This is a genomic window from Pumilibacter intestinalis, assembly GCF_943193005.1.
GTDB lineage: Bacteria > Bacillota > Clostridia > Christensenellales > Pumilibacteraceae > Pumilibacter > Pumilibacter intestinalis.
Genome location: NZ_CALPCH010000002.1, coordinates 115343 through 173013 on the forward strand (window position 1 = coordinate 115343; position 57671 = coordinate 173013).

A 57671-nucleotide genomic window follows, 5' to 3' on the forward strand; every position below is an offset into this window, starting at 1 on the left:
AACATAACCGTACTCGATAACTTAAGACCGTATTTCAGAACGTTCGGCTCGAGCAACAATAAGTACGGCGAAGGTATAGCGTATATAGAGAAAGGATATCTTAACGACTCGGGCAACTGGGAAGTAAGCGTATACGATATATTTGCCGATAATGAGGGCGACGAACTACAGCTTGTTTCGGCTTCGAGTAAAAAGTCTACGCTCATAGACGTTATTGCCGATACCATGAACAACAAGTTTGTATTCGAGTTCAAGAGCCGCGGCGATACCGAAATAACCTGTACAGTTAAAGACGCGGTGGACGAATACACTTATCGCTTCAAGATAGGCAATAAAGATTTGCCCGCTCCCAATTTCTTTATAGGAATTGTGGCTCGCATTCAGGAAAATCCGCTTATCTTCATTATTATAGCGGCGGCTGTGCTCTTGCTGTTGTTCATACTCATTCTGATTATAGCGGCAGTACGCAAAAAGAAGAAGATGCGCGCCGAAATCGAAGCGTTGCTCGTATCCGAAATGGAACTCGAAGAGCAGATGCTCAAACTTGCCGCAGGACCTTCTCCCACGTCTTATCAGGCATACGGATATTTGCCTCCCACGCCTAACGTGCAGCAGCAACCCGGTTTGATGCTCGGTAGCGGTCAGGGCGGACCCGACCCCAACGCGGCGATAGGGCTTAACCCCGGAATGCAAAATTCCGCTCAGCCCGGCGCAGGTCAGACTCCTCCCGCAGACGGCGGATTTAACGACGACGACTTATAATCGGTAAAAAATGTAAACTCACAGAGAAAGGAACCTTAATCGGTTCCTTTTTTCGTAGTTTTTCGCGGGATAAAATATTGCGCGGAGCAAATACTAAAGTAAAAAGAAAAGAGGTATTTTGTGAACGCAGTTATTTTGGCGGGCGGCTTCGGAAGCCGATTAAAGCCGCTTACCGACACCGTCCCCAAACCCATGCTTCCCGTGGCTAACGCGCCCATGATAGACTACGCGGTGTCGCATTTATACAGCGCGGGTATAAAAGATATGATTTTCACGCTCGGTTATTTTCCCGAGCAGGTTGCCGCGTGGGAAGAGGGCTATGGCGGCATTAAAACTCACAACATAATAGAAAACGTGCCGCTTGGCACCGCCGGAGGGGTGCGAGAGGCTCGGGAGTTGGTAGACGATAGATTTATCGTTGTGAGCGGCGACGCGCTCGAAAACATAGATTACGCGGCTATGCTTTTATCTCATGTGCGTAGCGGCAAGGCGGCAACGATTGCCGTTACCCGCGTGCCCGACCCGCGAGCTTTCGGGTTGGTGGAATACGACTCGTTCGGCACTGTTACGGGATTCACCGAAAAACCCGAAAACGCCGATGCCGACGGAGTGGTGAATTGCGGCGTGTATATTTTCGACAGCTCCGTATTGCGTTACGTTCCTAAGGGCGTTAAATACGATTTCGCCCGCGATTTGTTTCCCGAGCTTGTACAAATGAGGCAGATAAACGCATATTATCACGACGGATTTTGGTCGGACGTGGGTTCGCCGCAATCGTATTACGAGGCGAATTTCAAGATGATGCGCGGCGGCTTTTTCGCATCGCCGTTTAACTCCCGCCGAACCGTTTCACATAAGCTCGGCGGCGACGATTTTTCTTTGGCGGCTTATTCCTCATTGGTTGCGGGGCGAATTTCGCACTGCGTTATAGGCGCGGACTCCGCCGTGGCTTCCGACGCGGATATATGCGACTGCGTGGTTATGTCCGGAGTAACCGTGAGAGGGCGGCACTTCGGAGAAATAATAGGCGACGACTTTACAATGCGAATACTTGCGCCCGACGCGGAAAAATTTCGCAATTCTCCCGAAATTTACAAAAATTTTTCATAAAACCGCATAGATTGTCTTGCTAAAAATTATCTTTTCCTATATAATAGAAACGGAACTTAAATAAAGGATTTTTTTCATTATCATAGGAGGATAGTTTGCAAAAAGTTAATCATGCTAAAGAACCCGCCCTCAAGGTTATTTTTCTTGGGGGTGTGGGTGAAATCGGAAAAAATATGACCGCTCTCGAGTTCGGGGACGATATTATTATCGTTGATTGCGGCAGTGCGTTTCCCAACGGGGACATGCCCGGAGTGGACCTCGTAATACCCGATATAGCCTATCTCACCGCAAACCGCGATAAAGTTCGCGGAATTGTGCTCACTCACGGACATGAAGACCACATAGGCGCATTGCCGTATATCTTGAAAGAGCTTCGCGTGCCCGTATACGGCACGAGGCTTACGCTCGCACTTTTGGAGTCTAAATTCCGCGAGCACAGAATGGATAACGTGAATTTGGTTTCGGTAAAGCCGCAAAGCATTATCACGCTCGGGAAACACTTTAAGGTGGAGTTTGTGCGCGTAAGCCACTCGGTGGCGGGTTCGTGCGCTCTCGCCATTACTACGCCCGTGGGCGTTGTGTTTCATACCGGCGATTTCAAGGTGGACTACACGCCCATAGACGGCAACGTAATAGACTTGCAGCGCATTGCCGAACTCGGGCAGAGGGGCGTTTTGCTTTTGCTCGGAGAGAGCACCAACGTAGAGCGCAAAGGCTCGTCTATGAGCGAGGCAACCGTAGGCAATTCGCTTAACGGCATTTTTGCAGAAAACTCCGACCGCAGGATATTCATAGCTACTTTCGCGTCTAATATTCACCGCTTGCAACAGATTATCGACCTTGCCAAAAAGTATAAGCGCAAGATAGCGTTTTCGGGCAGGAGCATGATAAATGTAGCCGACTGCGCGGCGAAAATAGGCGAACTCAAATACAACAAAGACGACGTTGTGGATATAGAGAAGATAAACAAGGTGGAAGACAAAGACCTTGTTATAATCACTACGGGCAGTCAGGGCGAGCCTATGAGCGCGCTCACACGTATGGCGAGCGACGAATTCAGCAAAGTTCGTCTCGGCTACAACGATACCGTGGTTATTTCGGCGTCGCCCATACCCGGCAACGAGCGCATGGTGTATAACGTAATCAACAATCTTTACCGCCACGGCGTTCGCGTTATATACGAGCGTTTGGCGGAGGTTCACGTTTCGGGTCATGCCTGCCAAGACGAGTTGCAACTTATTCATTCGCTTATAAAGCCCAAATACTTTATACCCGTGCACGGCGAGTTCCGTCATCTCAAAAAGCACGCAGAGCTTGCAATGCGCATGGGAATGCCGTCGTCCAACATAATTCTCACCGACATAGGCAATTGCGTGCTCGTTTCCAAAAAGACAATCAAATTCGGCGACAACGTGCCCGCGGGCTACCTGCTTGTAGACGGTTTGGGCGTGGGCGACGTGGGCAGCGTGGTATTGAGAGACCGCAAGCACCTGTCCGAAGACGGATTGTTTGTAATAGTGGTGGGCGTAAACACCGTGTCTGGCGAAGTTACGGCGGTGGAAATAACCTCGCGAGGATTTGCCTATCAAAAAGAAGACGACTTGTTTGAAGAAGCAAAAGAGATAGTGCGCAGAACTGTTGCGCAAGCCGACATAAAAGAGATAGCGGGTGATTACAACGGACTTAAAAATTCCATACGCAAAGAGTTGAAGAATTTCCTGTTCCGCAAAACGCGCCGCAATCCCATGATACTGTCGCTCATTCTCGAAAACTGAATAATATATGCCGTTCAAAACGCCCGGAAAAACGAGCGAATACATTCGCGAGCTGTTAAAGCTGAGCGGCGTTTTGCCGTGGGAAAAGCGCATTTTGGAATATGCGGATAAAAATATCATAGCGGTGTTGCTCCCCGAAACCGCGGCGTTTTTGCGGCAAGCGGTTATGCTTTCAAAGCCTGTGCGAATACTCGAAATAGGCACTGCGATAGGCTACAGCGGCATTTTAATGCTTAAAGCCGCCCCGAGTAATGCCAAACTGTATACCATAGAGTATGACGAGCGGCGAATAGAAACGGCTAAATCGTTTTTTCGCGACGAAGGGCTTATTGACCGCGTTGTGTTTTACGCGGGCGACTCAACCGAAATTGTTCCAAATATCAGCGGCGAATTCGATTTCATATTTTTAGACGGTCCGAAGGCGCAATATTGCGAATACCTTCCGTTTTTGAGCAGGGCTCTCGCTTTGGGCGGGGTGATGCTATGCGACAACGTGCTTTATGAAGGCATGGTGTCGGGCGAGAAGGAGATAAAGAACCATAAGGGCGGACTCGTGAAAAAGCTTGATTTGTTTTTGCGTAAACTTATGGCGGATAAGTCGCTTGTTACGAGCGTGTTGCCTGTGGGCGACGGCGTGAGCTTGAGCATAAAAGCAAATTGAATTACGGTACGGAGAAATAGAGCGTATGGCGGAATTATTGGCTCCCGCGGGTAACCGCGAAAAACTCGAAACGGCGTTGCATTTCGGCGCGGACGCGGTGTATCTCGCAGGTTGCGAGTTCGGGTTGCGGGCATACTGCGACAATTTTACAAACGACGAACTTGCGGCGGCTGTAAAATTTTGTCATGAACGCAACAAAAAAGTATACGTAACCTTAAACATATACGCTTACGACCAAGACCTGGAAAAAATAGCCGATTACGCCCGTTTTCTAAGTGAAACAGGGGCGGACGGGGCTATAATTTCGGATGCGGGCGTGATTGCATGCGTAAAAAAAGCCGCGCCCGCTCTCGAAATACATCTTTCCACGCAGGCAAACGTGACTAATTCGTACGCCGCGCGGTTTTGGGCGGATAACGGAGTTAAGCGCATAGTGCTTGCGAGAGAAACGAGCCTTGAAAACATAAAACGCATGCGCGACGCACTTTTGCCCGAAACGGAACTCGAGGCGTTTGTGCACGGCGCAATGTGCGTGGCGTATTCGGGTCGGTGCTTACTTAGCGCGGCAACTACGGGAAGGAGCGGAAACCGCGGCGAGTGCGCCCAAAGTTGCAGATGGGAATACGCGCTTTGCGAGAAAACTCGTGAGGGCGAGTATTTTCCTATATCGGAAGACGGGCGCGGCACTTATATACTGAACAGCAAAGACCTTAATATGCTCGCCCATATAGACACGCTGATAAAAGCGGGCGTAAGCAGTCTTAAAATAGAGGGCAGGGCGAAAACCTCGTATTATCTCGCCACGGTTACAAACGCGTACCGCCGCGCTCTCGATTTGTTTTACGCCGCGCCGAACGATTTTAGATTGCCCGATGAGCTGTTGCTCGAGCCGTACAAAACGAGTCACAGAAAGTTCAACACCGGTTTTTATTTCGGTTCTGCGGAACAGTATACTCAGTCGGCTAAACCGGAGCAAACGCACGAGATGTGCGCGGTTGTAAAAAGCGCGGAAAACGGCGGCGCGATTATCGAACAGCGCAACCGTTTTAAGGAGGGCGACGAGTTGGAAATTTTATCGCCAGAAGAGTCTTTCGGCAAAACCGTGACTGTGGGGGATATGCGCGACGAAAACGGCGAGCGCGTATCCGACGCGAAAATAGTTCAGCAGAAACTGTTTATTTCCACCGATATAAAATTGTGCGCAGGCGATATCTTGCGAAAAAGAACGAATAAATAAATTAAGCCGCAGGCGATAAAGTAAAAGACTTTCCGGATAAGGAAGGTCTTTTTTATGAGGACAGGCAAAATTCGACAAGAAATTTCATATATTGTATGGTCACGTTTTTGCTTAAGGAGCATGCCATATGATATTCGAGAGTTTCCTCACGTTTCTCGGTAAAGTCTTTTGTTTTACCTCTTACGTAAACAACAAGGGGTCTTTTCCGCAACCGCTTACGCCCGAAGAAGAGCGGGATTGCATAGAGCGCACCAAAAACGGCGACAAAGCCGCGCGCGAAAAGCTCATAAGGCACAATTTAAGACTTGTGGCGCACATAGTGAAAAAATATTCCAATGCGGGCGAAGCCGACGACCTCATATCGGTGGGAAGCATAGGGCTTATAAAGGGAATTGAAACATTTGAATACGGCAAAGGCAGTCAGCTTGCAACGTATGCGGCAAAGTGCATTGAAAACGAAATACTCATGTACATACGCGCAAACAAGAAACACCGCGGAAACCTGAGCCTTTCGGAGTCGGTGGGCGTAGACAAAGAGGGAAACGAAATAACCCTCATGGATATACTTCCCATGAAAGAGGAGAGCGTGTTCAAGAAAGTGGAAACGGGCATATTGCTCGAAAAGGTTCTCAAAGTGATAGACACCGCGCTTAAAGGTCGGGAAAATACCATAATCAAAATGCGATACGGCATAGGGTATCCGCGTTCGTACACCCAGCTCGAAATAGCCGCAAAACTGAATATATCGCGCAGTTACGTTTCCAGAATAGAAAAGAAAGCTCTCGAAAAGATATACAAAGAACTCGACGTTTGAAAATAATTGCCCGAAATCGTTGCAAACTTTTCTCTATAGTGCTATAATAATTGCGAGATGACCGAACGGTTGCGCGCCCGAGGGCGCGAGGAAAGTCCGAACACCGCAGGAACAGAACGCCGGCTAACTACCGGTGGAGGCGACTCCAAGGAAAGTGCAACAGAAATAAACCGCCCGAAATTCGTTTCGGGTAAGGATGGAAAGGCAGGGTAAGAGCCTACCGCTTTGGCGGCAACGCCGAGGGCTATGTAAACCCCGTTCGGTGCAAGATGCGGGAGCTATGGTTTGTTCCGACCGTTCCCCTATATCGCTCGACTCTTTCGGCAACGAAAGGGCTAGACAGATAACCGTTCCAGACAGAATTCGGCTTACAGGTCATACTCGCCATTAAGCGCGTAAACTGCGGTTTGCGCGTTTATTTTTTTTATTTGCGGGCATAATTCGCACGTTATGAAAATCGTGCTGTGTGTATTTATAGTAGGCATATTTGTTGCGTATCTTTTAACGGTTTTGCGCCGAGCGGCAGAACCCGACTTTGCCGCGAAAGGAATTCTTTCGGGTGAAAAGTTGGGCTACAAGCTCACCGCGCTTGCGTTTTCTTCGAAAAAGGTAAGGAGCGGCAACGGCATGAGTTTGCGTTTCGTGCGCAAAAGACTTATCGCCGCACGTAAGTTTATAGGCGAACTCGAGAGTAAAGGCGTTCCGCTCGAGGACTGCGAAAGAAATTTTTTCAACGCTTACTTTCGTATAGACGAAGCATTGGGCAAACTGACCCAAAGCAAAAAAGCGTTTCGCTCTTTGCCGCATATAAACGGCGTTCCGCGCCTGTATTCGTTTTGCGAGCTGTTGGTTAAAAGTACGGGAGGTCTGCTCGGCAAAGAAAGCGTTCGCTCCGCGGTGAACACCTATTCCGCCGAAACTCCGCTCGGATTTCGCGAAATAGCCGAGCTCGAAAATATGTTGCGCTTTGCCGTTTGCGAGTATTTGGCGATATGCGCCGCTAAAATTACCGCAATGCGCTCGCGCGAAAAGTCGGGGAATTATCTTTCCGTAACGGCGGAATATAACGCACGCGTATGCTCCGCCGTAAACTCTCTGCATACTCTCGGTTCGTTTATGACCGACAAATTCGTAAATTCGCTTTCGCCCGTTTACCGAGTGCTAAATGAAGGCAACGACTCTTTTTATATGCTTTCCGAAAGCACAAAAAGAATGTATTTGTATGAAATCGCGCGAGTTGCGAAGCGCAGGAATATGGCGGAAAAAACGGTTGCCGCCGAGATTTTGTTCCGCTCGGAAAAAGACGGCAAAGATATTTCGCACTATATTCTCGCTCCCAAAAAAAGCCGAGGAGTTCAGCGAGCGTACGCGATAGGATTTTGCGTTGTGGTGGTAGGACTCGCCGTGGCGAGCGCGTTTATCGTGCCGCGGCTCGGTTGGCTTTACGCATTGCTCGCGTTGCCGATTTTTGCGTTCGGCGCGGATTTTTTATTGAGGCGAACGGCGGGGCGTGCCGTTAAACGGCGTTATTTGCCCTCTTACGACGTGAAATATTTGGACAAGGCAAAGCACCGCACCGCAATACTCTTTCCCTGCTTTGCCACAACCGAAGAGGATATAGCCGACGCTTTCTCGCATTTGTCTACTGTTGCCGCGGCTAATCCGCAAGATATATTTTCGTATGCCTTGCTGTTCGATTACCCGCGTAGCAGTGCCGAAACCGCCGAGTCGGACGAGGCGCTCGACAAAAAAATACGCGAAGAATTTGCCCGCCGCAAAGAACTGCACGGGCGTTTGTGCGCACTCGTTCGCAAACGCAAAAGAGTGAGCGGCGAAGAGTATTTTCAGGGGTATGAAAAAAAGCGGGGTGCGGTGCTCGATTTCAACAAATTCATGCTTAGCGGCGAGGGCGAGTTTTCTCTCAAACTCGGCGATACGCATTTATCCGAATACGTGATAACTCTCGATTCGGATACTTTAACTTGCGATTGCGCGGAACTCGTTGCGATGAAAGCGCACCCGTATTGCGCCGACTCGGCGATACTTTCGGTGAATTGCAAGCCGAACGGAAAGCGTTCGCTTTACGCAAAACTGTTTGCGGGCGAAACCGGACCCGGCAGGTACAGACAAAGCAATGCGGATATTTCGCACGACCTGTTCGGACTCGGAAATTATACGGGCAAGGGAATATACGACGTTAAGAAATTTCAGGCGGGACTCGAAAGCTTTTTCCCCGATAACCGAATACTGAGCCACGATTATATAGAGGGCGCGGTGGCGGGTTGTATGAATTCTTCGCTTAACGCAAGCGAAGATTTTCCGCAAACTTTCGAGGCGGGCTTTACGCGCGATTTGCGGTGGCTTAGAGGGGATTGGCAGTTGTTGCCTTATACTCGCGGCAAGATAAAGAACAAAGAGGGCGTTAAAAGAAAAAGTCCCATAGCTCCCGCCGCCGCTTTTGCAATCGCGCTCAATCTCGTGCTTTCGCTTGTGCCCGTGGCGCAGTTGTTCGTGCTCGGTGCGGCTTTGGCGGCGTATCCCTATCCGTCGGTGCTTGTTATAGCGTTTGCTCCGCAAATACTGCGTTCGGTTTTCGCGCTCGCGGCGGCGTATGGAAATCCTCGCGCCGCTCTTGCCGAAATTGCGCGTTGCCTGTTCGATATAGCTTTACTGCCCACTTTGGCTATTTATAAGCTGTGCGCCGTGGCGGTAACTTTATATAGGCTTGCGGTGGGGCGCAAGTTGCTCGAGTGGAGCGTATTCGCGCATGCAAAGGGCAAAATTTCGATTATCCCAAATTTGGTTGCGTTCGCGGTGTTCGCCATAATTCCCGCGATATTCGCGCCGAACGTATTCTTTTTTTCGCTCGCCGCCGTGTTTGCAGCCGGCGCGGCATTGCCGAAGCTCGTGAGCAGGGAGAGCGGAATTAAAGATAAATCCGACGTTCTTTTATCGCAATTGCACGAAACCGCAAAACGCACTTTCGAGTACTTTGCGGCGCAGGAGAACATGTATCCGTTGCCCTGCGATTGTTATCAGGCGGACAACGCGAAAGGTTGGTGTGCCCGCACTTCGCCTACAAATATAGGAATGTCGCTCGTAGCTTACGCCGCGGCGTACGAAATCGGCATTATAGATATGGGCAGACTTACGGCGTACGCCGAAAAAATCGTTTCCGCGGTAGAGCGTTGCGAAAAATACGAAGGGCATTTGTATAATTGGTACGATTGCGAAACCCTATGCGTATTGCCGCGCCGCTTCGTGTCTTCGGTAGACAGCGGCAATTTTACGGTTGCGTTGAGCCTTATGCTTACGTATTTCGAAGGCAAACTCAAAGAACGGATACAAAAACTCATTGACGAAACGAACTTTGCCGCACTGTACGACGATGAGCGCAAACTGCTTTATATCGGTTACGACGAAGAACTGAAATCTTGCACCGAAAATCACTATGACTTGCTCGGAAGCGAGAGCACTCTCACGTATTTGTTTGCCTGCGGCTACGGCAAGATACCCGCGGATACATTTTACAACCTCGACCGAAACGGAGTGCGCGGCGAAAACGCCGTAACGGTGTTCAGTTGGACGGGCGGCATGTTCGAATATTTAATGAGCCGTCTTTTCATAAACCCCGAAAACGGAACGCTGTACGGTGAGGCGATGCGCGGCGCGGTAAAGGCGCAAATTAACTACGCGCAAAAACTCAAAAGCGAGGTTTGGGGCATATCCGAAAGCAGATACGCGCAGTTCGACGAGTGCGGCGGCAATTTGTACAGAGCTTTCGGAGTGCCGAATATTGCCCATTCGCATCTGCCTTCGGTTCAGCCGTTTGCGCCTTACGCCGCTTTTTTGGCGTTGCCGTATTGTTCCGAGGTCGATTTCGTTTCCAACCTTAATGCGTTTATAGCTTTGGGCGCATTGGGAGAAATGGGGTACTGCGACGCCGTTGACTGCGAGGCGCCCGTATTAAGCTACATGACCCACCACCAAGGCATGATACTCGCCGCGTGCGCCAACGCCGTAAAAGGCGACGTACTGTGCGAAAGGTTGCAAACTCTTCCGCAGTGGAGGGCGGCGAAACTTTTGTGCGGCGAAGAACCTTTGCGTAAGGCGCGGCGCAAAAAGAACTTTGCCGCAAGCGAAGCTCGCGAGCAGATAGAGGACTGCGGCATTTATTTGTGCAAAACCGCGGGCGCGTACGTTTCGGCGGCGAAAGACGGCGTTACTTTCGGGTATGCGGATAAAGTTTTGTTGCGCGATTTCAACGTATGCGCAAACGGCGGCGACGGGCGGGAAACGCTTTTATGCGGCGATTTTTACGCGCGGGAAAAGGCGGCGTGGCATACCGAAAAAGAAAATTATATTTGCGATACCGAGCTTATGCTGTTGCCGTGTCCGCTGTCGGTAGCCGTTACGGTAAAATACCGCAATATAGCCGATAAGCGGCAAAACGTGCGTTTTACGGCGTTTGCCGACGCCGTGCTTGCCCGCAAGGAAGATTTCGAAGCTCACCCCGCGTATTCCAAAATGTTTATAGATACGGGGCTGGGCGGCAATCGCGAATACGTTTGGGCGCGTAGAAAAAAAGACGGCGACACAGTGCTTTGCTTTATAAACGCCGACTCCGAAATCGACTATTGCGCGAATAAGTGTATCGTGGATGGGCGAGGGCGCGGAGAAAAGTTCGGGCAAAATCTCAACCCCGTTCTCTCGGGAGAGTTTACCGCCGCGGTAGAAGTGGGCAAAGTGTATTCCTTTACCTGCATATTTGCGGTTGCCCACACCGTGGAGCAAGCCGACTATGCGGCTCGGCTCGGACTGTCGCCGAACAGCGTGGAAAAGTTTGCGGGAGCGTCGGTAAGACTTGCCCGCGATATTTCGGACAATGCCCGCAAGATTGCCGCGGGTCTGAACGCGCGCAGATATCCCGCGTTGAAAGCGGGCGGTGTAAGCACCGATAAGCCCGCAGTTACCTATGAGGTGTCCTCGTCGTCATCGCCCGAAATAGGCTTGTTCCTCGCCGACGTGAAACTTTTGTACGAAACGGGTTTTTCTTTCGATACCGTGCTGTTTTGCAGGTATAGGCGTAACGAATATCCCACCGAGTTTTTCGACGCCGAGCACGAAGTGGAGAAATCGGGCGTGCGGTCGGCGTGCGGAAGAAACCGCGTAATAGTTTACAAGTGCGCAAACGAGGAAGAACGAAACGTGCTCAAAAAGCATTGCGCAAGCGGCAAAACGCTCGAGCGGGTGATGTGGCAGGGCGGAAAATTCGTTCGATACCGCGAGCTTTCGGAAAGTAAGCTCAATCGCAAGTCGGATTTGCCGCAACCCGAATTCGCGAGCGATATCGTTCGTCCTCTCGGGTTGGGCGGATTTACCGAACGCTTTCATTACGCCGCGGATTTGTCCGAAAAAGACACGCCTGCGCCGTGGTGCAATATAATATCCGACGGCGACATGGGAACGGTGATTACCGAAAGCGGCGGCGGGTTCAGTTTCGGTTGCAACTCGCGGCAAAGCAAACTTACAAAGTGGTGCAACGACCCCGTAAAAGACGAGGTTTCGGAACTCATAGCGATTACTTGCGGAAACGAGAGCGTCAGCGTTACCAAAAAACCGCTCGAAAACGCCGCGAGATACGGCGTTGTTCACGCGTTCGGATACAGCGTGTTCACCTGCGAATACGGCGGCGTAACCGCAAAACTCACCGAATTTGTTTCGCGCGACGAAACGCGAAAGATTTACGATTTGCAAATACGCAACAATACAGGCGAAGCGATGGATATAGGAGCGGTGTTTGCCGTTCGTCCCGTGCTCGGCGATTTCGCATACAATACTTTTTCGTCGCTCGAATACACTCCGTACGATAACGGATTGGAAATATTCAATCGCGGCAACGGCGAAAGAGCGTATTTGCAGTGCGACTGCCAAACCGCGGCGGTAGGCGCGGACGTTATAAACAAAGAACTCGTTTTGTACGGCGAAGTGTCGGCAAGCGCGTGCTACGCGGGAGTAACAGCCGCCGTAAAACTCGGAGCGGGAGAGAGCAAAACAGTGAAATTTTCGCTTTCGCCCGAAAAATGCGCCGATATGCGCGACTCGCAAAAAGAGTTAGAAAAAGTCGAACTGTTTTACGACCGACTCGCAAAAGTCACTTTCGACGGCGAGTTCGGATATCTTACAAAATGGTTGCCCTATCAGGTTTACAACGCGCGAATGAAAGCGCGTGCGGGCTTTTATCAGGTGAGCGGCGCATACGGATTTCGCGACCAGTTGCAAGACTGTTTGGCTCTTTTGTATTGCGACCCCTCTCTCGTGCGCGAGCATATACTCGAGTGCGCCCGTCATCAGTTCAAAGAGGGCGACGTTCAGCATTGGTGGCATCCTCCCGCAATAGGCGTGCGCACCCACATGTGCGACGACCGATTGTGGCTCGTTTACACGGTGTGCGAGTACGTTGCGCACACCGGCGATAAAGCGGTGCTCGGCGAGTACGAGCCGTTTTTGTGCGATATCGCCATATCTCCGAGCGACGTTTCCGTTTATGCTTCCGCTGAGTTTTCGGACGAAAAAGCAACTGTGCTCGAACACTGTTTGCGCGCGCTTTACGTAAGCATGGATTTCGGCGAAAACGGGCTTGTGAGAATGCGCGGCGGCGATTGGAACGACGCCATGGACAAAGTGGGCGAACTCGGTTTCGGCACAAGCGTGTGGTGCTCCATGTTTTTGTATCACGTTACCGAACGGTTTTTGCCGCTTGTAAAAGATATCGAAATTTGCGACAAACTGCGCTCCGTGAATAAGTCTTTATACGAGGCTATTTGCGCGGCTTACGAAAACGACAGGTTTTTGAGAGCGTTTCGCGACGACGGAACGCCGCTCGGTTCGGAAAGTTCGAGCGCGTGCAAGATAGATATACTCACTCAAAGTTGGAGCGTGATAGCCGGCGTTGGCTCTGCCCGTCAGCGTGCCGATGCGCTAAACGCGGCGTATTCGGTGCTGTGCGACAAAGAGCATAAAATAATCAAGCTGTTTTCGCCTCCGTTCGAGTCGTCGGAGGGCGTGGGGTATATAGGCGATTACCCGCTTTGCGTGAGAGAAAACGGCGGGCAGTATACGCAAGCGTCGGTTTGGTACGTGTGGGCGTTGTTCGCGAGCGGGCAAATCGAAAGGGCGAACGAGCTTTTGCGGTGGTTGAGTCCCGCCGACAGGTGCGCGACTTACGAGGACGTGCAAAAATACTGCGTAGAGCCGTATGTGAGCGCGGCGGACGTTTACGGCGGCGAGAACGCGGGCAAAGGCGGTTGGACTTGGTATACCGGTTCGGCTTCGTGGCTGTATAAATGTTTGATAGAGCAGTATGCGGGCATAAAAATGAGAGGGGACGTGGTGAGTTTCGACCCCAAACTCCCCAAAGACACCGCCGAACTTAACGTAACTTTCCTATTCGGCGGCGAACGCATTAAAGTAAAAATAGTCAATTCTTCGCTCGGCGGAGAGTGGCGAGTGCGCATAGGCGAAGTGATATACAATACGGCTTCTCTCAAACTCACCAAAGGACTTTCGGGAAAAAATATTGCTGTAATACGGTTGATTAAATAACATAAAAGTATTATAATAAAACCGTAACTTTCGTAAAGTTTCCCTCGTTCGCTTGACAAAACCGCGGGGGGGGGTACAATTGGTATAATACGAAAGTAAGGAGAAATAACTTTATGTTGAAAATCGAACATCTTACCAAAGCATACGCGAAAAGCAACGTAAAAGCGGTGGACGATTTGAACCTCGAGCTTAAATCGGGCGAAATCTTCGGATTTTTGGGACCGAACGGCGCGGGCAAAACCACCACAATCAAAATGCTTACGGGAATACTCGGATACGATACGGGCAGTATTTCGATTTGCGGTCACGACCTCAAATCGGAAAGCACGAAAGCCAAACGAAACATAGGCTACGTTTCCGACAGCCACGTTATATACGATAAACTTACGGGCAAAGAGTACGTTGAGTTTATGGCGGATATATACGGAGTAGACGTTGCGACGCGCAAAGAGCGTGCCGACAAGCTGTTGGAAAAGTTCGAGTTGCGCGACGCCTACGGTTCTCAAATACGCACTTATTCTCACGGCATGAAGCAGAAGATAAGCATAATAGGCGCGCTCATACACAGCCCCGACCTCTGGGTTTTGGACGAGCCTATGACCGGTCTTGACCCGCAGTCGGCTTTTCAGCTCAAAGAGCTTATGCGCGAGCATTGCGCCGACGGCAAAACGGTGTTTTTCTCCACGCACGTGCTCGAGGTTGCGGAAAAGCTGTGCGACCGCATAGGCATAATAGTTAAAGGCAAACTCATCACGGTGGGAAACCTCGAGGAGATAAAAGCGGCGCAGGGCGACAGCTCGCTCGAAGAAATATTCTTGTCGGTTGCCGGAGGCTCGGGCGAACATGCATAACTTTTTATCAATTATAAAGTTACAGCTCAAAAATATGTTTCGCAGAGATAAAGAGCATGCGAATATAAAAAAGACCGTGGGGCTTGCCGTGGTGTGCGCCGTGCTATACGCGGCGATAACGGCCGGGCTTATATTCGTAATATGTTATATGTCCGCCGTAATGTCCGCTCTCGAACTTGAAAGCGAATTTATTGCTTTGATACTTACAACGGGCTTGCTGTTCGTACTCATTTTCGGCGTAGTGGTTTTGTTAACGTGTTTGTATTTTTCCAAAGATACGGAGTTTTTCCTTGCGTTGCCCGTTAGACCGAGCACGGTGTTCGCCGCGAAAATGGCGATAGTGTACTTAACCGAACTCGTAACCGCCGCGCTTCTCATGCTTCCGCTTATGATAACGGCAGGCATTATGATGAAGCTCGGAGTGCTGTATTACGTTATGATACCGTTCGCGATAGTCTTTCTGCCCGCAATTCCGCTGTTTATTGCTTCTATAATATCTATACCCATAATGTATTTGGTGTCGTTTTTCCGCAATCGCGGCGCACTCGGTTCGATATTCGTGCTGTTGCTTATGGGCGGACTGTTTGCGGGGTATTACGTGCTTGTAATGAATATGCAAGACTTAAACCCCGACAACATAGACGTTGAAGCCGTGCGCAATATGTTCGTAAAGATTGTGCGGGTGCTGTATCCGTTATACGCTTTGGGCAGGGCTATGACCGCCGCGCCCGTATTCGGCTTGGGCGTTGCGGCGTCGGTTGCCGTAAATATTTTTATATTCGCGGCGAGCGTTGCGGCTTTCGGAGTTATAGCTTTGCTGATTAGCTCGGCGGTATATCGCAGAGGTGCGGCAAGTCAACTCGAAGGCTCGAAGAAAACAAAAGCGGTGAACGCGGAGTATCACGGTTCGAGCGCGCTCAAAGCTCTCATGAAAAAGGAATTTCGCGATATAATCCGCACGCCCGCGTTTGCTCTCAACTGTTTGCTTGTTATAATACTGTGTCCCATAGTGGTGGGATTTGTGGGCTTTTCCACGTCGGCGACTAAATTGCTCGGCGAGGTGGGCGAAGTAGGCGAGGACGCCGTAGTCGTTACCGCCGAAATGATAGCGGAGCTTCAAACGATAATGCGATACGTTTTATTCGGGTTTACCATGTTTATGGGCTTGAGCGCGAATATAGGCCCTGCGACCGCGTTTAGCCGCGAGGGCGAAAAGTTCTATTTTTCCAAAATCATTCCCGTTGACTACGCAACGCAGGTAAAAGCCAAATCGTACGTTTACATTTTGATAGGTTCCGTTACCGTAGTTGTAACCTCCGCGGTTACGGCAGTGCTCAATTTCGACGCCGTGTTTCTTATCTGCTCCATTGTATTTATGCTGATATACAATTTCGCGTTGGTGCATTTCGGCTTGTGGCTGGACTTGAACCGTCCAAAACTAAAATGGGTTACGCCAAACGAAGCGATGAAACACAACCGCAACGCCAATATCTACGTGCCTATAGCAATGCTCGTTTCCATTGCTTTGGCAGTTGTAGCGGCGTTAACGAATATAGTGTTTACCGCGCGTTTGGGGGCGCTCGGCGGATTTTTGTCTTGGGCTTTAATGTTTATCGCGGTTATCACGCTCGCCGTGTTGAGCGCGGCATTCCTGTATAAGAGCTGTGAAAAGAAATTCGAAGCCGTGGAAATGTAATTTGCAACTTAAAAACGCGTCCGATTTGCGGGCGCGTTTTTTGTTGCCGTTAAAGGCTTATGGTATCTCTAAAGACTTATTGTGTGTTCGTCGTCGCGTATGAGCGCCACGTTGTAAACGAAATATTTTCGGGTGAAGAAATTGAATACGAATATCGCCAAGGATATCGCGATTTTTATCCACCATACGTTACTGCCGGTAAGACCGAAAACATTCGAACATATAAGACTGCATATTGTGGTAATGGTAAGACCTATGAGCGCGAATATCGCAAACTTTGTAAATCCTTTGGCGTTTTTTCCCACGTTGCCGTATTCGTATACGAAAAAGGTACACATTATATAATTGAACAGCACCGATATAACGAAACTGAGCACCGTTGCTATCAGATATATTGAAACGGGGAGTACATAAGTGCTGTTCGGCTTAAGTTTTCCGGTAATAACTCCTATAAATCCGTCGTACTCGCTTCGACCCGCCAAATACAAAATCACTGCGGTAATGAGAAAGTCCAAAGCAGTGGAAACAATTCCCACGGCAATGGACTTGAGATATTCTCGTCTGACGCGTTTGTTTTTAAGCGCGCGGAAAAATTCTTTCATTACTTATTCGGAGTAAACCTTTCGAAAATTATGTTGTCGCAATAATCTTTTACTTTTTCGTAGTCGGCGTTGCTTCGCACCGTCCAGGCAAGAGTGGGTAAATTCTTTTTGGCAACGAATTTGTTGGGCAAATCCGCGCAGCAGTAGGAAATAAAGTGCGGGTCGGATATTTTCGTTACTTTGAGCTTTGCGAGGGCGTTGCGCTTAAGGAGAGTAAGACCGGTAGGCGCGGCGCTCGCAAGCTGTCCGCGAATAAAATCCGGTTCGTTTTTGCGGAAATATTCCATTGAGTAGGGGTCGAAAGATTGCATTGCAAACTCGCCGTTGTAGCTTTTCAAGATATCTATAACTTTGCGTTCGAGTTCGCCTATTTTGCAACTCACTTTGGTTTCTATCAAAAGCGGAACTTTGCCGTTCACTGTTTCGAGCGTTTGCTCCAAAGTGGGTATAACTTGGTCGGTGCCGTTGAGTCTTATTTCCGCAAGGTCGGCTTTGCGCAGATTTGAAGCGTAGCCGTCTTTGGCGGTCATGCGCCCCAAAACGTCGTCGTGAAAAACGATAACAGTGCCGTCGTCTATTATGCGCACGTCTATTTCTATGGGGTAGCCGTTTTCCACAGCTTTTTCAAATGAAAGAAGCGAATTTTCGGGAATATCTTCGTTGTGCAGTCCTCTATGAGCAATCGGCGTGGTAAACAGCCGAGAATTTTTTACGTCCATATAATCTCCGTTGATTTTTTACTTGAGCACGTAGCTTAGTATAACACCTTTTTTGATTTCATGCAATCAATTAACATAAAAAGCCCGATTTTATTTGCTATTTCTCGGCTTTTCGCTTATAATACAAAAAGAGGTTTACATGGAAAGGCAGAAACACATACGAAATTTTTGCATTATAGCGCACATAGACCACGGAAAGTCTACGCTTGCCGACCGTTTGATTGAAAAGACGGGCACGGTATCCATGCGCGAGCTTACCGACCAAATTCTCGACAGCATGGATATAGAGCGCGAGCGCGGCATCACTATAAAACTTACGCCCGTGCGCATGAAATATTCCTACAACGGAGAGGATTACGAACTCAATCTCATAGACACGCCGGGGCACGTCGATTTTACATACGAGGTGTCGCGGTCGCTCGCCGCGTGCGAAGGCGCGGTGCTCATAGTAGACGCAACGCAGGGCGTTGAGGCTCAAACTTTGGCAAATGTGTATTTGGCGGTTGACAACAACCTTGAGGTTATACCCGTTATAAACAAGATTGACCTTCCGAGCGCGCGCCCCGAAGAAGCGATACGCGAAATAGAAGACGTTATCGGTCTGCCCGCCGAAGACGCGCCTTTGGTGAGCGCTAAAGAGGGGCTTAACATAGAAAAGGTGCTCGATAAGATAATTACCGACGTGCCGCCGCCGTCGGGCGATGAGAACGCGCCGCTCAAAGCTCTCATTTTCGACTCCTATTACGATAATTACAAGGGCGCGGTATGTTTGGTGCGCGTTATAGACGGCTGCGTAAAAGCGGGAACGAAAATCCGCATGATGCACAACGGTAAGGAGTTTGACGTTACCGAGGTTGGCATTTTCAATCCCAAGCCCATAGAGTGGCATTCGCTCAAAGCGGGCGACGTGGGATACGTTTGCGCGAGCATTAAAAACGTGTCGGACACCGAGCCGGGCGACACCATAACCGACGCTCTCGCGCCCGCCGCCGAGCCGTGCCCCGGTTACAAGAAAGTACAGCCCGTTGTATACTGCGGAATATTTTCCACCGACGGAAGCAGATACAACGACCTAAAGGACGCTCTCGAAAAGCTCAAGCTCAACGACGCGGCTCTTTTCTTCGAGCCGGAGGTTTCCGTTGCGCTCGGGTTCGGTTTTCGTTGCGGATTTTTGGGACTGTTGCACATGGAGATTATACAGGAGCGGCTCGAGCGCGAGTTCAATCTCGACCTCATTACCACCGCGCCGAGCGTAAACTACATGGTTTACAAGACCGACGGAGAGGTGGTTACGGTGACAAATCCGAGCAATTTGCCCAATCCGTCGGAAACGGACAGGATAGAAGAACCGTTTGTTAAAGCTATGATTTTTACTCCGCCCGAATATATAGGCTCGGTAATGGAACTTTGTCAGGACAAGCGCGGCACATATATAAACATGGTTTATTTGGATAAAACCCGCGTGCGCATAGAATACGAAATACCGCTCAACGAAATAGTTTACGACTTTTTCGACAATCTCAAGTCGCGCACGCGCGGATACGCGAGTTTCGATTACGAGATAAAGGGCTACAAAGCCGAGGACCTCGTAAAGCTCGACATACTTTTGAACAACGAAATTTGCGACGCGCTCAGCATAATAGTGCACCGCGAAAAGGCGTATGCTCGCGGTCGCTCCATAGCCGAAAAGTTGAAAGAGGTGATACCTCGCCAACTGTTCGAAATACCCATACAGGCGTCTATAGGCAATAAGGTTATAGCCCGCGAAACGGTAAAGGCAATGCGCAAAGACGTGCTTGCCAAGTGTTACGGCGGCGATATCACGCGAAAGAAAAAGTTGCTCGAAAAGCAAAAAGAGGGCAAGAAGCGCATGCGACAGGTGGGTAGCGTGGAAGTGCCGAGCGAAGCGTTTATGTCGGTGCTCAAACTCGACGACAAGTAGCCGTAAAATGCAAAAGCAGGGGTTATACGTTCATATTCCGTTTTGCCGCAGCAGATGTTCCTACTGCGGCTTTGTTTCGTGCACCGATATTTGCGCGGCGGAAAAATACGTCGGGTCGCTCGTATCCGAAATGAGAGAGAGGGCGGGCGGAGAAGCCGACACCGTATATATCGGCGGCGGAACTCCGTCGGTACTGCCGCGCGGACTTTTAACGAAAATTGTCGGCGCGTTGCGAGAGAATTTTGCAATAAGCGAAAACGCCGAAATCACCGCGGAAGCCAATCCCGACAGTTGCGACTCGGAGTTTTTGCACGAGGCGAGAGAGTGCGGAATAAACAGGTTGAGTTTGGGCGTTCAAACTTTGAACGACTGCTTGCTCGCGCGGATAGGGCGGCGGCACAACGCCGAACAGGCATACCGCGCGGTGCGCTCGGCGCAAAAAGCGGGGATAACGAATATAGGATGCGATTTGATGCTCGCTCTTCCCGAGCAGACCGAAAAAGACGTTGTTTACGCCGTGGATACGTTGGCTTCGTGGGGAGTAAAACACATTTCGGCATACTCGCTTTCGGTAGAGAAAGAAACGGCGCTGTATAACAGCGGTTACGCGCCCGACGAGGACAGGGCGGCGGATATGTACGAAGCCGCGTATGGCAGGCTCAAGGCTCACGGATTCGAGAGATACGAGGTGAGCAACTTTTGCAAGGCGGGACACCAAAGCCGACACAATCTCAAATATTGGCGGCTCGAGCCTTACGCGGGGTTGGGCGCGGCGGCGCACTCGTATAACGGAACGGTTCGCAGTCGCAACACCTCGAATATAAGCGAATACATTTCGGGGCGGCGCGGCGAGGTTTGCGAGCAAACAAGCATGAGCGAAAAGCTCGAAGAATATATAATGCTCGGGCTCAGAACAAAATACGGCGTAGAGTTTTCTAAGCTGAACGCACTGTTCGGCGGCGATTGGCTCAAAGCCAAAGCGCGGGAAATTTCCGAGCTTTGCGAGGGCGGATATATTCGCCGCTCGGAGCGGGGCATAACGCTTACCGAAAAGGCGTATTTCGTGATGAACTCCGTGATATTGCGGCTTATTTGAAAGCGTAAAAACAGCAAAAATATCATTGCAAAGATTTGACATGCGCGTTTGTATATGGTATATTATATTTAGCACTCAAGCGGGTAGATTGCTAATAGTCGGTGCGCTACAGTGCTAATATTCGAGGAGGAAGCCGAGCGCGTTGGGCATATCGGGCAGAAAAGAAAAAATACTGCAAGCGGTAGTTGACAGCTACATAAATTCATGCGAGCCGATATCGTCCGCGGAAATAAAGGAACATCATCTTCCCGCGCTCAGCACGGCTACGATAAGAAACGAACTCGCCGCCCTCGAAGAAATGGGGTATCTCGTTCAGCCGCACACGTCGGCGGGCAGAATACCCACGGCGGAAGCGTACCGCCTGTACGTTGAACGGCTTATGCCCAAGCGCAAGCTCACGCGAAGCGAGCTTAAAACGGTTAAGCGTTATTTCAACCGCAAAATAACAGAGCTTGACGACGTACTGAAAAACACGGCTAAGGTGATTTCGGAAATAACAAATCTTACGAGCGTTGCGTACGCGCAGGATATCAGCGACGCGGTGATACAAAACGTAAAGATTGTTAAAGTTACGAACACCACCGCGCTCGTAATCATAGTTACGAGTTTGGGAATACTCAAAGACGCGACTCTTTCGGTGGGCGCGAACGTAGACGACGAATACTGCAACACCACCGGCGAGTTTATGACCGAGGTATTTGCCAATCACACCATAAATGAGGTGTTAAAGCCAAACAATCTGATAAAGAAAGTAAAAAAAGAGTACGAACAGGTTTTCAAAACCGTGCTTAAAATCTTAAAGTCGTACAGTCACGAAGAGATGATTAGCGATATAGTGCTCGAGGGCAGCGCGAAGATACTCGAACAGCCCGAATACTCCAATCTGCAAAAAGCGAAAGCGATGCTCGAAATACTCGACGCGAAAGAAGAGCTTGTGCCCGTTCTCAAAAACAACGACGATATGAACTTGTCTATTAAGATAGGCAGAGACAACGAGATACGCGAAGGCATGCCCGAATGCGCGATAGTGACCGCGAGCTATTCCATAAACGGCGTAAACATAGGAAACGCCGGCGTAATAGGTCCGATAAGAATGGACTATCCCAAAGTTATCTCGGTACTCGATTATATCGGTAAAACGATAAACATGCTGCCCGAGCACGCCGGACAAAGTTCGGACGGAGAGGGCGACGGCGGCGAAAGCGTTTCCGACGGCGAGTAGCAAGAAATAAAGGAAGGTAAAACATGGCAGAGGAAAAGAAAGAAATTACTCACGAGCGAACGGAAGAGCCAAAGACTCCTCCCGTTCAGCAAACGGCTCAGCAGCAAACGGCTCCGCAACAAAACGCGCCGCCTCCGCAGTCGCCGCAGTCGCCGCAGGCGCAAATGGCTGCTTTAATGCAGCAGCTCGGAGTGGCTCAAGCCATAGCGGTAAAGGAAAAAAACCGCAGCGAAGAGCTTGCCAATTTAGTCAACCGAATGCAAGCGGATTTCGACAACTACCGCAAGCGTAACGCCGAACTCAACAAAAAGCAGAGAGAAGACGGCATGGTTGCGGTGTTCGAAAAGATTGTGCCCGTGCTCGACGTGCTCAAACAGGCGATTTCAATGATTAGCGACGAAAAGGTTGCGGAAGGCGTAAAGATGATTTACCGCCAAATAACCGAAATGCTTTCCGGCTTCGGCGTAACCGAAATACCCGCGCTCGGCGAGCAGTTCGACCCCAACTTGCACAACGCTATAATGCAGGTAAAGGTAAAAGACGCCGACAAAGTAAACATGGTGGTGGAGGTATTCCAAAAGGGTTACCGTATGGGTGACAGAATTATACGCCACAGTGTTGTAAAAGTAGCCAAATAAACAAAAAATAAATAAGTAAAAAATTTTTCGGAGGATATATAAAAATGGGTAAGATTATAGGTATCGACCTCGGAACAACCAACTCTTGCGTTGCCGTTCTCGAGGGCGGCGAGCCGGTAGTTATTCCTAACGCGGAGGGTTCGAGAACCACCCCGTCGGTTATCGGTTTTGCAAAAGACGGCGAACGTCTTGTGGGTCAGGTGGCTAAGCGTCAGGCGGTTGCAAACCCCGACCGCACGGTTATCTCCATAAAGAGAGATATGGGCACCGACCGCAAAGTGCGCATAGACCGCAAAGACTTCTCGCCGCAAGAGCTTTCTTCCATGATACTCACAAAGCTCAAGCAGGACGCGGAAGCGTATCTCGGCGAAAAAGTAACGCAGGCGGTAATTACCGTGCCAGCATACTTTACCGACGCGCAACGTCAGGCAACCAAAGACGCGGGGCGTATCGCAGGACTCGACGTATTGCGTATAATAAACGAGCCTACCGCGGCGGCTCTTGCTTACGGTCTTGATAAAGGGCAGGACGCCAACCACAAAATATTCATTTTCGACTTGGGCGGCGGCACGTTCGATATTTCCATTTTGGAAATAGGCGACGGCGTGTTCGAGGTTATAGCCACTGCGGGCGACAACCGCTTGGGCGGCGACGATTTCGACCAAAAGATAATGGACTATCTCGTTGAGCAGTTCAAGAACGACAACGGAATAGACCTCAGCAAAGACCGCATGGCTATGCAAAGACTCAAAGAGTCTGCGGAAAAGGCGAAAATAGAGCTTTCCACTTTGCAGAAAACCACTATAAGTTTGCCGTTCATTACCTCGGGCGCGGCAGGCCCTCTCCACATGGAGTACGAGCTTACCCGCAGTAAGTTCGAAGCTCTCACTCAGGTGCTCGTGGAAAAGACCATGAAGCTCACAAAGCAGGCAATGGCGGACGCGGGCTTTACCGAGAGCGATATAGACAAAGTTATTTTGGTAGGCGGTTCTACCCGTATACCCGCGGTTGTGGAAGCGGTTCGCAAACTCAGCGGCAAAGAGCCGTTTAAGGGCATTAACCCCGACGAATGCGTTGCAATAGGCGCGGCAATTCAGGGCGGCGTGCTTGCGGGCGAGGTAAAAGACGTACTGCTTCTCGACGTAACTCCGCTTTCGCTCGGTATCGAAACCGTAGGCGGCATATTCACCAAACTCATTCCGCGCAACACCACCATACCCACCAAGAAATCGCAGGTGTTCTCCACGGCTACCGACGGTCAGCCTTCGGTTGATATCCACGTTCTTCAGGGCGAGCGCGAAATCGCGGCGCACAACAAAACTTTGGCTCGTTTCGAGCTCGGAGGAATACCTCCCGCACCGCGCGGAGTTCCTCAGATAGAGGTTACGTTCGATATAGACGCCAACGGCATAGTGCACGTATCGGCACGCGATAAGGGCACGGGCAAAGAACAGCGCGTTACCATTACCGCTTCTACCAACCTTACCGAAGCGCAGATACAGCAAGCCATAAAAGACGCGGAGAAATTCGCGGACGAGGACAACAAGCGCAAAGACGTAGTAGAGGCAAAGAACCACGCCGATATGCTCATATTCTCCATAGAGAAATTCCTCAAGGAAAACGGAGCTTCGGTATCGCCTTCGGAGAAAGAAGAGCTCGAGAAAGAAATGGCGAACGTGCGCGAGGTTGTTAAAACCGACGAACTCGAAGCAATTCAAGACGCCGTAGACAGCTTGCAAAAACTCAGCAACGGAATATTCACCAAACTTTACGAAAACGGCGCAACCGCGGACTCGTCTGCGGCGGCGGGCGACGACGTGGTTGTTGAAGACGCCGAGGTTGTGGACGACAACAACTGATTTGCGAGCAAACAAAAATAATGGCAAAATCTTATTATGATGTTTTGGGTGTTTCCAAAACCGCTTCCGACGACGAGATAAAGTCGGCGTACCGTAAGTTAGCCAAGAAATATCATCCGGACTTAAATCCGGGCGATAAAGCGGTAGCCGACCTTTTCAAGGAAGTTAACGAGGCGTACGAGGTTCTCGGCGACCCTCAAAAACGCGCGGCGTACGACCGTCCTTCGGCGGGCGGCGGCGCAGGCGGTGCGGGAGGAGCGGATTTCGGCGGCGCGGGCGGTTCGTTCTTTGACGACTTCGTTAACATGTTTAACGGACAGGGCAAAGAAGCGGGCGGCGGTGCGAGCGGCGGCGATATTTCAATGAACGTTACTCTTACGTTTGAGGAAGCCGCGTTCGGCGTTGCGAAGGATATCTCGGTAAACCGTTTCGAGCCGTGTTCTTCTTGCAGAGGCACGGGCGCGAAGGGCGGCACTCAATATGTAAAATGTAATAACTGCGGCGGCACGGGAAAGGTGCGCTTTGCGCAGGAAACGCCGTTCGGCAGAGTTGTAAGCATGAAAGCCTGTAACGTGTGCGGCGGCACGGGCAGGATAATCAAAGAGCCGTGCCCGTCTTGCAGCGGCAGAGGACTTTTGCGCAAAAACACCACTCTGCGCATAACTTTCCCCGCGGGCATAGAACCCAATCAGATAATGACCGTGCCCGGCGAGGGCGAGCGCAGCAGAAACGGAACGAAATCCGGCAATCTCGTTTTGATGATAAACGTTATGCCGCACAAGTTCTTCAAGCGCAAGGGGCTTGACCTTGCCGTGGAGGTGCCCATTACGTTTACGCAGGCACTGCTTGGCGATAAGATTTACGTGCCCACTCTCAAAGGCGCGAAAGTTGCGTTTCCTTTGCCCGAGGGCACGCAGAGCGGCACTACGTTTAAGCTCAAAGGTCACGGCATAGAAAACTCCAAAAAAGGCGCGGTGGGCGATTTGCTTGTTACGATAGATATAGAATTGCCCAAGAACCTTACCAAAGACCAAAAGAGCAAAATCAAAGAATTGCACGAGTCGTTCAAAACCGACCAATACGAAAAGTCGCGCGAATTTTTCAAAGGAAAATAAAAACGCAAAAAGTTCCCGATACAGGGAACTTTTTCGCCCTTTGGCGAAATTCGAATAAAGGAACAAATATGAAATACTGCAAAGCAACCGTTACCACCACAACCGAATTTGCCGATACGCTTTCCGTTGTGCTTATAGATTTGGGGAGCGAAGGCGTTAGCGTTGCCGACGGCGAAGAAATCAAGCGGGTTTTGCGCGAGCACACCTGGGATTATGCCGCCGACTCTTTGTTCGAGCAGACCGACTCCGCCGTTTACGTGAGCGGATATTATCCCGAAAATCATGATTTTTCCGCTCTGATAGAAAAGCTCAACGAATTACGCGCAATGGCGGATTTGAACGCAGGCTCGCTCGAGCTGTCTTTGAACAAAGTCGATTCGGCTGATTACGAGAACGAGTGGAAGAAGTACTACGTTCCAATAGAGCTCAAAAAAACGGTTATAGTGTCCAAATGGCAAAAGTACGGCGGCGATAAACTCGCCGTATATATAGACCCCGGAATGGCGTTCGGAACGGGGAGCCACGAAACCACCAAGCTGTGTTTGAAATTTTTGGAAAAGACCGACCTGTGCGGCAAAACTTGTGCGGATATCGGGTGCGGAAGCGGTATTTTGGGTGCGGCGGCTCTAAAACTCGGCGCGAAGAGTTGTTTTATGGCGGATACCGACGAACAGGCGGTTGCGGCGGCAAAGGAAAATTGCGAACTGAACGGAGTTTGCGCCCGTGCCGAAATAATAAATGGAACTCTCGATTCGTCCGTAAAAGACAGGTTCGAGGTGATTGCGGCAAACATAACGGCGGACGTGCTCATAAGCCTTAAAGACGCGTTTTACGGCGCGTTACGCTCGGGCGGCATACTTATCATGAGCGGCATAATACACTCTCGCGCAACCGACGTGCTTGCGGCTTACGGCAAACTTTTTGCTCTCGAGTCGCAAGAGAGCGACGGCGAGTGGCAAGCCATGTTGTGGAAGAAGAAATGAAAAGATTTTTTACCCAAAGCATATCGGATAAACCTACGCTCACGGGCGAAGAGCACAAGCACTTGTCGGTGGTTTTGAGAGCCAAGACGGGCGACGAGATAATTCTTTGCACGGGCGACGGATACGACCGAATTTGTAAAATTGAAGAGATAAGAAAAAACGAAACCGTATTGTCGCCGGTTAAAACCGTAAAAAACGAAAGCGAGCCGAGCATACGCGTCGCGCTTTTCATGTCGGTAATGAAAGGCGACAAAAACGACCTTGTGGTTCAAAAGGCAACCGAATTGGGAGTTTCGGAAATTTTTCCCGTTATAACCAGGTACGTGCAAGCTCACGACAAGACCGTAAAAACGGAGCGTTTCGGCAGGATAGTGGCAGAGGCCGCCAAACAGTGCGGCAGAAGCGTTTTGCCGAAGGTGCATGCCCCCGTTGAATTTAACGACGCGGCGCGTAAATTCTCGGAGTACGATTTGCGCGTGTTCCCGTATGAAAACGCCGAAAAGCCGTCGCTCAAAGAATTTTTGCGCGGGACTGAATGCGAGGGTATTTCGAGCGCGGCGATTTTCGTGGGTTCGGAAGGCGGCTTTGCCGAGGAAGAGGCGGAACTGTTGGCGAGCTACGGAGTTGTGCCCGTAACGCTCGGCAAACGCATAATGCGTGCCGAAACGGCTAATATAGCCGTGCTTTCGGCGTTAATGTACGAAACGGAGCAATGGCAATGAAAGCGGTGGTATTTTCGCTTGGATGCAAGGTGAACCAATGCGAGGGGCAGTCTATCATATCCGCGTTTAACAAGCGCGGCATAACCGCTACCGACAAACTCGAATATGCCGATTTTTATGTGCTTAACACTTGCTCGGTTACGGCGGAGGCGGACCGTAAATCCCGTCAGGCGGTTTCCCGCGCGCTCAAGTTCAATCCCGCCGCCAAAATTTACGTTTGCGGTTGCAGCAGTCAAAACAACGGAGCTTTGTTCGAGGACAAGCCCAACGTGCGCATTGTTTCGGGTACTGCGCAAAAGATGAATTTCGCAGAGCTAATTCTCTCCGACCTATTTTCGGACGAGTGCGTGAGCCGCAACTGCGTGCATAATCCGCCCGCGGTTTACGAAGACGATTTGCATCCGTTTCACACAAAGACGAGAAGCTACATAAAGATACAGGACGGTTGCAACAATTTTTGCTCGTACTGCATAATTCCGTACCTGCGCGGCAGAAGCAGAAGCCGAGCGGCGGACAGCATTGTTGCGGAGGCGGTTGCCGCGGCGGAAAATTCCAAAGAAATAGTGCTTACCGGCATTAACGTATCGGCATACGGGAGCGATATCGGCACGAATTTGACCGATTTGGTAAAGCGGTTGGGAAAAGTTTCGGCGCGTAAGCGGATAGGCTCTTTGGAGTGCACGGTTATATCTTACGAACTGTTGCAAGCCATGCGCGAAAACGGATTTTGCGACCATTTCCATTTGTCGCTTCAGAGCGGAAGCGCAAGCGTGCTCAGGCGCATGAACCGCAAATACACGCCCGAATTTTATCTTGAAAAGGTAGACGAAATACGAAAAGTTTTTCCCGACGCGGGAATTACCACCGACGTTATCACAGGTTTCGCGGGCGAAACTCAAGAGGAATTTGCCCAAACCGCGGAGTTTGTTATAAGGGCGGAATTTTCGGATATGCACGTGTTTCCGTACAGCGAGCGCAAGGGCACGAACGCGTGCAAACTCGCGCAAATAGATAAGTCGGTCAGGCAAGAACGCGCCCTCGAACTTATAGAGATATCGCGTCGTATGCGAGAAAAGTTTTGCGAAAACCGTATAGGCAAGATTTACGACGTTTACGCCGAAACCGAGGAGCAAGGTGAATCGGCGGGCTATACCTCTAATTACATGAAAGTTTATTCCGACGTACCCGTCGGCGAACTTAAAAAAATTAAAATAATACAAAAATACAAAGAAGGAGTAAAAGCGGTAAACTATGAAAAATAACTGTGTGTTTTGCGCGATACAGGCGGGAGAAATACCCTCCGAAAAGTTTTATGAAGACGAGCGAATGATAGTAATCAAGGATATAGAACCCAAAGCCGCACTGCATTATCTCGCCATACCCAAAAGGCATTACAAGCTGCTCGGCGAAATGACCGAAAGCGACCGAGAGGACCTCGGAAAAATATTCGCCACAATCCCGTCGCTTGCCGAAAAGTTGGGGCTTGAGGGCGGTTACAGGTTAATTATAAATCAGGGCGACGACGCGGGGCAAACCGTTTTTCATCTGCACATACATATTTTGGGCGGACAAAAAATGGATTTTCCCGAATTATAAGCGGAAAACGATTGACACGCGGCGTTAATTTGAGTATAATTGTTTGGTAAAATAACCGTTCTCGGAGCAAAGGTGGTGTAATAGACGTGTCCGTTATCAAAGTAGGTGAAAACGAGTCGTTGGACAGTGCGCTTAAGCGTTTTAAGCGTAAGTGCCAAAAAGATAACATAATGGGCGACATGAGGCGCAAAGAGCATTACGAAAAGCCTTCTGTGCGCAGAAAGAAAAAATCCGAAGCCGCCCGCAAACGCGGCTCCAAAGGCTGAAAACAAGCGGAACGAACCTTATAACGGCGTCGTTCCGTTTTTTTTATACGTAGATGACTTTCTTTGACTGATTTTGTCGAAGGTATTGCGTAAATTCGAGCATGTGCTATAATTGAGGTACAGTTTATTTAACGGGAGGACAAAATGGCAGATAGAGCGAATTGCGGGTACAGCGAGCTTAAAAGGCGGGCTTTGCTTGCCAAACAAAGACTCAAGATGGGATACTGGCAAAGAATGTACGACGAAAAGCAAAGGGCGCTTAGCGAGATGGGCGACAGCGGCAGCGGCGCAAGGCTTGTTAAAGACCTTCAGTACGAAAAAGTGCGCCGCGACGAAAGCCGAGCATTCAATTCCGACAAAGCGAAGGAAGAGGAAGAATTTTACGGCAAAGTATGTTCCATTCTCGAAAGCGACGAAAACACCATAAATCCAATCGGGCAACTTATAGACAGAGAAGAATTCGAAAAGCTGGACGCGGACAACCGCCAAAGATATATACTCAAACTTTCGCAAAAATTTCGGGAGATGCGCGAACGCTATTACCGTGAACGCGCCTCTAAAAGCGTTTGACTTTAGCGTGCCGATATGTTAAACTTTCGGTATGAATTCATTACTCGAAGAACTTAACGAAGAACAAATCAAACCCGTGCTCGATACCGAAGGCGCGGTGCTCGTAACGGCGGGAGCGGGGAGCGGAAAAACTCGGCTTCTTACTCACAGGATTGCTTATCTCATTACCGAAAAGGGCGTAAATCCGTATAACGTGCTCGCCATTACGTTTACCAACAAGGCGGCGAACGAAATGAAAGAACGCCTTGCGAATATGCTCCCCGAATCTATGGACGGCATGTGGATATCCACTTTTCATTCCATGTGTGTGCGTATTTTGCGCAGGTTTATAGACCGAATCGGATACGGCAAGAATTTTTCGATATACGGCGAGGACGAAAAAGAGCGCATAGTAAAGAACGTAATCAAGGCGAAAGAGTACGACGCGGACGAACTCGCAAAGAAGGCTTTATGGTCTATATCCGACGCCAAAAACGCGGGACTCGCGCCCGACGAATACAAAAAACTTCACGACTATTACGACAGTATAGACGAGATATGCGTTATATACGCCGAATATCAAAAGGAATTGCGAGCAAACAACGCTCTCGACTACGACGACCTTTTGCTTGTAACTTATAGACTTTTGCGTGAAAATTCCGACGCGCTCGAATACTGCCAAAACAGGTTCAAATATATTCACGTGGACGAATTCCAAGACACCAACGCAATTCAGTACGATTTGGTAAGGCTCATGGGCGCGAAATACGGCAACGTGTTTGCGGTGGGAGACGAAGACCAATGCATATACGGTTGGCGCGGCGCGAATTTCGAAAACATCTTCAATTTTACCAACGATTTTGCGGGTTGCAAAGTTTATAAGCTCGAACAAAATTACCGCTCTACGCAAAACATACTGTCGGCGGCGAACATGCTTATAAAGCACAACACCGCGCGGCTCGACAAAACTCTTTGGACGGGAAACGGCGAGGGCGAGCCCATCGAGTTTTTGCGTGCGGGAAGCGAGTCGGACGAGGCGAACGGAGTAGTAAGCAGTATAATAGGGCTTGTGCGCAGCGGCAAATACAAGTTTTCGGATATAGCCATACTGATGCGCTTGAACGCGCTTTCGCGTTCGTTCGAAGAGCGGCTTATTCAGTACGGCATACCGCACAAAATTTTCGGCGGCTTTAAGTTCTTCGAGCGCAAAGAAATAAAAGACTTGCTCGCTTATCTCAAGCTGATAGGCAATCCGCAAGACAACGAGGCACTCGCGCGTATAATCAATTTCCCCAAGCGCGGCATAGGCGACGGCACGCTCGCGCAGTTAAGAAACTACGGCGCGGTTACGGGTAAGAGCATTGCCGAAATCATACTCGAAATAGATACTAACCCCGATTTGCCCATGAGCGTTATTAAAAAACTTTCGGGATTTTCGGAACTGCTCAAGGCGTTGTTTGCAAAGAAGAACGAAACGAGCCTGTCGGATTTGGTGTCTTATATAGTTACCGCGCTCGGGTTGCGCGTGCTGTACGGCGACGACACCGACGAATGCCGCAACAGGTTGCGCAATATCGAAGAATTTATCGCGTCGGTAAAACAGTTCGAAGAAGCTAACGAGGGCGCGGATTTAAGCGATTATCTGCAAATGATAAGCTTGTATTCGGACACCGAGGAAATGGACGGAAGCGACTACGTGAGTATCGCAACCGTTCACAGCGCGAAAGGTTTGGAGTGGAAAGTTGTTTACATAGTGGGAATGGAAGAAGGTATTTTTCCCATTATACGCATGGACTCGCAAGACGACGAACAGGAAGAGCGCAGACTGTTTTACGTTGCAATCACGCGGGCGAGAGAAAAACTTTTCGTTACGTACTCCGCCTCGAGATTTTTGTACGGGCAGAGAAAGAATATGTTTCCGGCTCGCTTTTTGAAAGAAGCGGGCATAATGCGCGAAAATTCCTACGCCCGAGCGCAACAGTCGTACGGCGGACATTCTTCTTCGGCGCAAAAGCAAACCAAATACGCGCAATCGGCGCAAACCTCTTCGCCCAAACCCATACTGCAACGCCCGAGCGACTCGCCGGTTAAGCAGAGCGGAGATTTTTCGGGCTTTACGGCGGGAGCAAAGGTTACTCATCCCAAATTCGGCACGGGCGTAATAGTTGCCGTAACAGACGAGCACAACAGCAAATACGCTCAAGTTTCGTTCGAAACCGTGGGCAAAATAACGCTTGCGCTCGATTACGCGCCCATTAAATTACTCGAACAATAAGGAGTTTACGGTTTTGGATAGAATGAAAGAGCTTGTAGATAAGCTCAACGACTACGCCTTTCATTATTACGTGCTCGACGAGCCGATAGTTGCGGACTCGCAATACGACTCGTTATACGACGAACTCGTTGCGCTCGAAAAAGCCGAAAACAGAATTTTGCCCGAGTCGCCCACTCGCAAAATAGGCGGCGAGCCGATAAAAGAATTTTCGCGGCACGAGCACATTCACAAGCTGTACAGTTTGGACAAGTGCAACGATTTCGACGGCTTGCGAGCTTTCGACGAAAGGATACGCAAAGCCGCGGGCGGAAGCGTGGACTATACGCTCGAATACAAACTCGACGGGCTTACTTTGTGTCTTACTTACGAGAACGGATTGTTCAAGGGCGCGGCTACGCGCGGCAACGGCAGCGAGGGCGAAGACGTGACCGCGCAGGTGGCAACGATAAAATCCATACCCGCGGCGATAGATTACAAGGGCGTGCTCGAGGCTCAGGGCGAAGGAATAATGCGCTGGAGCGCGTTTAGAAAATACAACGAAACCGCCGCCGAACCGCTCAAAAATCCGCGCAACGGCGTGGCGGGCGCGATACGCAATCTCGACCCGAAAATTACGGCAAAACGCAATCTCGATATACTTTTTTACAACGTGAATTACAAGAGCGACGGCGGAATATCTTCGCAGTCGGAGTCAATCGAGTTTTTGAAAGAACAGCGTTTCAAAACCGGAAAGTTGTGGAAAACAAATTCGGTTGATAAGATAATCGAAATAATAGAAAGCGTTGACCGCTCGTCGCTCGATTATCTCATAGACGGAATGGTGATAAAAGTGGACGATTTGGCTTTGCACGAAAAACTCGGCTATACCGATAAATTTCCGCGCTGGGCAATCGCCTACAAATTCGAAGCCGAAGAAACGTCTACCGAGCTTAAGGACGTGATTTGGCAGGTGGGGCGCACGGGAAAGCTGACTCCGCTTGCGATTTTAGAGCCTGTGGAGCTGTGCGGAGCTACGATATCCAAAGCCACGCTTAACAATTTCGGCGACATTCAAAGAAAAAAAGTTAAGATAGGGAGCACCGTTTTCGTTCGCAGGAGCAACGACGTAATTCCCGAAATACTCGGAATAGCCGAGGATAAAGGCGGCGAAGAAATTTCCGCGCCCGTTATTTGCCCCGCCTGCGGTGCAAACGCAGAAGGAATAGGAGCGCACATTTTCTGTCCGAACGAAGAGGGTTGTCCGCCGCAAATATGCGGAAAAATCGAACATTTCGTTTCCAAAGATTGCATGGATATAGACGGCGTGAGCGATAAAACCGTGTATCAGTTATACGATAAACTCGGAGTACGCTCGGTTGCAGACTTGTATGCTTTAGACGAGCAAAAGCTCGCGTTGCTTGACGGTTTCAAGGAAAAGAAGATTGCAAACTTTCTCAAGTCCATAGAAGAGAGCAAAAAAGCGGACTTGCCGCATTTTATACACGCGCTCGGTATTCCCAACGTTGGCAAAGTGGCCGCTCGCGATTTGGCGGAAAAATTCGGCAGTATAGCCGCGCTTCGTTCCGCTACGGCGGAACAACTGCTCGATGTTTCGGAGGTGGGCGAAATCGTGGCGCAGAGCATACTCGATTACTTTGAAAAGCACGGCGAACTGATTGACCGTTTTGTTTCGCTCGGCATAAATCCCGTTTTCGTTAAAAACGAAGGCAACGGCTTTTTTGCGGGCAAGAAAGTGGTGCTTACGGGCAAGATTTCCATGCCGCGCTCAAAGGCGGCGGAACTGCTCGTTGCGGCTGGCGCGACGGTTGCCGACGGCGTATCCAAAGACGTAGACTTGGTAATAGCGGGCGAGGATGCGGGGAGCAAGCTCGAAAAGGCTATGAAACTCGGTAAAAAAATAATCGGCGATAAAGAGTTTATTGAGCTTGTAAACGCTTGAAAAATTCCGAATAAAATGCTATAATATTATGTAAGCGCAAAAATATACCGCGCATCAAAAAAGGAAATTGCCTATGAAAAGCATGACCGGATACGGCAAGGGAGTAAGTTCGCGAGACGGTAAGACCGTTACCGTGGAGCTTAAAGCCGTTAACAATCAGTATTTGGAAATAAATTCCCGACTCGGAAAATCGTATGCGTTGTGCGACGAGGTAATACGCAAAGAAATTTCGAAGCGCATAAAGCGCGGAAGCATAGACGTGTTTTTGAGTTTTGAAAATTCGCTCGGAGCAAGCTCGGAACTTAAGCTCGATATTGCGCTTGCGGCGGAATACGTAAAAGCGGCAAAGAAACTGCGCGACGAGTTTATGCTCGACGAAGACCTCGGAGTTACGGCGTTGCTTCGCATGCCAGAGGTGTCTGCGCTTCAGCCGGTGAAGGACGAGCCCGAGCTTATAAAGGAACTAACCGCGGCGGCAACAGCGGAAGCGGTTGAAAATCTCGATACAATGCGAGAAACCGAGGGCGAGGGAATAAAAGCCGACCTCACGAAATTGGTTTCTTCGATTGTCGCCGCGCTCGAAAAATCGATAAAGCGCGCGCCGCTCGTTGTTGAAGACTATCGCGAAAAGCTCAAGCAGAGAATATCCGACGTTTTGAAAGAAACGCAGATAGACGAGGTTAGGCTTTTGAACGAGGTGGCTTTCTTTGCCGATAAAGCGGATATAAACGAAGAAATTTCCCGCCTGTCGTCGCACATAAAACAGTTCCTCGCCTGCCTTGAAAGCGACGAACCGCAGGGCAGAAAGTTGGATTTCCTTTCGCAGGAAATGAACAGGGAAATAAACACCATGGGAAGCAAATCCAACGATATGGAACTTACCAAACTCGTGGTTGAAATGAAAAATCAACTCGAGAAGATAAAAGAACAAATTCGTAACGTGGAGTAGAGAAAAATCGTCTTTGTATGAAAAAAGGTTTGTTGATAGTTTTATCGGGTCCGTCGGGCGCGGGCAAAGGAACGGTATATAACGCGGTAATTCAAAAAATGCCGCAACTTAAAAAATCGATTTCGGTAACCACGCGCTCGCCGCGCGTAGGCGAAACGGAAGGCGTTCACTATTATTTCAAGTCGGTTGAGGAATACGACCGAATGAAATCGGACGGAGAGTTTTTGGAAACCGCGCGGGTATACGATAATTACTACGGAACGCCCAAAGCTCCCGTGTTTGAAATGCTCGAAAAAGGCGACGACGTGTTTTTCGAAATAGATATAGCGGGCGCAAAGCAAATTAAAGCCAAATATCCCGAATGCGTTTCGGTGTTCATAATGCCGCCGTCGTTTGAAATACTCGAGCGGCGTTTGCGAGGAAGAGGTACGGAGAGCGAAGAGAGCCTTGCGAAGAGATTGGGCAGCGCACGCTCCGAACTTGCCGAATACGGCTGTTTCGATTATATAGTTTTCAACGACGAAGCGGAAAAGGCAACGCAGAGAGTTATGGATATAATATCTGCGGAGCGTTCGGCGATATCGCGAAACGAAGAAAAAATAAAAAGTATGTTAGAAATCAAAACGGAGATATAAATATTATGATGATTGACCCACCCATTGATAAGCTCGTAGACAAAGTGGGGTGCAAGTACGCGCTCGTATGTCTTATCACCAAACGCGCCCGCTATCTTTTGGACAAGAAAGCGGAAATGCTCGAAGCCGAGAATATTCGCGCCGTATCTTGCGCGGCTTACGAAACTTACGAAGGCAAAGTGGAAGCGCGTTACGAGGACGATTGATTGAAACTTTCAGGCAAGACAATTACCGTAGGCGTTACGGGCGGCATTGCGGCTTATAAGGCGTGCGAGCTTGTCAGCTTGCTCAAAAAGGCGGGTGCGGACGTTCACGTTGTTATGACGCAGCATGCAACGCAGTTTGTCGCGCCGCTGTCTTTCGAGGCTCTCAGCGGCAACCGCGCGGTAACCGATATGTTCGATACCGACCACGAGTGGGAAATCGGGCATATTTCGCTTGCCAAAAAGTCGGACTTATTCGTAGTTGCGCCCGCTACCGCAAATATTGTGGGAAAGCTCGCGTGCGGAATTGCCGACGACTTTTTGTCTACCACGCTAATGGCTACCAAAGCTCCCGTTGTGCTTGCGCCCGCCATGAATACGGGAATGCTTACGAGCGCGGCGTATACCGCCAACGAAGCGACTTTACGCGCTCGCGGATATATTTTCGCGGAGTCGGCAAGCGGCAGACTTGCTTGCGGCGACGACGGCAAGGGCAGAATGGCGGAACCGCAAGAAATATTAAAGCTTATAGAGTCGGTTTTGGCGGTTCGCAAAGATTACGCGGGCAAACGAGTGCTCGTTACCGCGGGCGGGACGCGCGAGCCTATAGACCCCGTGCGCTTTATCGGAAACCGTTCGAGCGGAAAGATGGGAGCGGCTATAGCCGCCGCGGCGTATGAGCGCGGCGCGGAGGTGATATACGTAGCCACTCCCGACGCGGTAAAACCGAATGCGGCGGTAAAAACCGTTACGGTAAGCACCACCGCCGAAATGTATCGCGCGGTGCTCGAAGAAACCGAAAACGCCGATATAGTGATTAAAGCCGCCGCGCCCGCGGACTACGCACCCGAGGCGGTTGCCGAAAATAAGATAAAGAGCGGAGAGATTACGCTCAAGCTCAAAAAAAATCCCGATATAGCCGCGGCGGTAGGAAAAATAAAGGGCGAACGCAAGCTCGTTATATTCTCCGCGGAAACCGAAAATCTCAAAGAGAACGCGACTCGAAAACTGAAAAAGAAAGGCGCGGACATGGTGGTTGCCAACAACGTGCTCACTCCGGGCGCGGGATTTTCGACCGATACCAACATAGCCGCGATAATAACCGAAAAATCCTTTGTACAGCTCGATAAAATGACTAAGCGCGAACTTGCCGACGTGATTTTGGACGAAATAATAAAATTATAAATGATAGCCGAAGTAATTGTAGACATTTCCAATTCCGAAGTAGACCGAATATTCGATTATTTTTTCGAGTCGGCTGACGTAAAAAAAGGAAGCAGGGTGTCGGTTCCGTTCGGCAACAGAAAGATAGAAGGGTACGTAATAGGTATAAAAAGCGATACCCTCGTTCCCAAAGACAAGTTGAAAGCCGTTTGCGAAACGCTCGACGACAGACCTGTTATAGGCGAGGAAATGCTCGAGCTTATGCGGTTTATGTGCGAGCGGTATCATTTGCGCGTGGTAGACGCGTTGCGGCTGTTTATTCCGTCGCAAATGCGCGGCGGCAGAATTATAGAACTGAAAAAACGGTTTGTGCGGATATCGCCCGAATATGCGGATAAAGACCCGAGCGAATTTATAAGAGCTTCGGCAAAGGCGCAACATGAACTTTTCGAGTACGTGCGCGCTTGCGAAGAGGCGGATACCGCGTATATATCCAAAGAGTATTCCGCGGCGGCACTGCGCAATCTCATAGACCGCGGAATATTCGAGGCGTTTGAAAAAGCCGCGCGAAGGATGCCCTATAAGTCGGTGGGCGGCGCGGGTCAAAGCGTGGAGCTTACGAGTGCGCAGAGAGCGGCGGTAGACGCTGTGCGCGGTGCTTGCGGCGAAATATTTTTGCTTCACGGAGTGACGGGCAGCGGCAAAACCGAAGTATACATGAACGCAATCGCCGCCGCGCTCGAACGGGGAAAAACCGCAATAATGCTCGAGCCCGAAATATCGCTCACTCCGCAGGTTCTCAAAAATTTCCGCGCCCGTTTCGGCGACAGCGTTGCTATTTTGCACAGCGGCTTGAGCGCGGGCGAAAGGTTTGACGAGTGGCGCAGGCTTTTGTGCGGCGAAGCCAAAGTTGCGGTGGGAGCGCGTTCGGCGATATTTGCGCCGCTGTCGGATTTGGGGCTTATCATAATAGACGAAGAGCACGATGCGAGTTATGTTTCGGACAGCAATCCGCGCTATTCCACCGAAGAGGTTGCGGCGTTCAGGGCAAAATACAATAACTGTAATTTGGTGATGGGGAGCGCGACTCCGTCGGTGGAGTCTTACTATAAGGCGAAGGCAGGCGAGTACAAATTGCTCGAACTGCGCGAACGCATAGCGAGCAGACCTTTGCCCGATATAGAGATAGTAAACATGTGCGACGAACTGCGCAACGGAAACAACGGCTTTTTGTCGCGCAGACTTAGTTGCGAGCTTGCGGAGTGTTTGGAGCGCGGCGAGCAAGCGATAATATTCATCAACCGCAGAGGATACGCTTCGTTTGTGATGTGCGCTCAATGCGGCTACGTAGCCAAGTGCGAAAGGTGCGACGTGTCGCTTGTGTATCACCGCGACGAAAACGTACTTAAATGCCACTACTGCAACAACCGTTATGCGCCGCTCGACGTATGCCCGCAGTGCAAGGGAACGCATTTGCGGCAGGGCTACATAGGAACGCAAAAGGTGGCGGCGGAAATATCCAAAATGTTTCCGAGTAAAAAAGTGTTGCGCATGGATAATGATACAACCCGCAACAAAGACGCTCATCTCGAAATACTCGGGCGTTTCGGTTCTCGGGAAGCCGACGTGCTTGTGGGCACGCAGATGATAGCCAAAGGACACGATTTTCCCAACGTAACGCTTGTGGGAATTATCGACGCGGATATGAGTCTGCACTTTGCCGATTACCGAGCGGCGGAACGCACCTTTCAGCTTATTACGCAGGTTTCGGGCAGAGCGGGGCGAGACGTTAAGCCGGGCAAAGTGGTGCTTCAAACTTATTCGCCGGGGCACTACGTATACAAACTTGCGGCGAGAAACGATTACCGAGGTTTCTTCGAAAAGGAATGCAACTTAAGAGAGGTTACCAAGTATCCGCCATTTTCCAAAATAGTGCGTATTCTGATTACTTCGGAGAGCGAGAGCGACGCATTCGACGCGTTGAAAGCCGATTTCGACGATATCAATGCGCTTGCTCGCGAAAACGCCGATTGTTTCGCGTATTTAGCGGCAATGAAAGCTCCGCTTAAAAGAATACAAGACAAATACCGCGTACAGATTATCGCGAGAATAACGGAGAATTTCGACTCTTTGATACAAAAGATATACGAAATTACCGACTCGCATTACTCGAGCAAAACGACTTGTTTTGTGGAAATAAATCCGAGCAACATGAGTTAAGAGGTGAAATTATGGCAATACGAGAAATTGTTAAACTCGGCGACGAGGTTTTGAGAACCAAAGCGAAAGAAGTTACCAAATTCGACGAGTCGCTCGGCGTGTTGATAGACGATATGTTCGACACCATGTTCAAAGCCGACGGAGTGGGGCTCGCCGCACCGCAGGTGGGAATACTGCGCAGAATATGCGTGGTTTGCGTAGACGGCGTTACAAAGTACGAGCTTGTAAATCCCGAAATACTCAAGTTCGGCGGCATACAGCGCGGTGCGGAAGGTTGCTTGAGTTGTCCGGGCAGAAGCGGAATTGTCGCGCGTCCGAAAAAAATGACGGTGAAAGCGCAGGACAGAACGGGAGAGAGCAAGTTATATAAGGTGGACGGATTTACCGCCGTTGCCTTTTCGCACGAGATAGACCATCTCGACGGCGTTTTGTTCGTAGACAAGATAGAGCGTGAGGACGAGTAATGCGCATAATTTTTATGGGAACGCCCGAATTCGCAGTGCCCGTGCTTGACGCGCTTGCGAATTCGGAACACGAAATCGTTGCGGTGATATCTCAGCCCGACCGCGAAAAAGACAAAAAAGGCAATTTGTTGGCTACGCCCGTAAAGCAATATGCCGAGGAGCACTCGCTCGACTGTTTGCAGTTCGATAAGGTATCGGCTCACGTTTCGCAACTGCGGGGATTAAATCCCGACGCGATAGTAACCGCGGCATACGGGCAGTTGTTGAGCGCGGAGGTTTTGCAAACGCCGCGGCTCGGCGTTCTCAACGTGCACGCTTCTCTTTTGCCCGCATACAGGGGCAGTTCGCCCATTCAGTCGGCGATACTGTGCGGCGAAAAGGTAACGGGCGTTACCATTATGAAAACCGAACTGAGCATGGATACGGGCGATATTCTCTCTAAGCGCGAGATAGCCATAGACGAGCGCGACACCGCGGAAACGCTTTCGCATAAATTATCGAAGCTCGGCGCGTCTCTTTTGCTCGAGGTTTTGGAAAAGTACGGGCGCAATGAAATTACCCCTCGAAAGCAGGACGACTCGAAAGCCACTTATTGCAAAAAGATAACCAAAGCTGACGGATTGATAGATTGGAGTGCGAGCGCAAGCGAAATTTGTTGCAAGATACGCGCTTATTATCCTTGGCCCGTGGCGTACGCTTATTTGTGCGGAACGCCGCTCAAGATTTACGAAGCGAATATATCCGAAAACAGTTTTGGCGAAAGCGGCTTAGTCACGGTTAAAGGCAACGAAATGTACGTGTCTTGCGGCTCGGGCAGCATAAAAGTAAAGCGCATGCAGTTGCCCGGAAAAAAGGTTTTGCCTGCCGAAGAGTTTTTGCGCGGCAGAAATATACCCGAAGGGTGCGTCTTGAAAAATGCGTAACGACAGGGATATTACGGTATACGAATTGTTAATGAAGGTGTTTCGCGATAACGCGTACGCTTCCATTGCGCTCAACGACGCGCTTTCCGATTGCAAAGCGGAAGACAAGCCGTATATCACCAAACTTTTTTACGGAGTGCTCGAGCGCAATATTTATTACGATTACGCGATAGAAAAATTCGCGAGTTCCAAACCCAAAAAGCCTATAGCCGTAATAGTTAAAATGGGATACTATTTGCTTGAAAACATGCGAGTGCCTTCGTACGCGGCTGTAAACAATATGGTGTCGCTGTGCGGCAAAGTGGGAAAGAGCGGAGCTTCGGGTTTTGTAAATTCGGCTTTGCGCAAATTCAAGCCGCCCGAACTGCCGCAAGAAGGCACGCTCGAACGTCTATCGGTAGAATACGGATATCCTTTGTGGCTTTGCGAAATGCTCGTAAACGATTACGGCTATACTTTTGTGCGGGATATGCTGGCGCATGCTCCCGAAAAGCGCACTCATATACGCGTTAACAACGCGGTTATAAGCGAAAAGAAATTTGCCGAGAAATACGCGGATTTTATTTCGGACGGCGACGACCCCGCACTCTCTCCGTCGCGCGTAGGGTATTATGCTACGCGTAAGTTTATCGAAAGCGCGAATTCCGGCGATTACGTTGTGCAGTCCGCCGCCTCGATTGCCGCGGTGAAAGCGTATTTACACAATCTGCCAAATGTAAAACTCGCGCTCGACACATGCGCCGCACCCGGAGGAAAGGCTGTGCTTACGGCTTCGATAAGCGGAGCGCAAGTCGTTGCGTGCGACGTTCACAAGCACAGGGTGGAACTCATACGCAAGTACGCGTTTCATTGCGATACGAGAATTTGCGCCCTTGTGCAAGACGCAACCGTTTACAATCCCGAGTGGCGCAACAAGTACGATTTGGTTATATGCGACGTTCCTTGCAGCGGAATAGGCGTTGCGGGTTCTAAGCCCGATATACTTTACAATCGCGGAAAAGAGGATATCGCCGAACTTGCCGCGCTCCAAAAGAAGATACTCGAAACCGCGAGCGCGTACGTAAAAAAGGGCGGCAGACTGTGCTATTCCACGTGCACGGTGTTAAAGTGCGAAAACGGCGATATAATAAAAGATTTTCTTTCGCGCCACCACGAATTCGAGCGCGATATGATTGAGTCGCCGTATACCCACGGCGAGTCGAGCGAAATAAATTTGTTTCCGCATTTGCACAATACCGACGGTTTCTTTGTTGCGGCAATGAGAAAGAGGGCGTAAATCTTGAAAATATTGGCGGATTACGATATCGACGAACTGAAAAAGATTGTTTCCGAAATGGGACAGCCGTCTTTTCGCGCGACTCAAATTTTCAAATGGTTGTATAGCGGCGCGGATTTCGACGGCATGACCGATTTGCCCGCCGAGTTCAGAAAGGAGCTTTCTCGAGAGTATATAGCCGTTCCGCTCACTATTGCCGAAAAATTCGTTTCCAAAGACGGCTCGGTAAAATTTTTGTACAAGTATCACGACGGAAATATTATAGAGGGCGTATATATGCCGCATTCCTACGGCGATACGCTGTGCGTGTCTACACAGGTCGGTTGCCGCATGGGGTGTTCGTTTTGCGCGTCGGGCATCGGCGGGCTTGTGAGAAATCTCACTGCGGGCGAAATAGCGGCGCAGGTTATAGCGGTGAACGGCTATCTCGGCGGCAGTGCCGCAAATCGCAAAATATCCAATCTCGTGCTTATGGGGAGCGGAGAACCTCTCGACAATTACGACAACGTAACAAAGTTTTTGCGGCTCGTTACCAATAAAAACGCACTCGATTTCGGTATGCGCTCGATATCGCTTTCCACTTGCGGGTTGGTTGAAAATATCAAACGGCTTGCGGACGAGGGATACGGCGTTACGTTGTCGGTTTCTTTGCACGCCACCACCGACGAAAGCCGCCGCGAGCTCATGCCCATAGCTCATAAATACACGCTTGCCCAAATTACCGAAGCGGTGAAATACTATTTCGAAAAGACGGGCAGGCGCATTATATTCGAGTATGCGCTCGTTAAGGGCAAAAATATGAGCGCGTTCGATTGCAAACGTTTGCGGGAAATTACGCGCGGATATCCGTCGCACGTAAATCTCATAAAACTAAACTATGTGAAAGAAAAGGGGATGCAAGGTTGCTCGGACGAAGAAGCAAAGCGGTTTTTGCAAAGACTTACCGAAATGAACGTGTCGGCAACGATACGCCGCTCGTTCGGCAACGACGTGGGCGGAGCTTGCGGACAGCTTAGGAGAAACTACATTGCTGAAAGGTAGAGTAGTCAAAGTTTTGTCCGACAGGTTCATGGTAGACGTGGGAAACGAGTCGGTGCAGGTAAAATCGCGCAAAAAACTCAAGCGCGAAACTTTGCCGCTTCCAGGGGATTTCGTGCTTTTGGAACAGGCGGGCGACGAGTACGTGCTGTATAAAATAGAGGAGCGCAAAAATCGTTTGATACGCCCTGCGGTATCCAACGCGGATAAAGTGATTATCACCGTTGCGCCGTTGCCCGAAACCGATTTTCTTACCGTTGACAAGCTGATTATAGGCGCGCATAAAGCGGGCGTGAGCACGGTTATATGCGTTAACAAAACCGATATTACGCCGCAGGGTTTTACGGAGAGCGTAGAGGCGCAATATGCGGGAGTGGCGGACGCGATAGTAGCCGTGTGCGCCGAGCGGAAAGAAACCGCCGCGCTCGAAAAACTGCTTACGGGCGGGTTCTCGTGTTTTGCGGGTCAGTCGGCTGTGGGCAAAACCTCGCTTATAAACGCCGTGTGCGGACTTGACCGCGAAGTGGGCGACTTGAGCGAAAAAACGCTTAAAGGTAAAAATACGACTACAAGCGCGGAACTTATAAAGATTTCGGACGGAACGTATATTGCCGACACGCCCGGATTTGCCGCGCTCGATTTATTCGATATAAAGCCCGAAGAACTTTCGCTGTATTACGACGAATACGTTGCGCTTTCGAGCGGGTGCAAATATCACATGTGCACGCACGTAAGCGAACCCAATTGCGCAGTTCGCGCGGCGGTTGAAAGCGGACGGCTGAACGGACTCAGATACGAAAGGTATCTTATGCTCTGCGAAGAACTTAAAAAACGCAATTTACACAGAAAATCATGGAGAAAGGCATATGACGACTGAAAACAAGCACCGCACTATGGTTGCGCCCTCTATTTTGAGCGCGGATTTCGGAAGAATGAACGAAGAAATCGCGCGAATGAAGCAATGCGGCGCGGATATAATACACTGCGACGTAATGGACGGTATATTCGTGCCCAACATCACGTTCGGATTTAAGATGATATCGGATATAAAGAAGAAAACCGATATGCCGCTCGACGTGCATCTCATGATAGACAAGCCCGAACGCTATGCGCAGAGATTTATAGACGCCGGCGCGGATTGGCTCACAATTCACGCGGAAGCCACTTCGGAACTTATTCCCACGCTCGAACTTATAAAAAGCTCGGGGATAAAGTGCGGGGCGGTTATAAGTCCCGATACGAGCGTGCGGGTTCTGCGCGAATGTTTCCCCATATGCGATATCGTGCTTTTAATGAGCGTTTATCCCGGTTTCGGCGGGCAGAAATTCATAGAGCGTTCGCTCGAAAGAATGACCGCGCTTAAAGCCATGCGCGACGAACTGAACGAAAACGCGTTACTCGAAATAGACGGCGGAGTAACTGCGGAGAACGCGGCGGCTATTGTGCGGGCGGGTGCGGACGTGCTCGTTGCGGGCAACACTTTGTTTTCGGCGGCTCATCCCGAAAAAGTCATAGAAGAATTTCACGCGCTATGAAAAAGGGCGTACTGTTTCTTAACGGCGAACCGCCGCAAATAGATATCATAGAAAAAGCGGTATCGGAAGGTGTTCCCGTGTATTGTACAGACGGCGCGTATGCCTATTTGTCGGCTGTGCGAGTGCCCGATACGGTGATAGGCGATTTCGACTCGTTTGCCGTTGAAAACGTTTGCGAGAGTTGCGAAACCGTTGCTTTTTCCGCCGACAAAGACTATACCGACGGCTTTTTGGCTGTTAAAATAATGATAGAACGCGGCTTTACCGATATAGATATATTCGGTGCGTACGGCGGCAGACCGGATATGGCGGAAAGCAATTTCGCTTTGCTTGCCTACGCGCTCAAAAAGGGAGTTAAAGCCGTGTTTTGCGGCGAGATGAACGCTTATCTCGTGCGCGGAAAGTTTACCGCAAACACGCAAATCGGCGCAACGGTATCTATAGTACCCTTTTCCGACAAAGTGCATATATTGTATACAAAGGGATTGAAGTATGCTCTGACCGACTACGAGATGTGCAAATTCGATAACGTTGACGCTCCCGACTACATAATGGGAGTGTCGAACGAAAGCTCGGAAGAAAACGTCGAAGTGGAAACGGACGGAGGGACGGCTTTGCTCTTTGTACGAGAAAGGAGGTAGGTATGCGTATCGTATGCGTGAAAGCCCCGAGGTTTTTGTCGGGATTTCTGAAACTGCTTTTTTGCAGAAAGAAGCAAAAGGACGGGGAATGACGTTCTCTACATAAAAAGAAACCGCTCGGTCTACCACGCGAACGGTTTCTTTTATTTTAGGTAAAAACCGGAACTCAGTCCGAATTTTTATTGGTACGAAGACAACGGGTGCAAACGTATTCGTTGCTTTCTTTGCCGTCTATCTCGATTCTTACCTTGTGTACGTTGGCGCTGAAAGTGCGCTTCGTATGACGGTTGGAGTGGCTCACATTGTTGCCGCTTACCTTGCCTTTACCGCAAATTACGCAAACTCTGCTCATTGTATTTTACACCTCCCGGGCGCAGTTTTTTTTACTTGCCTAACAATAATATCACAAATTATAGATAAAAGCAAACGAATTTGTACCGATTTTTAAGAAATTAACGCATATTTTTGAAAATTATCGAGAAAACTCTTGCAAAAAAATAAGTAATGGGTTAAAATATAACGTGTGGATACATATAATTTAGCGGAGAGAAGCAGTTGAGTGTAAATACCGCCAACGCATACGGTAGGATAACCATAACCGAAGAGGCAATCGCGCAGGTTGCCGGAAATACGGCTCTCGAATGCTACGGCATCGTAGACCTTGTTTCGAAGCGGTTTTCCGACAGTTTGGCGGACCTTTTCAAACGCAAACGGCTTTCCCGCGGGGTTCGCGTGCTTACGAGCGGCGACCGCATATTCATTGATTTGTACGTAATAATAAAGTACGGCGTATCCATAGAGGCAGTAGCCCAATCTCTAAAAAAATCCGTTAAATACGACGTCGAACGCTTTACGGGCATGGTGGTAGATACCATAAACGTTAATGTTGTGGGAATAAGGGTATAATGATGTTTCCGTAAATGCATTAAGACGCGGAGGACAAAATGCAAAAGTCGATAAACGGCGCAACGTTGCGCAAGATGATATTAAACGGAGCAAAATTGCTCGATACAAATAAAGAACACGTAGACTCGCTGAACGTATTTCCCGTTCCCGACGGTGACACGGGAACGAACATGTCGCTTACCATGTTGTCGGCGGCGAAAGAGGTTACCAACTGTCCGTCTAACGGGCTCGACGCTCTCAGCGACGCGATTAGCAAAGGCGCGCTTCGCGGCGCACGCGGCAACAGCGGCGTAATACTCAGTCAGATATTAAAGGGCATGACTACCGTTCTTGCTCAAAATCAGGAAATAACGAGCAAAACTCTCGGCAAGGCTCTTGCCGCGGGAACGGAGATTGCGTATAAAGCGGTAACAAAGCCCAAAGAGGGAACTATACTTACCGTTGTGCGCGCAATGAGCGAGCACGCGAAAAGCATTACCAAAAAGAGCATGGAAATACCCGCGTTTTTGGAAAGCATAATAGCGGCGGGCGAAGAAACGCTCAAGCAAACGCCCGAAATGCTCCCCGTGCTCAAAAAGGCGGGCGTTGTGGATGCGGGCGGCAGAGGACTGCTCATAATCTTCCAAGGCTTTTACCATGTGTTAATCGGGCAGGAAGATACGAATATCGCGTTCGACGATAACATAAACTCCGCTCAGTCGGGCAGCGCGTACGACGAACAGGCGCATTTCGATTACAACGATTTGGCTGAAATCGAATTCGGATACTGCACCGAATTTTTCATAGTTCATCTCAACAAGAAAACCACCGAGGCGGATATAGACCGTTTCCGCGAAAATCTCATGACGATAGGCGACAGCGTGCTCGTTATAGGCGATTTGAACATGGTGAAAGTGCACGTTCATTCCAACGAGCCGGGAGTCGTTCTTACATACGCGCTCGAACTCGGAGAGATAGACCGCGTAAAGATAGAAAACATGCTCGAACAAAACCGCGCGTTGATTGCTCAGAAAAAGCAGGACTTAAAGCCTTACGGGCTTGTAGCCGTGTGCGCGGGAGAGGGGCTAACGAATATATTCAAAGACCTGCTTGTAGACAACGTGATAGAAGGGGGGCAGACCATGAACCCGAGTGCGGACGATATCGCCAAAGCGTGCGACGCCGTTCCCGCCAAAGACGTTTTCGTGTTCCCCAACAACAAGAACATAATTCTTGCCGCGGAGCAAGCCAAAGTGCTCACAAAGCACAATTTGCACATAATCCCCACGAAAGACATTCCGCAGGGGCTTTCGGCGGTGCTCGCTTTCAATCCCGAGGACACGCTCGACAATAACCTTACGAACATGAACGAAGCTATCGGCAACGTAAAAACCGGCATGGTTACATATGCGGTGCGCAGTTCGCACGTTGACAATTTCGACTTGAAAGAAGGCGATATAATAGGCGTGGATGCCAAAAACATAATTGCAAAGGGCGAAAAAGTGGAAAACGTTACCGCCGAGCTTGTGGATAAGATGATGGACAGTTCGGTTTGCAATATCACTTTGTATTTCGGCAACGAGGTTAAAGAGGAAGAGGCGAACGAAATCGCGAGCCGACTTTCCGAAAAATACAATAGATGCGACGTTGACATTCATTACGGCGGACAACCGCTTTACTATTATATAGTGGCGTTGGAATAATCAGCGGTATACATTGAACTTAGAAGATATAAAGGGGTTGGGAAAAACCCGAATAGAAAAGCTCAGAGCGGTCGGCATTGTCCGTCCGCTCGATTTATTGTTGCACTTTCCGTACAAATACGTCGAACTCGACGCGCGGGCGGATATAGACAAGCTCAAAACGGGCGACGAGTTGACGGTTGCGGGCACGGTAATAAACGAACCCGTAGTGAAATTTTTGAGAAAAGGGTTGCGCCTTACTCAAGCAACCCTGCAAACGCAATACGGCGAGATTGAAGCGGCGTGGTTCAATCAAAAATACATAAAAGCGGCTTTGCCGAAGGGGAAATTCGTGTGTCTGCACGGAAAAATAAAAAAGTTCCGCAATAAAATAACGCTGTCCGCGCCCGTAATAGTAAGGCAAAACGGAAAAAATACCGTTGCTTTATATAGGAATATCCCCGGAATACCTCAAAGCGTTTTTTCGGAAGCCGTGGATATGTTGCTCTCTTGCGCGGACGTGCACGGTTATATTCCCGAAAGCGTGAGAGCAAATCACGGTTTGCCGCCGCTCGGCAAAGCGTTTTGCGAGGTTCACCGTCCTACGAATATTATTTCCGCGCATAATGCGGCGCGTGCGTTGTCGCTCGAAAAGCTCAGCTATTCGCTGTGTATGTTTTCGGCGGTGAAAGCAATGGCGAGCCGCTCCGAGAAATTCGAGTACTCGCGCGATTTCGGCGATTTGAACAATATTATAAGTTCTTTGCCGTTCGAGCTTACCCGCAGTCAGACCGCGGCGTTAAAAGATATAATAGCTTCGCTCAAAAGCGAAACGCCCATGAACCGATTGTTGCAGGGCGACGTGGGGTGCGGCAAAACCGTTATTGCTTTGCTCGCAATGTATTTTGCCTATCTCAACGGATATCAGAGCGTGCTTATGGCTCCCACCGAGATACTTGCCGTACAGCATTACAAGTCGGCGATAAAATTTTTGGAGTGTGCGGGCGCGAAAGCGGTGTTGTTGAGCGGCAGTTTGAACAAAACGGAACGCGAGCAGGCTTTGTTTAATATAGAAAACAAAGTTGCGGATATAGTGATAGGCACGCACGCGCTGTTAAGCGACGACGTTCGGTTTGCAAAGCCCGCGCTTATAATAACCGACGAACAACAGCGTTTCGGCGTGAACCAGCGCGGCAAATTGGAGAGCAAAGCTCCCAATGCGGATATTCTCGTGATGACGGCAACGCCTATACCTCGCACGCTCGCGCTCACTTTATACGGCGAGCTCGAGCAGTCTTGCATAACCGCGTTGCCCGCAGGGCGACCCGAAATAATCACGTCGGCAGTGCCCGAAAAAAAGTTCGAGGGAATGTTCGATTATGTTTTGGAACGGGCGCGACTCGGAGAGGGCACTTATATGGTTTGTCCGCGAATTGACTCCGACGAAGAAGAGGGACTCGTTTCGGCGGCGGAATTGTATGCGCGGCTCAAAGCGAAATATGCGTGCGTGGGAATAGGGCTGTTGCACGGCAAACTAAAAGACTCCGAGAAAAACGAAATAATGGGCGATTTTTCGCGCGGCAAAATCAAAGTTTTGGTTGCAACCACCGTAATAGAGGTGGGGATAGACGTACCGAGCGCGGCGAACATAATAATTTTCAATTCCGAGCGGTACGGATTGAGTCAGTTGCACCAGCTTCGCGGGCGCGTGGGGCGCGGCGACAAAAAGAGTTATTGCTTTTTGCCCGTTAAAGGAACCGTGCCCGAGCGGTTGGAATTTTTCCGCAACTGCAACAACGGGTTCGAGCTTTCTGAATACGATTTCGAGAAGCGCGGCGCGGGGGATTTTATAGGAACTCGTCAGCACGGCGACGCGGAGGAACTCCCCGTAAAGATAGACGCCGCTCTTATATCGGAGGCAAAAGCGATATCCGAAGAGGTGCTGCGCGACGCAGACGCCGCGGCGGGAATTAAAGCGGCGGCTAAAAGCGGCGCGGAACAATACGTAAGAACTATAACCATGAACTGATTTGCTTGACAATTTATACGCGTTCGTTTTATAATGTATCAATTATACTTAAATTCCGAGGAGCGCGTGTGAAAAAATTTCAACTGCCTTTCGGCGTGCAGGATTTCATGCCGAGCGAATGTTATAACAAGATTGCGGTTGAGCAAAAACTTGCCGCGGTATTTGCTGCGCACGGATTTTTGCGAGTGAGCATGCCGGCGATAGAATTTTTCGACGCGTACGACCGAGTTCTCGACCGCTCGGCTGTGAAAAAGACTTTTAAGACTACGGACAGCGACGGCAGCTTGCTTATGCTCAGGTTCGACCCGACTTTGCAGATTTGCCGCATGGCGGAGTCCAAACTCGAACCCGAGCTTATAAACAAAGTATACTATTTGGAAAACAGTTACGAATATATTTCGGACGAGACGACGGCGCGAAGCAGAGAATTTCCGCAGGCGGGCGTTGAACTGCTCGGAAACAGCGGCTCTGCGGGCGATATGGAAATCGTGGTAACGGCGATTGAAAGTTTGCTTGCGGCAGGGCTCGGCGACTTTATGCTCGAGCTCGGGCAAGTCGACTATTTTAACGGGATAGCTATGGAGTCGGGCTTGAGCGACTCGGATGCGGGCGAACTGCGCGCTCTCATTAACAAAAAAGACATGCTCGGAGTAGAGATATTTTTGCGCGACAAAAACGTGAACGAAAAGTTCGTTGCGCAATTTTTGAAATTGCCTTCGCTTTTCGGCGACTGCGAGGTTTTCGAGCGTGCCCGCGCGGGAGTGTGCAACGAAAGAAGTTTGAACGCGATTGACGGGCTCGAAACCGTTGTGAACGCGCTCAAAGCCGCAGGGCTTGACAAATACGTTTCGGTGGATTTGGGACTTTTGCGCGGCGAATATTACACGGGTATGGTAATGAAAGGATTTTCGTCAGAGTTCGGCATGCCTATTTTGGACGGCGGGCGTTACGACGGACTGTGTTCGTCGTTCGGTTCGCCAATGCCTGCCGTGGGGTTTTGCATAGGCGTGAAAAGATTGCTTATCGCGCTTGAAAAGGAACTCAAACTTACAACGCCGAAATTTATCGACTGCGCGTATATTTCCGACGGCAAAAGTTTTAAGAAAGAATACGAATACGTTTCAAAGTTGCGGAGCAAAGGATTTGCTTTGGAAAAACTTTTTGCGGACGGTGAGAACGCGCTCGAAGAATACTGCGAGACAAAGGGCATAGAAAACGCTTTTTCCATAACGGGTAACGCCGTAAAATACGTGAGAGGTAAAGAACCGTGCGACAAATAACCATAGCTCTGGCGAAAGGTCGTCTTGCCGAAAAAGCCATAGAAATACTCGATAAGTGCGGCGTAGACTGTGCGCCGCTAAAAAAAGACACGCGCAAACTCGTACTGTATGACGGCGAAGGCAAATACAGGTTTATTTTCGTAAAGCCCGCCGACGTTCCCACGTATATCGAGCGCGGCGCGGCGGATATGGGAGTTGTGGGCAAAGACACATTGCTCGAAGAAAGCAAAGATATTTACGAAATGCTCGACCTCAAATTCGGCGCATGCGCTATGTGCGTGGCGGGGTTTGCCGATAAAAACAACAGCATAACGCAAAACAAACTTCGCGTGGCGAGTAAATACGTTCGCGTGGCTAAAGATTATTACGCCTCGAAAGGGATTGACGTGGATATAATCAAGCTGACGGGGTCGGTGGAGCTCGGGCCCGTAATAGGTTTAACCGACGTGATAGTGGATATAGTTGAGAGCGGTAAAACTCTCGAGGCAAACGGTTTGGTGGTTTTGGAAGAGATATGCAAGCTGTCCGCTCGGCTCGTGGTGAACAAAGTGTCTTTGAAAACAAAGAAAGACGAGGTTTTGCCGCTTGTAAACAAAATTTCGGAAATAGTGGAGGGGAGATGAAAGAGCTTATACCCATATTGGACGGAAACGGAGATTTATCGAGGATTTTCGAGCGCGGAAAACTGAACTCGGGAGAGATACTCGGCACGGTAAAAAAGATAATAGATGACGTTCGCAATCGCGGCGACAAAGCTCTTTTCGAATATACCACAAAGTTCGATAAGATAAGTCTGGACTCCGAGAGCGTAAAAGCGACTCGGGAGGAAATAGACGAGGCGTATAGAGCCGTGCCGCAAAAAACTTTGAACGCGCTTAGAAGAGCCAAAGAAAACATATTCGAGTTTCACAAGCGGCAAAAGAGAAAAGACGATATAGTAACCGCGGGAGGAAAAACCACGGGCATACTGTACAGACCCGTAGAACGCGCGGGGCTATACGTTCCCGGCGGCAAAGCGGCGTATCCGAGTTCGGTGCTCATGTGCGCGTTGCCCGCGGTTGTGGCGGGAGTATCCGATATTATAATGACGACGCCTGCGGGCGGCGGATTAAATCCGCTCACGCTTGTTGCGGCGAACGAGTGCGGAGTAAGCAAAATATACAAAGTAGGCGGAGCGCAAGCGATTGCGGCTATGGCATACGGAACGGAAACAGTTCCCAAAGCGAGCGTAATAAGCGGACCGGGCAACATATACGTGGCTTTGGCTAAGCGCGAGATTTACGGCGCGGCGGGCATAGATATGATAGCGGGACCGAGCGAAATACTCATAATTGCCGACAACACGGCGAACGCAAAGTTCGTAGCCGCAGACTTGCTGTCGCAAGCCGAGCACGACGAACTTGCGATGAGTTTGCTCATAACCGACAGCCGCGAGCTTGCGGAGAAAGTAAAAGAAGAACTTTATACGCAACTGAAAACTTTGGAAAGAGCCGCTATAGCCGAAAAGTCGCTGTGCGATTACGGCAGTATAGTAGTTGTGAAAGATATAGACCGAGCCGTGGAGTTGGCGAACAAAGTAGCTCCCGAGCATTTGGAACTTTGCATTAAAGACCGAGAAAAATATCTTTGTAAGATTACGAACGCGGGCGCGGTGTTTTTGGGTAATTACTCGCCCGAGCCGTTGGGCGATTATTACGCGGGCACAAACCACGTTTTGCCCACGTCGGGCACTGCGGCGTTTTGTTCCGCGCTCGGCGTAGACAGTTATATGAAAAGAATTAGTTTGATAGAGTACGACTCGAACTCTCTCGAGGCGGCGGCGGAAGATATCATTGCTCTTGCGCAAGCGGAAGGACTCACCGCGCACGCCAACTCCGTGAGAACGAGAATAATTAAGGAGACGGTATGAGAGAAGGACGGCAGGAAAGAAAGACCAAAGAAACGGAAATTTGCGTAAAGATGAACCTCGACGGAAACGGCGCGTACGATATTTCAACGGGCGTTGGATTTTTCGACCACATGTTGGAGCTGTTTTCGTGTCATTCGGGCATAGACTTATTTGTGAGCGTTAAAGGCGATATCAAAGTTGACGCGCACCACTCGGTGGAAGACGTGGGCATAGTCATGGGCAAACTCTTGCACGAGTTGCTCGGCGACAAAAAGGGAATTGCCCGTTACGCAACCTCTTATATACCCATGGACGAAACCCTTGCCCGCACGGTGATAGACGTGAGCGGCAGACCCTGTTTGGTTTATCGCGCCGACGGACTGAAGGGAAAGACGGGCGATTTCGACACCGAGCTTACCGAAGAATTTTTCCGCGCGTTTTGCTCTTACGGCATGATAACAGCGCACGTCGAGCTACTCTACGGCGGAAACTTGCACCACATGGCGGAAGCTGTTTTCAAGTCGTTCGCGCACGCTCTTTCCGACGCGGTGAAAACTACGGGCGAAAAGATACCGAGCAGTAAAGGAATTTTGGAATGATACTGTTTCCCGCTATAGATATACTCGACGGCAAGTGCGTAAGACTTTTGCACGGCGAATACGATAAAGTTACCGAATACGGCGAGCCCGTAGTCATGGCGAAAAAGTGGGCGGATAACGGCGCGGAATATTTGCACATAGTGGATTTGAACGCCGCGAAAAGCGGAGCGGAAGAAAATCTGAGTTTAATTCGCGAAATAGCCAAAGCGGTAAAAATATCGGTGCAAACGGGCGGCGGAGTGCGCTCTCTCGACGATATCGAAAAAAGACTTTCGGGCGGCGTTGCGAGAGTAATACTCGGCACGGTTTGTTGCGAAGAACCCGATACGGTAATTCGCGCAGTAAAAGAATTCGGGGCGGAGCGCATTGTGTGCGGCATAGACGCCAAAGACGGTTGCGTAGCCACGAGAGGTTGGCTCTCGAGCGCGAACGTAACTCCCGTAAATTTGGGCAAAGAGATGTACGGCGCGGGCGTAAGATACGTTGTGTATACCGATATCCGCAACGACGGCGCACTCAGCGGAGTGAACGTGGCGGCATGCAAAGAAATGGCGGATAAAACGCGGCTTAAAGTGATAGCGAGCGGCGGAGTGAGCGGCGCGGCGGATATTCGCGCTCTCAAAGCACAAAGAATGTACGGCGCGATACTCGGCAAGGCGTTGTATGAAAACAAGCTCACCCTTTCGGACGCGCTTGCGGCGGCAAAGGAGTAAAAGATTATGAACGTGAAATTCAATTCCGACGGACTTGTAGTGGCTATAGCCGCCGACGCTTACACAAACGAAGTGCTCATGCAAGCGTATATGAACGCCGAAGCACTCGAGAAAACTTTGCAGACGGGCAAGGCTCATTATTACAGCAGGAGTCGCAAAAAGCTGTGGCTTAAGGGCGAAACGAGCGGGCACTATCAAAAAGTGATAGAGGTACGAACCGATTGCGACGGCGACTCGATATTGTTGCGCGTGGAGCAGACGGGCGCGGCGTGTCATACGGGAGAACGCAGTTGTTTTTACACCGTTATGAAAGAGTTCGAGAAAGTTCCTAATATCGCCGTGCTTTTCAGGGATTGCGAAACGATTGCGAAAAGGCGCAACAATCCGCAAGCAGGCTCGTATACAAACTACTTGCTCGATAAAGGCGTGGAAAAAATTTGCAAAAAAATCGGTGAGGAGGCTTCCGAGAGCATAATAGCGGCAATGAAAAACGATAAAGACGAACTTGCTTGCGAACTTGCCGATTTGTATTATCATACGTTCGTGCTCATGAACGACAGGGGCATAACGCTTTCCGACGTGCTTGCCGTGCTCGAAGAACGCGCGGCTTCCGAAAGAAAAAGAAATTATTGATATTAAAGTATTGCTTGAAAACGAAACCTCGGCGGGTTTCGTTTTTTTTGTGCGATAAATGCGTGAAAGCGTCGAAAACGTATAAAAATTATCAATAATTATGATTAACATTCAAAAACTATGAAGCTATATGAGTTTACTTATTTTACCGTTCTTGCTAATATTTATAATATATACAGGAGGTAAAATTATGAAGAAACAAGTGAACAAAGCCACGGTACAAAAGTTGTTGATAAGTCTCGGCGTTGCGCCGAGCATGAACGGATATCGTTATTTAACGAGCGCGATACTTTTGAAGATTGCTCGCGAGTCCATAACTATGTGCGGATTATATTCCGAAGTTGCGAAATTGCAAAACACAACAGCTTCGGCTGTGGAGCGTTGCATGCGTTTCGCCGTTATGCGCGTGTATAACGCGAACAAACTCGAGGGGCTGAACGATTTATATAATGCGAATATAATTTGCGAATTGCCCCGATTATCCGATTTTATTATGTATATAGTGGAGTATTTATGTTGTTTTTATCAGGATGATGAATTGGTATATTAAAATAAGCAAGTCCATATATTTGACAAAATTTGCCTCGATAGGTTAAAATAATACAGTCGTTCGACAATAATCTTTTGAGGAATTAAATGCGGCGGTTCGTTAATTTGCGTATAATGCTTATAGGTGCGCTCGGCGAAACCGTCGCTATTTTTATATTGTGCGCGTCGGGCGTGAACAAAACTCTTTCTTTGGCTCTTATGCTCGCATTTATTACCGTTCTTTGCTCTGCGGCTGTGATTGCGTACAAAAAAGGAGCAATGAAACTGTGCGCGGCGTTTGTGCTTTGCTTAATCGTTTGCGTTTTAACGAATATTTCTTTCGAGGTAAGAACGTCATCTTATAATCAAGTAGACGTAAGCGCGGAAACCGAATATACGGTAGGCGGTTACGCGGACAGTATTTCTTGGGATAACGGCTACGTAAAAAGCATTATCGTAAGCGGCGTTACGGTAAACGGCGAGAAGATAGGCGGCAACGTGGAAATATTCTTATCCGATGACGAAATAACTTTCGATACGATTTCGCCCGGTTATGCGATAGTTGCGAGCGGCAAACTGTATGCGATAAAACTGCTTGACGGCATAGACGTAAACGGCACGGCGTACCGCAAGGATTTGAGATACAAACTTTACGCATCTTGCGACAATATATACATAAGACCGGACTCGCCGAAAGGATTGCTCGGTTTGCGCCGCGTAATATTCGAGAAATTGAGAGCGGTTTGCGGGCATGAATACGGAGCTGTGGCGTACTGCATGCTCACGGGCGACAAAAGCGAACTTTACGATTCGACTACGAGATTATACAGTTTGAGCGGATTGGGACACGTGCTTGCCGTTTCGGGTTTGCACGTAGGCGTGATAGTGGGAGCATTCGGAATGCTGCTCGGAAAATTGCGCGTAAGAAAGTCCGTTCGCGTGGGCGTGATTTCGGCTCTTCTCGTGTTGTTTACGGTGTTTGCGGGAATGTCCGCTTCGGTAATAAGAGCGTCGGTCATGTGTTTTATAGGATTGCTCACTTTGGTTAACGGGCAACGCAAAGACGGATTGAGTTCGCTGTGCGCCGCTTATACGCTGATACTTGTATTCGAACCGTTCTTGTTGTTCGAGGTCGGATTTTTAATGAGCTTTTCGGCGGTTTTCGGGCTTGTGCTTTTTGCTCGCACGTTTGAAAAGTATTTGCTTAAAGCGCGTATTCCCAAATTTATCGCTTTGCCGCTTGCCGCAACCGTTGCCGTGCATATATCGATATTTCCCGTAACGGCGTACTTTTTCGGCACTGTGAACACGTATTCGATTTTGTTGAATTTGTTGATAGTTCCGTTTATGTCGCTGCTGTATTTGTTGAGCGTGATTTGTACGCCGCTTGCGCTGTTGTTCGGCTTCGATATGCCGTTGAAATTTGTGGGCATAGGATTTGCGGTTACCGATTTGGTAGTGGGAATAGTGCCGCATTTGCCGCTCAACAGTGTTTACGTTTACGCCGATAAACACATATTTTTACTGTATCCTGCGTATTTTGCCGCGAGCGCGTTTTTCATGTTGCCGAGGTTCAAACGCACCGTATCGATAGCGATATTCGCGCTGCTTGTCGCGGCTGTCGCCGCACCCACGGTTGCAACGTTCGGCATTCCCGAAGAAATACGTTACGGGGTTATACCCGTAAACGGGCACGCCGACGTAACCACGGTTATTATAGACGATAAAGTTACCGTAACGGGCGATATAAAAGATTTGGCGGCGTTGACCGCAACGTTGCGGGCGCACAATATACGCAAAATAGATTGTTTGCTCGTTAACCGACTTAACGAAAGAACGGGGAACGGGCTTACGGATTTAATTCTCGACTATAAAGTGGACAAAATAGTTTGCACTCTCGAAAGCACCGAGGCAGACGGACTGAGCGCGATTGGCAAGAGCGGAAATTTTTATTTGTTCGATGAGTGCGGCATAGATAATATATTTCCCGTATATTCCGAAAAGGGCAAGCACCTCGGATACCGTTACGAGTTTTCCGAAACAGTTTCTCTTTTGTCGGTGGGGTATTCGTCGAGCTACGTAAACGTGCCGAGTGAAATTATAGACAAATCGCCCGTTATAAGATGTTTCATGTATCTTAATTCCATGCCCGACAGGGTTTATTTAACAAACATGGCAAAAGGATATCTCGGGGAAGAGCCGAGATATCAGTACGGTTTGGCGGACGAAGGAGCTTACGTATTCAAAATTTTGAACGGAGAGTTGATTAAACGGATATAACTTTTTGCAAAGTTATGTTTGTTTCTCCCGACGGCGCGGACAAAAAAGTAAGAGTGCCGTCGGTTAAATTAA

50 protein-coding genes and 1 other RNA gene (2 of these 51 running past the window's edge) are annotated in these 57671 nt (G+C 49.6%); 47 read left to right on the plus strand and 4 right to left on the minus strand.

Translation table 11 applies throughout. The features are described from left to right. The 10 genes from NFR55_RS01530 to NFR55_RS01575 all read left to right on the plus strand — a co-directional run. A protein-coding gene (locus tag NFR55_RS01530) for a glycine-rich protein (protein ID WP_251545513.1) crosses the window boundary here: on the plus strand, nt 1-762 show its 3' portion. 11037 nt of this gene lie to the left of the window's left edge; 762 of the gene's 11799 nt are visible here — the last part of the coding sequence; its start codon lies beyond the left edge, outside the window; it ends in the stop codon at nt 760-762. A 120-nt stretch (nt 763-882) separates the two neighbouring features. Further along, entirely contained in the window at nt 883-1872 is a 990-nt protein-coding gene (locus NFR55_RS01535) for a nucleotidyltransferase family protein (RefSeq protein WP_251545515.1), read from the plus strand. A gap of 95 nt (nt 1873-1967) precedes the next feature. After that, complete coding sequence (locus tag NFR55_RS01540; protein ID WP_275556898.1) at nt 1968-3647, plus strand: ribonuclease J; 1680 nt, start codon at nt 1968-1970, stop codon at nt 3645-3647. 7 nt (nt 3648-3654) lie between these two features. Continuing rightward, nucleotides 3655-4308 carry an O-methyltransferase gene (locus NFR55_RS01545; RefSeq protein WP_251545519.1) on the plus strand — a complete coding sequence of 218 codons (654 nt, stop codon included), beginning with the start codon at nt 3655-3657 and terminating at the stop codon, nt 4306-4308. A gap of 25 nt (nt 4309-4333) precedes the next feature. After that, nucleotides 4334-5545: a peptidase U32 family protein gene (locus NFR55_RS01550; protein ID WP_251545521.1), complete on the plus strand. Its 1212-nt coding sequence runs from the start codon at nt 4334-4336 to the stop codon at nt 5543-5545. A gap of 127 nt (nt 5546-5672) precedes the next feature. Continuing rightward, nucleotides 5673-6359, plus strand: a complete 687-nt coding sequence (gene sigK / locus NFR55_RS01555) for an RNA polymerase sporulation sigma factor SigK (protein WP_251545523.1) — start codon at nt 5673-5675, stop codon at nt 6357-6359. A 53-nt stretch (nt 6360-6412) separates the two neighbouring features. Next, nucleotides 6413-6747, plus strand: an RNA gene (gene rnpB / locus NFR55_RS01560) — RNase P RNA component class A. Between the two features lie 62 nt (nt 6748-6809). Continuing rightward, on the plus strand, nt 6810-13964 hold the full coding sequence (locus NFR55_RS01565; protein WP_251545525.1) for a GH36-type glycosyl hydrolase domain-containing protein: 7155 nt from the start codon (nt 6810-6812) through the stop codon (nt 13962-13964). A 113-nt stretch (nt 13965-14077) separates the two neighbouring features. Next, nucleotides 14078-14815: an ABC transporter ATP-binding protein gene (locus tag NFR55_RS01570; RefSeq protein WP_251545527.1), complete on the plus strand. Its 738-nt coding sequence runs from the start codon at nt 14078-14080 to the stop codon at nt 14813-14815. Next, nucleotides 14808-16511, plus strand: coding sequence for a putative ABC transporter permease subunit (locus NFR55_RS01575; RefSeq protein ID WP_251545530.1), 1704 nt, complete (start codon nt 14808-14810; stop codon nt 16509-16511). Before NFR55_RS01570 ends, NFR55_RS01575 begins: the two co-directional genes overlap by 8 nt. A gap of 68 nt (nt 16512-16579) precedes the next feature. On the opposite strand, the gene NFR55_RS01580 is transcribed toward NFR55_RS01575, so the two are convergent. Beyond that, nucleotides 16580-17113, minus strand: coding sequence for a GtrA family protein (locus NFR55_RS01580; RefSeq protein WP_251545531.1), 534 nt, complete (start codon nt 17111-17113; stop codon nt 16580-16582). Next, entirely contained in the window at nt 17113-17832 is a 720-nt protein-coding gene (locus tag NFR55_RS01585; protein WP_251545533.1) for a glycerophosphodiester phosphodiesterase family protein, read from the minus strand. Before NFR55_RS01585 ends, NFR55_RS01580 begins: the two co-directional genes overlap by 1 nt. A gap of 139 nt (nt 17833-17971) precedes the next feature. On the opposite strand from NFR55_RS01585, the gene lepA reads away from it, so the two are divergent. From lepA to NFR55_RS01715, 26 genes are all read left to right on the plus strand, one after another. Further along, the gene (gene lepA, locus NFR55_RS01590; RefSeq protein ID WP_251545542.1) at nt 17972-19774 is read left to right on the plus strand and encodes a translation elongation factor 4; all 1803 of its coding nucleotides are present in this window, start codon (nt 17972-17974) and stop codon (nt 19772-19774) included. Nucleotides 19775-19781: 7 nt separating this feature from the next. Further along, on the plus strand, nt 19782-20870 hold the full coding sequence (hemW, locus tag NFR55_RS01595; RefSeq protein ID WP_251545545.1) for a radical SAM family heme chaperone HemW: 1089 nt from the start codon (nt 19782-19784) through the stop codon (nt 20868-20870). Between the two features lie 142 nt (nt 20871-21012). Continuing rightward, nucleotides 21013-22092 carry a heat-inducible transcriptional repressor HrcA gene (gene hrcA, locus NFR55_RS01600; RefSeq protein ID WP_251545546.1) on the plus strand — a complete coding sequence of 360 codons (1080 nt, stop codon included), beginning with the start codon at nt 21013-21015 and terminating at the stop codon, nt 22090-22092. 23 nt (nt 22093-22115) lie between these two features. Then, nucleotides 22116-22730: a nucleotide exchange factor GrpE gene (locus NFR55_RS01605; protein WP_251545548.1), complete on the plus strand. Its 615-nt coding sequence runs from the start codon at nt 22116-22118 to the stop codon at nt 22728-22730. 44 nt (nt 22731-22774) lie between these two features. Further along, complete coding sequence (gene dnaK, locus NFR55_RS01610; RefSeq protein ID WP_251545556.1) at nt 22775-24589, plus strand: molecular chaperone DnaK; 1815 nt, start codon at nt 22775-22777, stop codon at nt 24587-24589. Between the two features lie 20 nt (nt 24590-24609). Then, complete coding sequence (dnaJ, locus tag NFR55_RS01615; RefSeq protein WP_251545559.1) at nt 24610-25704, plus strand: molecular chaperone DnaJ; 1095 nt, start codon at nt 24610-24612, stop codon at nt 25702-25704. Nucleotides 25705-25772: 68 nt separating this feature from the next. Beyond that, nucleotides 25773-26687, plus strand: a complete 915-nt coding sequence (prmA, locus tag NFR55_RS01620; RefSeq protein WP_251545560.1) for a 50S ribosomal protein L11 methyltransferase — start codon at nt 25773-25775, stop codon at nt 26685-26687. After that, complete coding sequence (locus NFR55_RS01625; RefSeq protein WP_251545562.1) at nt 26684-27409, plus strand: RsmE family RNA methyltransferase; 726 nt, start codon at nt 26684-26686, stop codon at nt 27407-27409. Before prmA ends, NFR55_RS01625 begins: the two co-directional genes overlap by 4 nt. Then, nucleotides 27406-28671, plus strand: a complete 1266-nt coding sequence (mtaB, locus tag NFR55_RS01630) for a tRNA (N(6)-L-threonylcarbamoyladenosine(37)-C(2))-methylthiotransferase MtaB (RefSeq protein ID WP_251545564.1) — start codon at nt 27406-27408, stop codon at nt 28669-28671. Before NFR55_RS01625 ends, mtaB begins: the two co-directional genes overlap by 4 nt. Beyond that, nucleotides 28661-29005: a histidine triad nucleotide-binding protein gene (locus NFR55_RS01635; protein WP_251545565.1), complete on the plus strand. Its 345-nt coding sequence runs from the start codon at nt 28661-28663 to the stop codon at nt 29003-29005. The genes mtaB and NFR55_RS01635 overlap by 11 nt, the downstream gene beginning before the upstream one ends. Before the next feature lie 86 nt (nt 29006-29091). Next, nucleotides 29092-29271 carry a 30S ribosomal protein S21 gene (rpsU, locus tag NFR55_RS01640; protein WP_251545567.1) on the plus strand — a complete coding sequence of 60 codons (180 nt, stop codon included), beginning with the start codon at nt 29092-29094 and terminating at the stop codon, nt 29269-29271. A 144-nt stretch (nt 29272-29415) separates the two neighbouring features. Further along, the gene (locus NFR55_RS01645; RefSeq protein ID WP_251545569.1) at nt 29416-29841 is read left to right on the plus strand and encodes a hypothetical protein; all 426 of its coding nucleotides are present in this window, start codon (nt 29416-29418) and stop codon (nt 29839-29841) included. Nucleotides 29842-29872: 31 nt separating this feature from the next. Beyond that, nucleotides 29873-32095 (plus strand): ATP-dependent helicase, encoded by a 2223-nt coding sequence (locus NFR55_RS01650; RefSeq protein ID WP_251545571.1) that lies wholly within the window; start codon nt 29873-29875, stop codon nt 32093-32095. 22 nt (nt 32096-32117) lie between these two features. Further along, complete coding sequence (gene ligA, locus NFR55_RS01655) at nt 32118-34034, plus strand: NAD-dependent DNA ligase LigA (protein WP_251545677.1); 1917 nt, start codon at nt 32118-32120, stop codon at nt 34032-34034. Between the two features lie 73 nt (nt 34035-34107). After that, the gene (locus NFR55_RS01660) at nt 34108-34983 is read left to right on the plus strand and encodes a YicC/YloC family endoribonuclease (protein ID WP_251545573.1); all 876 of its coding nucleotides are present in this window, start codon (nt 34108-34110) and stop codon (nt 34981-34983) included. 17 nt (nt 34984-35000) lie between these two features. After that, nucleotides 35001-35618 carry a guanylate kinase gene (gene gmk, locus NFR55_RS01665; RefSeq protein ID WP_251545575.1) on the plus strand — a complete coding sequence of 206 codons (618 nt, stop codon included), beginning with the start codon at nt 35001-35003 and terminating at the stop codon, nt 35616-35618. A gap of 5 nt (nt 35619-35623) precedes the next feature. Beyond that, nucleotides 35624-35824: a DNA-directed RNA polymerase subunit omega gene (gene rpoZ, locus NFR55_RS01670; protein WP_251545577.1), complete on the plus strand. Its 201-nt coding sequence runs from the start codon at nt 35624-35626 to the stop codon at nt 35822-35824. Further along, the gene (gene coaBC / locus NFR55_RS01675) at nt 35825-37006 is read left to right on the plus strand and encodes a bifunctional phosphopantothenoylcysteine decarboxylase/phosphopantothenate--cysteine ligase CoaBC (protein WP_251545579.1); all 1182 of its coding nucleotides are present in this window, start codon (nt 35825-35827) and stop codon (nt 37004-37006) included. Further along, nucleotides 37007-39205: a replication restart helicase PriA gene (gene priA, locus NFR55_RS01680; RefSeq protein WP_251545581.1), complete on the plus strand. Its 2199-nt coding sequence runs from the start codon at nt 37007-37009 to the stop codon at nt 39203-39205. It begins immediately after the preceding gene. 11 nt (nt 39206-39216) lie between these two features. After that, nucleotides 39217-39669, plus strand: coding sequence for a peptide deformylase (gene def, locus NFR55_RS01685; RefSeq protein ID WP_251545584.1), 453 nt, complete (start codon nt 39217-39219; stop codon nt 39667-39669). Continuing rightward, the gene (fmt, locus tag NFR55_RS01690) at nt 39669-40592 is read left to right on the plus strand and encodes a methionyl-tRNA formyltransferase (protein ID WP_251545586.1); all 924 of its coding nucleotides are present in this window, start codon (nt 39669-39671) and stop codon (nt 40590-40592) included. Before def ends, fmt begins: the two co-directional genes overlap by 1 nt. Next, nucleotides 40585-41868: a transcription antitermination factor NusB gene (locus tag NFR55_RS01695; RefSeq protein ID WP_251545588.1), complete on the plus strand. Its 1284-nt coding sequence runs from the start codon at nt 40585-40587 to the stop codon at nt 41866-41868. The genes fmt and NFR55_RS01695 overlap by 8 nt, the downstream gene beginning before the upstream one ends. A 3-nt stretch (nt 41869-41871) precedes the next feature. Then, nucleotides 41872-42909 carry a dual-specificity RNA methyltransferase RlmN gene (gene rlmN / locus NFR55_RS01700; protein WP_251545591.1) on the plus strand — a complete coding sequence of 346 codons (1038 nt, stop codon included), beginning with the start codon at nt 41872-41874 and terminating at the stop codon, nt 42907-42909. Then, nucleotides 42896-43783 carry a ribosome small subunit-dependent GTPase A gene (rsgA, locus tag NFR55_RS01705; protein ID WP_251545592.1) on the plus strand — a complete coding sequence of 296 codons (888 nt, stop codon included), beginning with the start codon at nt 42896-42898 and terminating at the stop codon, nt 43781-43783. Before rlmN ends, rsgA begins: the two co-directional genes overlap by 14 nt. Further along, the gene (gene rpe / locus NFR55_RS01710; RefSeq protein ID WP_251545594.1) at nt 43773-44441 is read left to right on the plus strand and encodes a ribulose-phosphate 3-epimerase; all 669 of its coding nucleotides are present in this window, start codon (nt 43773-43775) and stop codon (nt 44439-44441) included. Before rsgA ends, rpe begins: the two co-directional genes overlap by 11 nt. Continuing rightward, the gene (locus tag NFR55_RS01715) at nt 44438-45082 is read left to right on the plus strand and encodes a thiamine diphosphokinase (protein ID WP_251545596.1); all 645 of its coding nucleotides are present in this window, start codon (nt 44438-44440) and stop codon (nt 45080-45082) included. The genes rpe and NFR55_RS01715 overlap by 4 nt, the downstream gene beginning before the upstream one ends. Nucleotides 45083-45248: 166 nt before the next feature. Here the strand turns inward: NFR55_RS01715 and rpmB are convergent, their stop codons facing one another. Next, nucleotides 45249-45434: a 50S ribosomal protein L28 gene (rpmB, locus tag NFR55_RS01720; RefSeq protein WP_251545598.1), complete on the minus strand. Its 186-nt coding sequence runs from the start codon at nt 45432-45434 to the stop codon at nt 45249-45251. Nucleotides 45435-45637: 203 nt separating this feature from the next. Here rpmB and NFR55_RS01725 point away from each other — a divergent pair, with 203 nt between their 5' ends. From NFR55_RS01725 to NFR55_RS01775, 11 genes are all read left to right on the plus strand, one after another. Next, nucleotides 45638-45988, plus strand: coding sequence for an Asp23/Gls24 family envelope stress response protein (locus NFR55_RS01725; protein ID WP_251545600.1), 351 nt, complete (start codon nt 45638-45640; stop codon nt 45986-45988). A 38-nt stretch (nt 45989-46026) separates the two neighbouring features. Beyond that, nucleotides 46027-47670, plus strand: coding sequence for a DAK2 domain-containing protein (locus tag NFR55_RS01730; RefSeq protein ID WP_251545603.1), 1644 nt, complete (start codon nt 46027-46029; stop codon nt 47668-47670). A 13-nt stretch (nt 47671-47683) separates the two neighbouring features. Continuing rightward, nucleotides 47684-49678: an ATP-dependent DNA helicase RecG gene (locus NFR55_RS01735; protein ID WP_251545605.1), complete on the plus strand. Its 1995-nt coding sequence runs from the start codon at nt 47684-47686 to the stop codon at nt 49676-49678. Between the two features lie 68 nt (nt 49679-49746). Next, entirely contained in the window at nt 49747-50958 is a 1212-nt protein-coding gene (locus NFR55_RS01740) for an ATP phosphoribosyltransferase regulatory subunit (protein ID WP_251545607.1), read from the plus strand. After that, the gene (gene hisG / locus NFR55_RS01745) at nt 50946-51581 is read left to right on the plus strand and encodes an ATP phosphoribosyltransferase (RefSeq protein ID WP_251545609.1); all 636 of its coding nucleotides are present in this window, start codon (nt 50946-50948) and stop codon (nt 51579-51581) included. The genes NFR55_RS01740 and hisG overlap by 13 nt, the downstream gene beginning before the upstream one ends. Further along, on the plus strand, nt 51578-52867 hold the full coding sequence (gene hisD, locus NFR55_RS01750; protein WP_251545611.1) for a histidinol dehydrogenase: 1290 nt from the start codon (nt 51578-51580) through the stop codon (nt 52865-52867). Before hisG ends, hisD begins: the two co-directional genes overlap by 4 nt. Next, complete coding sequence (gene hisB, locus NFR55_RS01755) at nt 52864-53445, plus strand: imidazoleglycerol-phosphate dehydratase HisB (protein WP_251545613.1); 582 nt, start codon at nt 52864-52866, stop codon at nt 53443-53445. Before hisD ends, hisB begins: the two co-directional genes overlap by 4 nt. Beyond that, nucleotides 53442-54158: a 1-(5-phosphoribosyl)-5-[(5-phosphoribosylamino)methylideneamino]imidazole-4-carboxamide isomerase gene (gene hisA, locus NFR55_RS01760; protein WP_251545615.1), complete on the plus strand. Its 717-nt coding sequence runs from the start codon at nt 53442-53444 to the stop codon at nt 54156-54158. The genes hisB and hisA overlap by 4 nt, the downstream gene beginning before the upstream one ends. 6 nt (nt 54159-54164) lie before the next feature. After that, nucleotides 54165-54791, plus strand: coding sequence for a bifunctional phosphoribosyl-AMP cyclohydrolase/phosphoribosyl-ATP diphosphatase HisIE (gene hisIE / locus NFR55_RS01765; protein WP_251545617.1), 627 nt, complete (start codon nt 54165-54167; stop codon nt 54789-54791). Between the two features lie 190 nt (nt 54792-54981). Next, entirely contained in the window at nt 54982-55341 is a 360-nt protein-coding gene (locus tag NFR55_RS01770; protein WP_251545618.1) for a sporulation initiation factor Spo0A C-terminal domain-containing protein, read from the plus strand. Between the two features lie 86 nt (nt 55342-55427). Further along, nucleotides 55428-57599 (plus strand): ComEC/Rec2 family competence protein, encoded by a 2172-nt coding sequence (locus tag NFR55_RS01775; RefSeq protein ID WP_251545619.1) that lies wholly within the window; start codon nt 55428-55430, stop codon nt 57597-57599. On the opposite strand, the gene NFR55_RS01780 is transcribed toward NFR55_RS01775, so the two are convergent. Next, on the minus strand, nt 57586-57671 hold the 3' portion of the coding sequence (locus NFR55_RS01780) for a hypothetical protein (protein WP_251545620.1). The gene runs 808 nt beyond the window's last position; 86 of the gene's 894 nt are visible here — the last part of the coding sequence; the start codon falls outside the window, past its right edge — the gene reads right to left on this strand; its stop codon occupies nt 57586-57588. The genes NFR55_RS01775 and NFR55_RS01780 overlap by 14 nt on opposite strands.

What these genes read in the sequence shown, in the direction of transcription:
- NFR55_RS01775 (WP_251545619.1), top strand. Translation starts at nt 55,428, where the DNA reads ATGCGGCGGTTCGTTAATTTGCGTATAATGCTTATAGGTGCGCTCGGC.
- gmk (WP_251545575.1), top strand. Translation starts at nt 35,001, where the DNA reads ATGAAAAAAGGTTTGTTGATAGTTTTATCGGGTCCGTCGGGCGCGGGC.
- NFR55_RS01635 (WP_251545565.1), top strand. Translation starts at nt 28,661, where the DNA reads ATGAAAAATAACTGTGTGTTTTGCGCGATACAGGCGGGAGAAATACCC.
- NFR55_RS01645 (WP_251545569.1), top strand. Translation starts at nt 29,416, where the DNA reads ATGGCAGATAGAGCGAATTGCGGGTACAGCGAGCTTAAAAGGCGGGCT.
- def (WP_251545584.1), top strand. Translation starts at nt 39,217, where the DNA reads ATGGCAATACGAGAAATTGTTAAACTCGGCGACGAGGTTTTGAGAACC.
- ligA (WP_251545677.1), top strand. Translation starts at nt 32,118, where the DNA reads ATGAAAGAGCTTGTAGATAAGCTCAACGACTACGCCTTTCATTATTAC.
- lepA (WP_251545542.1), top strand. Translation starts at nt 17,972, where the DNA reads ATGGAAAGGCAGAAACACATACGAAATTTTTGCATTATAGCGCACATA.
- rpmB (WP_251545598.1), bottom strand. Translation starts at nt 45,434, where the DNA reads ATGAGCAGAGTTTGCGTAATTTGCGGTAAAGGCAAGGTAAGCGGCAAC.
- hisB (WP_251545613.1), top strand. Translation starts at nt 52,864, where the DNA reads ATGAGAGAAGGACGGCAGGAAAGAAAGACCAAAGAAACGGAAATTTGC.
- NFR55_RS01730 (WP_251545603.1), top strand. Translation starts at nt 46,027, where the DNA reads ATGCAAAAGTCGATAAACGGCGCAACGTTGCGCAAGATGATATTAAAC.
- NFR55_RS01570 (WP_251545527.1), top strand. Translation starts at nt 14,078, where the DNA reads ATGTTGAAAATCGAACATCTTACCAAAGCATACGCGAAAAGCAACGTA.
- NFR55_RS01545 (WP_251545519.1), top strand. Translation starts at nt 3,655, where the DNA reads ATGCCGTTCAAAACGCCCGGAAAAACGAGCGAATACATTCGCGAGCTG.
- NFR55_RS01770 (WP_251545618.1), top strand. Translation starts at nt 54,982, where the DNA reads ATGAAGAAACAAGTGAACAAAGCCACGGTACAAAAGTTGTTGATAAGT.
- hisD (WP_251545611.1), top strand. Translation starts at nt 51,578, where the DNA reads ATGAAAGAGCTTATACCCATATTGGACGGAAACGGAGATTTATCGAGG.
- priA (WP_251545581.1), top strand. Translation starts at nt 37,007, where the DNA reads ATGATAGCCGAAGTAATTGTAGACATTTCCAATTCCGAAGTAGACCGA.
- NFR55_RS01660 (WP_251545573.1), top strand. Translation starts at nt 34,108, where the DNA reads ATGAAAAGCATGACCGGATACGGCAAGGGAGTAAGTTCGCGAGACGGT.
- hisA (WP_251545615.1), top strand. Translation starts at nt 53,442, where the DNA reads ATGATACTGTTTCCCGCTATAGATATACTCGACGGCAAGTGCGTAAGA.
- NFR55_RS01605 (WP_251545548.1), top strand. Translation starts at nt 22,116, where the DNA reads ATGGCAGAGGAAAAGAAAGAAATTACTCACGAGCGAACGGAAGAGCCA.
- NFR55_RS01625 (WP_251545562.1), top strand. Translation starts at nt 26,684, where the DNA reads ATGAAAAGATTTTTTACCCAAAGCATATCGGATAAACCTACGCTCACG.
- hemW (WP_251545545.1), top strand. Translation starts at nt 19,782, where the DNA reads ATGCAAAAGCAGGGGTTATACGTTCATATTCCGTTTTGCCGCAGCAGA.
- prmA (WP_251545560.1), top strand. Translation starts at nt 25,773, where the DNA reads ATGAAATACTGCAAAGCAACCGTTACCACCACAACCGAATTTGCCGAT.
- NFR55_RS01650 (WP_251545571.1), top strand. Translation starts at nt 29,873, where the DNA reads ATGAATTCATTACTCGAAGAACTTAACGAAGAACAAATCAAACCCGTG.
- NFR55_RS01580 (WP_251545531.1), bottom strand. Translation starts at nt 17,113, where the DNA reads ATGAAAGAATTTTTCCGCGCGCTTAAAAACAAACGCGTCAGACGAGAA.
- sigK (WP_251545523.1), top strand. Translation starts at nt 5,673, where the DNA reads ATGATATTCGAGAGTTTCCTCACGTTTCTCGGTAAAGTCTTTTGTTTT.
- dnaK (WP_251545556.1), top strand. Translation starts at nt 22,775, where the DNA reads ATGGGTAAGATTATAGGTATCGACCTCGGAACAACCAACTCTTGCGTT.
- rpoZ (WP_251545577.1), top strand. Translation starts at nt 35,624, where the DNA reads ATGATGATTGACCCACCCATTGATAAGCTCGTAGACAAAGTGGGGTGC.
- dnaJ (WP_251545559.1), top strand. Translation starts at nt 24,610, where the DNA reads ATGGCAAAATCTTATTATGATGTTTTGGGTGTTTCCAAAACCGCTTCC.
- NFR55_RS01575 (WP_251545530.1), top strand. Translation starts at nt 14,808, where the DNA reads ATGCATAACTTTTTATCAATTATAAAGTTACAGCTCAAAAATATGTTT.
- mtaB (WP_251545564.1), top strand. Translation starts at nt 27,406, where the DNA reads ATGAAAGCGGTGGTATTTTCGCTTGGATGCAAGGTGAACCAATGCGAG.
- NFR55_RS01695 (WP_251545588.1), top strand. Translation starts at nt 40,585, where the DNA reads ATGCGTAACGACAGGGATATTACGGTATACGAATTGTTAATGAAGGTG.
- hisIE (WP_251545617.1), top strand. Translation starts at nt 54,165, where the DNA reads ATGAACGTGAAATTCAATTCCGACGGACTTGTAGTGGCTATAGCCGCC.
- fmt (WP_251545586.1), top strand. Translation starts at nt 39,669, where the DNA reads ATGCGCATAATTTTTATGGGAACGCCCGAATTCGCAGTGCCCGTGCTT.
- rpe (WP_251545594.1), top strand. Translation starts at nt 43,773, where the DNA reads ATGACGACTGAAAACAAGCACCGCACTATGGTTGCGCCCTCTATTTTG.
- NFR55_RS01715 (WP_251545596.1), top strand. Translation starts at nt 44,438, where the DNA reads ATGAAAAAGGGCGTACTGTTTCTTAACGGCGAACCGCCGCAAATAGAT.
- NFR55_RS01565 (WP_251545525.1), top strand. Translation starts at nt 6,810, where the DNA reads ATGAAAATCGTGCTGTGTGTATTTATAGTAGGCATATTTGTTGCGTAT.
- NFR55_RS01585 (WP_251545533.1), bottom strand. Translation starts at nt 17,832, where the DNA reads ATGGACGTAAAAAATTCTCGGCTGTTTACCACGCCGATTGCTCATAGA.
- NFR55_RS01550 (WP_251545521.1), top strand. Translation starts at nt 4,334, where the DNA reads ATGGCGGAATTATTGGCTCCCGCGGGTAACCGCGAAAAACTCGAAACG.